Origin of the sequence: Desulfitobacterium hafniense DCB-2, assembly GCF_000021925.1 — a bacterium.
GTDB lineage: Bacteria > Bacillota > Desulfitobacteriia > Desulfitobacteriales > Desulfitobacteriaceae > Desulfitobacterium > Desulfitobacterium hafniense.
Genome location: NC_011830.1, coordinates 1 through 57501, shown reverse-complemented (window position 1 = coordinate 57501; position 57501 = coordinate 1). Strand labels below are relative to the sequence as shown.

Here is a 57501-nt window from a genome sequence, read left to right as displayed (position 1 = left end):
ACGTCCATATTGGCGATAGTCTCCACATAAGCAATCACCACATCCGTTTTCGAAAGATCGCCGATTTTCATGGAAAGCAGCCGCAGAGATGGATGCTTGATCTTTCTTCGCAGCAGGGAGGTGTTGGTCCGCAGGGTCTCATTGAACCCCTCCTTAGGTCCGCGGATAGAGGATTCGTTTTGGGGAACGCCCACCCCCCGGTCTGACCAGCCACGGGCACTGATGACAAGGGCCTCCTGGCTTTCCTTAATGAAAAGAACCGCATCCCCGGACAGCATCCCATCAATGGCCTCCCCCAAGCGACCGATCTTCTTCACTTCATTGGCTGGCGTGAAAAGATCCAGCAAGCGATCGTTGACATTTTTTAGAGTCATTTCCTGAAAGACCGGATCATCGACGGCTTCGACCATGATCACCCGCAGGATATAAGCATCTAATAAATCTTTATCAACCAAACCATCCACCATGCCAAGGGAACAGGGTATATCTTCTTTGCCCCGCAAAATGAAATCACGAAAAATAATATCGCTGCTTTTGGATAATTCTTCTTTAATCCGCGCAAAAGAAACAGGCTTATCCCATTCTTGATCGATAGGAACCTTATGAACCACCCGGATTCTCTTCCGATAAGGACGCTGAGTAAGTTCTTTGATCATGGTGAAAAAACGTTTAGCCAAAACGACCACCCCCTCCTTATGTGCTTATTGTCCTCGGAAAGCTTTTCTCTTATACACCCATGCTGCATTTGCAGGGTTTTCAGCACTGCAGACCAGCCCCTTTCCAGGCTAAGCCTATAGAAAAGGAGATAGAATCCTTTCCTAAATAGATAAGATTCTATCTCCCCAATTTTGATTTAATCTTGGCCAGGGAAGGAATTATAGTGTCTCGATCTTGTCTTCCATCAAATTCTCCCTCAGGGTATCGAACAATGCCGTATGCAGATGCTCATCCACAAAATTATCTTTCAGCTGGCTGCAAAGATCCCCGCCGGGATCCTCTCCCCCTGCCACCAGATCCTCAATTAATTTCTTATAATCGCTCATAGCCTTTCTTTCCAGTTCCATATTCAGCTGCAGAGTTCTCTCCAGGCCGGTTAAAGACATCAGATTGCCTAAGGACATGCCGAGGATGGGAGAAACCACTTCTCCCAGCAGGGTAGGCTTGGCGCCTAAACTCGTAATGCGGGCGGCCACATTATCCACATGGGACTGTTCTATGGCGGCCACTCTCTCAAAGACCTGCCCGGCATAGTGATCTTTAAACTGCTTGCTTTGCACCTTATATAGCTCCACTTGGTTCATCTCCAAGCTGTAGAACCAATTCAGCCTTCGTATCAGATCTTCCTGGTCCATATCCATCTTCCTTCCCCTGCAGAAGCTTTTTTACACACAATTTATGGTAGTTTAACTCGGATGGGGTGGAATTATTCTTTGGGCTGATCCGTTAAAGCCATACCGATCAGCTTATCTGCATAATCAGTTATGAACAGTGGGATATTCAGCAAATCACCGTCCAGCCGTAAATTATTCAGGGAGAAACGGACACGAAGTTTTACTTTGTCACCGTATTTTTCTTTAAACTTCTTCAGGCTCCTGCTCTCCACATTGGTTTCCGATTTAACCTCAACAGGAATTATCTCGTTTTCTCTCTGAATTAAAAAATCCACTTCATGCCGTGGGTTATCCATCGTCCAGTAACGAGGCATGGCCTCAAGCTGATTGCGCAACGCCTGAAGCACGTAGTTCTCGCTGAGAGCTCCTTTAAACTCCACAAACAGCCGGTTCCCTTCACCAAAAGCCGAAGGGGCCAATAGGGACAATCGGCGCAAAAGCCCCACATCCACCAGATACAGCTTAAACGCAGCCAGGTCATCATAGGCGGAAATCGGCAATCCTGGGGCACTGCTGCGGTATATCTTATAAGCAAGGCTGGCATCGCAAAGCCACTGCAGTGCCTCCTCATATTCCCTGGCCCTGGCCCCTTCCTTGACAACTTTATAAATAAATTTTTTATTTTCCCTGGCCAGCTGTGAAGGCAACGACTTCCAGATCAATGATATTTTAGGAAAGTCTTTGGGGTCAGGATGCTTGGCAAAATCCCGTTCATAGGCCCCAAGAATATTGGCCAGCACTTGTTGCACCAATTCTACATCCCGTTCTTCAGTCCAGGAACGAACAGATTCCGGCATCCCACCCGTCACAAAGTACATCTTCAGCTTTTCATAAAGAGGATTAAAAAAAGCATCAGGAATCGGTTCAATTCTATCTAAGTTGTCAAGGTAAGAGACAAAATTTCCGTCACCGTTGGCCAGCAAAAATTCCGTAAAGGTCATCGGCCCGATTTCTAAAAAATCCACCTTGCCGACCGGAAAAGAGGCAGGCTTGGACAAGGCGATGCCCAGAAGGGAACCGGCACAGGCCACATGATAGTGAGGGGTGTTTTCGCAGAAATATTTAAGGGTATTTAAAGCATTGGGACACTCCTGGATCTCATCAAATACTATGAGGGTAGTCCCAGGCTCTTTGGGATTAATGATCTGCCCGCTCGCCATCATCAAGTTTTGTAAAATGCGTTCCACGTCTTTGGTGTTTTCAAAGAACTGCTTATATTCCGGATGCTCATCAAAGTTAAAATAGGCTAAGTTGTTATAATAGCGTCTGGCAAATTCTTTGAGCAGCCAGGTCTTGCCCACCTGCCGTACGCCTTTCAAAATGAGTGGTTTGCGATGTTTGGAGTTTTTCCAACGCAGTAAATCCTGCATGATGATCCTTTCCACAAGGCTGCCTCCCACACTTTTATAAGAATTTTACGTTTTAAAATCACATTTATATAAATTATTATAACCATTAGCCTGGTTTTAAGTCAATGTACCACTGCCTGCTTATAATTTTATGACCGTGCAAAAAGAGCGGGCCAAAGCCCGCTCTCTTACTGCAATCCAGGATGAATCTTATTCGTATTTGTAACTTGCCAAGCGCTTATAAGAATCCAAGCGGACCTTCGCATATTTCTCGGCACCTTCAAAGAGCTCTTCGGCAGATTCCGGGAAGGTGTTGATCAAGGAGGTGTACCGAACTTCGCCCATGAGGAAGTCACGGAAGGAAGCTGTGGGCTCTTTGGAATCCAGGGTGAAAGGATTCTTGCCTTGATCTTCGAGATCGGGGTTGAAGCGATAGAGATGCCAGTAACCGGCTTCAACCGCTTTTTTCGCTTCGGTAACGCTCTTGGACATACCGGACTTCAGGCCATGGTTGATGCAAGGAGCATAAGCAATGATGATGGAAGGTCCTTTGTAAGCTTCGGCCTCTTTCATCGCCTTGATGGTTTGAGCCATATTAGCACCAAGGGCTACTTGGGCCACATAGATATAGCCATAGCTCATGGCCATCATACCCAGGTCTTTCTTGCGGATCTTCTTACCGGCAGCTGCGAATTTCGCCACAGCAGCGCGGGGGGTAGCCTTGGAAGATTGACCGCCAGTATTGGAGTAAACTTCGGTGTCCATAACCAGAATATTGACGTCGTCACCGGAAGCCAGGACATGGTCTAAACCGCCGTAACCGATATCATAAGCCCAGCCGTCACCGCCGACGATCCATTGGGATTTCTTGACAAGATGATCTTTTCTGCCTTTAATATCAGCGATCAAAGCGCTGTCGCCTTCGTAAACATCCAGAGCGGCACGAACCTTAGCGGCAGCAGCTTTGGAAGCATCGGCATCATCCATGCCGGCGATCCACTCTTGGAACGCTTCCTTCATGTCGGCGCTGATTTCGGTTGCGCAAGCTTCTTCCATCAACAGAGCCAGTTTTTCCCGCTGTTGACGCACGCCAAGATACATACCGTAACCGAACTCGGCATTGTCTTCAAAGAGGGAGTTCGCCCAGGTAGGACCTTGTCCCTTGGCATTGACAGTATAAGGTACGGAAGGAGCACTGCCGCCCCAGATGGAGCTGCATCCGGTGGCGTTGGCAATCATCATGCGATCGCCGTAAAGCTGGGTGAGGAGCTTAACATAAGCTGTTTCTCCGCAGCCCGGGCAAGCGCCGTTGAACTCGAGGAGAGGTTGGGCAAATTGGCTGCCTTTAACGGTGGTGATATCAAAACGCTCAGCTTTGTTGGTCACAGTCAAAGCATATTCCCAATTACCGGCTTGGGCGGCAGTTTGTTCAGCCGCATCCTTCATGACCAAAGCCTTGCCTTTAGCCGGGCATACTTCAGCGCAGTTGCCGCAGCCTGTGCAATCCAGCGGGCTCACTTGAACACGAAGCTGGAGGCCGTCGGCTTCCTTGCCAAGAGCTTTCTTGGTCACGAAGCCTTCGGGAGCATTGGCCACTTCTTCTTCATTCAGCAAGAAGGGACGGATAGCCGCATGAGGACATACATAAGAGCATTGGTTACATTGGATACACTTTTCAACATCCCATTCAGGCACGATTACAGCAATACCACGCTTCTCATAAGCAGTGGTGCCTACGGGAACCGTTCCGTCTTCACGGCCTACAAAAGCACTGACAGGAAGGCTGTCCCCTTCTTGGGCGTTCATAACATTTTGGATTTTGGCCACATACTCGGGAAGATCTGCGGCAGCAGCTGCTTCAGCTTGGGCGGGAGCAGCGTCGGCCCAGGAGGCGGGAACCTCAACCTTGACCAGGGAATCCGCACCGCGATCAATAGCGGCATTGTTCATATCAACGATGTTCTGTCCCTTTTTCCCATAAGTTTTGACCACGGATTCCTTCAGATAGCCGAGGGCTTCTTCCACAGGAATAACATTGGCGAGCTTAAAGAAAGCGGATTGCATAACCATATTGATACGGGAGCCTAAACCGATCTCCCGGGCGATGGAGACTGCATCAATAATGTAGAGTTTAATATCATTCTTGGCGATGAATTGTTTCATGGAAGCAGGAAGCTTGTCTGCCAATTCTTCAGGCTGCCATTGGCAATTCAGGACGAAGGTGCCGCCTTTCTTCAGACCTTTGGTCAGATCATATTGACCGACATAGGCTTGGTTATGGCAGGCAACATAGTTGGCATCGGATACATAGTAAGGGGATTTGATGGGTTTTTTACCAAAACGAACGTGGGAAATGGTGATACCACCGGATTTCTTGGAATCGTATTGGAAATAAGCCTGAGCGTACATAGTGGTGTGGTCACCAATAATTTTAATCGCTTGCTTGTTGGCGCCAACGGTACCGTCAGAGCCTAATCCCCAGAATTTACAAGCAATAGTGCCTTCAGGAGCGGTGCTGACAACTTCATCTTCCGGTAAAGATTTGAAGGTAACATCGTCCACGATACCGATGGTGAAGTCATTCTTTGGCTCAGCTTGGGCAAGATTCTTGTAAACAGCCAGTACTTGGGAAGGAGTTGTATCTTTGGAACCTAAACCATAACGTCCGCCCACGATCACAGGCTTGATTTCATGATTGAAGAAGGAATCCTTCACATCGAGATAGAGAGGTTCGCCAGTGGAACCAGGCTCTTTGGTCCGGTCAAGAACGGCGATGGCCTTAACGGTCTTAGGCAGAACCTTGAACAGATATTTAGTAGAGAAAGGACGGAAGAGGTGAACCTTAACCACGCCCACTTTTTCACCTTTTGCTACTAAATAATCCACAGTTTCTTCAATGGTATCACAAACAGAACCCATGGCGATGATCACACGCTCAGCATCTTCAGCACCATAGTATTGGAATGGCTGGTATTCACGGCCGGTGATCTTAGCGTATTCGTCCATATAATGGGCCACAATATCAGGAACAGCATCATAATAGCGGTTGGATACTTCACGGCCTTGGAAATAGACATCGGGGTTTTGGGCAGTACCGCGCAGAACAGGGCGCTCAGGATTCAAGGCATTGTCCCGGAAAGCCTGGAGAGCGTCACGGTCTAAGAGTTTTGCCACATCATCATAATCGGTTACTTCGATTTTTTGAATTTCATGGGATGTACGAAACCCATCGAAGAAATGAACGAAAGGAACTTTGGCTTTGATGGTGGCTAAATGAGCAATAAAGCCCAGGTCTAAAGCTTCTTGAACATTATGTGAAGACAATTGAGCAAAACCGGTAGCTCTTACGGACATAACATCCTGGTGATCACCGAAAATGGACAGCGCATGGGTAGCCAAAGCCCGGGCACTGACGTGGAAGACGCTGGGCAGAAGTTCGCCGGCGATTTTATACATATTCGGAATCATTAAGAGCAGACCTTGCGAAGCTGTATAGGTGGTGGTAAGAGCACCAGCCTGAAGGGACCCGTGAACTGCACCGGCAGCTCCTGCTTCAGATTGCATCTCAACAACTTTGACAGGTTGACCGAAGATATTTTTCTTGTTATGGGCAGCCCATTCATCTACCAATTCAGCCATCGTTGAAGAGGGAGTGATCGGGAAGATGGTTGCTACTTCTGTAAACGCATACGACGCCAGAGCAGCAGCTTCGTTACCATCCATTGTCTTCATTTTTGCCATTTGGTACATCCTCCTAAAAGAAAATTTAATAAAAGGGTTAAAAAAGAGATTCTTTTTTAAGGAAGTTCTTTTTCCACCCAAACCTTGCTTATGTAAAGCAATGAATAAAGATGAGAAAAAAGGGGTTAATGATAATCTTTCGGAAATCAAATGATTAAATTTTCGCAAAAATTCTATAAAAACGAGTTGAGGGAACTATTTCGGTAGTTAGACCGAAACGTCCCCTGCAGTCAGTATCAGTATACTCTCGGCTGGATAAATCCGTCAAGACGTAAAATGGAGCTAGATGAATAATTATGTAAAAAAACCGCCATAAACGAAAAAAATCACATTTAAAAACCCTAATTCTCCCCTAAAACCCTTTGAACTTTTCAAGGTTAAATGCCCAGGACCTGCAGGCCCACCAAAGCCACGACTCCCGGAAAACCTAAAAGACCTACCAAAGTTATGGTAAATACGTTAATAGGAATACCAAATCCGACAACACTTAATATCAAGTCGAAGAACCACAGGCCCACGATTCCTCCCAGGATGTGAATCCCCGCCTTTAAAAAGGTGTTGGGTTGACCTAAGCTGCTCTTAACCACCAAGCCGATCAATAGAACGAATAAGGCCAAAAAAATTAAGGTCATGATAAGCCCTCCTTTACCACTACTAGTCCAAATTATGCAGAAAGTGGACAAAGAAGAACATTATTGACCTTAATTTTTTGAGATCACCCTTAGATCTGGCGACGGCCTTCTAAAGCACGGGCGATGGTAATTTCATCGGCATACTCCAGATCACCGCCCACCGGTAAACCATGGGCAATCCGTGTTACCTTGATTCCCAAAGGCTTAAGCAGCCTGGATAAATACAGTGCCGTAGCTTCTCCCTCTACCGTGGGGTTCATAGCCATGACGACTTCCTGGACTCCTTCTAAACGCCCTAAAAGCTTGGAAATCGTCAGCTGCTCCGGCCCGACTCCTTCCAAAGGAGATATGACGCCATGCAGGACATGATAAAGCCCTTTAAATTCTCTTGTTTTCTCTAAAGAAACCACATCCCGGGGCTGCTCCACAATGCAGAGCAGGGTACGCTCCCTTTTCTCCCCGGTACAGATGGGGCAGGGATCATGATCCGTATAATTACAGCATAGGGAACACTGCCTGATTTCCCGCTGAGCTCTGATCATGGCTTCCGCTAGGTTTTCGGCCACCTGGGGTTGCTGCAGCAGGTAAAAAGCCAAACGACCCGCCGTTTTCGGTCCGATCCCAGGCAAGCGGGATAAACCTGTAATCAAATCGGCCAGGGGTTCAGGATAATTCAAAAAATCCATACTTCCTCGCTTAGAAGAGACCGGGAATTTTTAAACCATTGGTTAATTTGCCCATTTCTGAGGATACAAGCTCTTCTACTTTGCGCAAGCCTTCGTTGACTGCGGCTTTGACCAGATCCTCCAGCATTTCCACATCATCGGGATCCACAGCCTCTGGTTTAATTTTTAACTCCACCAGTTCATTTTTACCATTGACCACGACCTGAACGGCCCCCCCGCCCACTGATGCCTCAACTGTGCGGGTCTTCAGCTCCTCTTGGGCCTTCGCCATTTCTTCCTGGAGTTTCTGAGCTTGCTTGAGCATATTGCCCATATTTCCCATACCGCCGCCTTTAAATGCCATTTCAAATACACTCCTTACACTATTATTCTTCAACAATCAATAAGTCCGCCCCAAATAAATCGGCCGCTTTTTTGATCATCGGATTTTCCTTGGTTTTTTCAACATGTTCTGAATCCTTAGGGTCTTTTCCATATTCATTTTCCAGGAGACTTTGCAACCGATAGGCTTTGCCCAGGCTACTTTGGAGAACCTCTTCGATGGTTTCCCGGTTTTCCTTCTGATTGACCTTATCCCGGTGGAAAGACAGACCTTCCTTAAATACGATAACCAGACTATCCCCATCCAATTCAACAGGCTTGCCTTCCATCAAAAAAGCATGGGTGGATTTTTTGCGTTTTCTTACTTGCTCTAAAATATCTCCCCAGCGGCCTTGAACCTGTTCAATGGACAGAGCAGCGGTTTCTCCCCCTTGGGAGATTGCCGGTTTATCCTGGAGGGGGGGTAATTCAGGTTTTTTGTGACCCGGCGGCTCTGAGCTTCTCTCATTGACCTTTTTGGGGAGTTCCCCTTTGCTTTCCTGGCGGCTCTTCCCTGTAGAAAGGTTCTTGATCTCCTCCTCTAATTCCTGCAAGCGTTCCAGAACTTGGGGAGATTCCTTGCTATAGCCGGGCTGAGAGTCATAAATCACCTGAACTAAGAGAAGTTCCGCCGCTAAACGGGCATTGGCGGCATATTTTAATTGACTTTCCCCCTGCAGCAGAATCCCTATCCATTGCAAGAGGGTTTTGAGCCCCAGCTTTTGGCATTGGTAAGCCAAATGCTCTCTAAGGTGAGGCGCAACCTGAGGAAAGGCTTGAGTCGAAGCATAAAGCAAGGCCTGCCGCATATAATCCAGCAGCTCGCGAATGATCTGTCTGGGATCCATCCCCTGATTGATGCCTTCCCCTAAACACCCCAAGGCCTTGGCATAGTCACCGGTCAGGAGGTGATCCACAAGCTGGGCGCTGAACTCTTCCCCAACCATGCCCAGGACCTGATAGACCTGTTCTACACCCAGTTTCCCATCCAGCAGGAGACACTGATCCAGAATACTCAGGGCATCTCTCAGCCCTCCCTCCGATTTTTGGGCAATAATCTGGAGGGCTTCCGGCTCCACATCCCGGCCGATGGTTTGGCACACCTTATCTAAATGGCTATGAATCTGTTCCAAAGGAATCCGGTGAAATTCAAAGCGTTGCACCCGGGAAAGAATGGTTAAGGGGATTTTATGTACCTCCGTGGTAGCCAGAATAAATACCACCCGCTCAGGAGGTTCCTCCAGGGTTTTGAGAAGGGCGTTGAAAGCTTCGGTGGTTAACATATGAACTTCATCAATAATGTAAACCTTATATTTGCTTTCCCCGGCACTTAGGCGAACCTTATCCCGCAAATCACGGATTTCATCGATACCCCGGTTGGAGGCGGCGTCGATCTCAAAGACCTCCATAGCGCTTCCTTGATCGATGCTCAGACAAAAAGCACATTGATTGCAGGGTTCAACACCCTCCCGGTGCTCACAATTTAATGCCTTGGCCAGGACCTTTGCCGTAGTGGTCTTACCTGTTCCCCTCGGTCCGCTGAAAAGGTAGGCGTGAGCTACTTTGCTCTGCATAAGGGCATTTGTCAATGTCTTGGTGACATGGTCCTGCCCTACCATATCTTTAAAATTTTTCGGTCTCCATTCGCGGTATAAAGCCAAATAAGCCATTGGGCTCCCCCTTCCGCTATACTCCCCCGGAAGTAGATTCTGTGGTCCAGTCCAAGCTGCATGAATGTTGATAGTGGAAAAAAAGATGGTCTTAGACCACCTTTATATGATAAATATTTAAGGCCGTGCACCTTTACTCGAACAGACGCTTCCGGACGAATCCGGGATTCACTGCTCAGCCTAGGCGACCTTGCGGCACACAGAGTTTGCTCCTTAGTGCTGCTTCCGTCAGGACCTGACACGGTTCGAAGTGCTCTGTTGCGCAAGACCCAGACCTCATCACAATTAGCCCCGGCCGCTCCACAAACGCTGCCCTTATGCAGGAATTCCACCTCGCTAAAGCGGGTTGCGAGTACAAGGATCCGCTACCTCCCCGTCTAGCACGGCCAAATCAATTATAACAAAATAAAAAGCCAAAGTCGAATGCGAACGGATCCAACTTGGCTGAATTGCATTTTATGGCGGAGAGAGAGGGATTTGAACCCTCGACACAGTTGCCCATGTACTCGCTTTCCAGGCGAGCGCCTTCGACCACTCAGCCACCTCTCCGTGTTCGTCTTGCCAAAAAGACTATGAAATTTGGTGACGAAGCTTATTATAAGCTAACATTCAGGACATGTCAATAAAAGACGAATAAAATCACCAAAAAGACAGCTGTGTGTATTTATTCAAACGCTGATATTGATTCAAAAGGTAATCCAGCTCTTGGCTTAACTCGACAACTCTTGCATCAACTAAGCTGCGTGTCGTTGCATATCGATATAATTTTTTGCGAAGCACCTCGATCTTCTTTAATAACCTCTTTTCCACATTAATTCCCCCCGAAATTCCTTTCAAGAAGATTTTAATCGATTCACAGGCAAATAACAACGAATTTTAATCCATAATAAGGAAAACAAATGTCGAAAAATTAGAGATCAATAAGGATAGATATAACCTTCCACAGCCTCTGCCGGTGTAATTTTCGTTACCCTAATCTGGGGTTCATCAGATAGCACACCGTCATACTCATGCTGTCCCAGCGTAAGGGTTCCTTCAACCGTCACCCACGACTCTGCCTGGAGCTGGTCAGCCTGATCATATTTACAGAGTATCCCGGCAGGTGCCAAATCCCCAACACAGCAAGACATCATCAAGCGGGCCGGCACAAATTCATCTTCCTTAAGAAATTCAGGATCATTGAAAACAAATCCCGTCATAACCACTGTATACCCTTGATATTTCTCTATATTGGTATACATTTCCGTAAGCCACATGCTGAAATCTTCATGGGCCACTGTGATTCTTTTATTCCCCATATCCAAGCCGGGCAGCTCCGAGACATAGGCACCGGCCGGCAATCCGGCAAGGGGTTCCTGAATAATTTCAGCCTGTACCTTATCTTCCGGAGATGAAGCATCCTCTATAGTAATAGAAAGGTCGTTCTGCATGCTCAAAGCGCTTTGGCCGGAACGGTTGGAAAAAGCGCTGCCGCCGATATAATTGCCGGAAAGATTGGACGCGCTGACAGGGGCATGGGGAAGCAACAGCAATACGATGGGGATCACCAACACAAAGCAGTGGGCGGAGCGCAGTTTATGCTGGGGGCGAAACAATCTGCCCAAAGCGGTCAAGGCCCATACACCCATGACGATGGACGTAAAATAGAGATAGGGCTTCAACCGGGGTGTGACATAAGTAAGATATTTTTCACTGCTCACCAAATAAAAGATCAATCCCCCAAAAACACAATAGCATAAGAACTCCAGAAAGATCTGAGGATTAAATGCTTTGGCCGGCATGTTACATCCCTCCCCAATTAAAAAACAGAAAGACCAAAACAAAACATATACTCAAGGACGTCAGCAATAATCTAACGATGAAAGCTTTAGAAAATCCCGAAGAGAGCATCAGGACATTTTTGATATCCATCATCGGCCCAAAGACCAGAAAGCCCATAATTGCGCCCATGGGGAACTGATTGGCAAGACTGCGGGCGATAATCGCGTCGGAGGAGGAGCACAGGGAAAGCACAAAGGCCATCACCATCATAATTAAGATGGAGACCGCCAAACCCGCCCCATCCTGGGCCTTGGTAAACAGGCCGGTTCCCATGACCTGAAACAGGGCGGCGATAAAGCTGCCCATCACTAAATATTTGCCGACACCGAAGAACTCCGCCTGGGAATGACGGATGAACAGACCGGCTTTTCCCTTGAAGGTTGTGATGGATTCAACATCATCATAACAGCCGCAGCTGCATAAAAGCCTGTCAAAAGCCCCTCCGGCCAATACCGAACCCTTGGGCGGCCAGAAGCCCATGGTCAGCCCGATCAGAACAGCCGCTACAATACCAAAGAAAATCCGCCCGACCACGATTCCCGTATTGCCGCTGAAGGCATAATAGGTGGACACGATCACCACCGGATTGATCACCGGGGTAGCGGTCATAAAGGTGACAGCCACCGGGAGGGGAATCCCCCGGCGCACCAGACTCCGGAAAACGGGAATAGAAGCGCAGTCGCAGACCGGCAGACAGAAGCCCCCCAGAATGGCCACCAGCATGCCCATGCCGATGGATTTGGGAAAGCGGCGCTCAATAAAGCTTTGGGGGATAAAAACCTGGATAGCGGAGGAAAGCAATACCCCGATCAATAAAAAAGGGACCGCTTGCAGGATAATCCCCAAAAATACATTGACAATGGTATTGACCGGGATCTGCGCCCCCTCCAGGACCGGCTTGGCCATGAAGTACAGGGCGCTCATGGCGATAACCATGAGCAAAAAAAGATTGACCGGATGCTCTTTCTTTCCGAAAAGCTGCTTATAGAGCTCCTGATACTCTTTTACCTTATAGAGGGGGACCCCGGGATTGAGCCCGTTGACGAGGCGCCGAATCCGGCGGTAAGTAACCGCCGAATCCACATTGCGCATCACGACGAAATCGCTGTTGGCAATCTGTTCCGGCAAAGAGGCTCCTGTCCTGCCCAACAGATTTTCTATGTTCTCCCCATCGGCAATATGCACCACTTTTTGAATTTGGCAGAGGCCGCGCAGGGAGGGGTGCAAAAGCAATGACTGCAGCTCTGAAAAAGGAACGACACCGTTCCACTCAATCCAAATCTCATCGAAGGGTTGCTCCTCTATGCTGCTGCAGATTCGTTCGACGATTTGCTCGGGCCGCTGCTCCAGAATTTTTTTGGGGACGCTGAGCTTATAGCAATTGAGGTGCCGCCCCTGAAATTCCTCTTCACCAGACTCGAATTGGATGACGAAGGCCCTGACATCCCGCCAGCTATATTTGTTCAACAGGTTATTCAAAAAGGTCGTCTTGCCGGCATCCAGGAAGCCGGTCACTACATAAACCGGTATCGCCATCCCATCACTCCCCGCTAAAAATAGCGCACAGCTCCTGCCGGTTGAGGTTGCGGCCGATGATGCAGAGCATATCGCCCCTGGCGTGGCAGCCGGTGATCCGAATATCCCCGGGGAGATATTGCAGGTTTAAATAGCCTTTGGGGCCGCGGACGATGCCTTTAGCCCGCAGAATCGTTCCTTTGGCACTGTTCTCCATTTTCACGACCTTGGCCTTTAACTCTTCAGTATCAAATACCCGCTTTGTCCGGATAGTGACGGTATCAAAGACATCTTCCGCCCGGCTGTTATGTTCACATCCCTCTTGGTGGCTGCAGTCCGCTGCATGATCATGGCTATGATGAGCATGGTCATGGTCATGGTCATGATGATTGTGGTCATGGCTATGATGGTCGCGATGGTCATGATTATGCTCATCATGACCATGTCGGCATCGGCCTGGAAGCCTGTGCTGCTGACGCTGCGGATTCAGGAGTTCCGCCGTATTGATTTGAGCCCACGGCTTGGTCAGGACTCTTCCCTGAGGGTTCAGCTTTTTGACTATTTTTTCCCCATCCCCTAGTTTAGCGGGGAAACTTTCTGAGCGGCTGAACACAACCACATCGGCGTTGCGAATCTGATCTTCGAAAAATTCGCCAAAGTTGTCAAGATGCATTTGGCAGCGTTTCACATCCACCACCGTAATTTTGCCCTTCACCTTGGCGTGGAGCACAATACGCGGATCGGAACAAGCTTTCATAACATCGGAAAGCTTGCCCACACCGGAAGGCTCAATGATAATTTTATCAGGGTGAAAACGGAGCAAAAGATCCTTAAGGGCTTTCACGAAATCGCCGGAAAGACTGCAGCAAATGCACCCGGCACTGATTTCTTTGACTTCCACACCGCCTGATTTAAGCAAGGCCGCATCGACGCTGATCTCACCGAAATCATTTTCGATCAGAACCACCTTTTCCCCCTGGAAAGCCTCTTTAAGCATTTTTTGGATTAAGGTGGTTTTGCCTACTCCCAGAAACCCGGAAATAATATAGATTTCTGTCCCCATCGATACCCTCCTCTTCTTTTTTCTATCTATAAACTATATGCCTGTACACAGGAAATAAGCCTGGAATCAGGTGAGAAGCTGCATTATTATTTAACAGAGCATTCCCGGCAGTAGCCATACACTTCTAAATTATGGCCCAGGACCCGGAAATCATCGTCCTCGATTTTCGGGATAAATTTCTCCATGGGGCAATTATTCATTGTGACAATTTTATGGCAGCCCAAACAGATGGCGTAATGCTTGTGCTGAAAACGGTTCAGTTCATAAAGAGCCATCTCATTGTTCAGCACCGCAAGTTTAACAACCACGCCTTTCTTGACAAAAAGCTCCAGTATCCGATAAATAGTGGACAGCCAGGGGGATTCCCCTTCTTTTTCGATCTCGGAACAGATTTCCACAGCACTGAGAGGCTTTGGGGCATGCTCAAGGACAGAAAGTACACTCTCCCGCGGTTTTGTTCTTTTGACGCCGGCAGGCCAGTTATTGTTTACTTCTTTCATGATCGTCACCTCTTTCAATAACTGCATTAATTTTTTCAATAACTGCATTAATTATAGAATATACCGACTACATTTTAAACACAGTTCGTCTAAGCATGGAAATTATTTGCTTGATAAGCAGCATCACCACCAGGCAGAGGACGCCGAGCAGGACGATAGTGCCTCCGGGTTTCAGCTTCAGGTAATAGGATAGAAACAAGCCGGTCACTGTAAAAACAACCGCAAAGATGACCCCATAAATAACCGTCTGCCGATAGCTTTTGCCAACCTGCATGGCGCAAGCCACCGGAACAACCATCATTGAGGAAACGATCAGTGCTCCCACCGTGCGGGCGGCAACGGATACCGTTACCGCCGTCAGTATGGTAAAGATAAAATTGATCACACCCACCGGGACGCCTGACAGCCGTGCCGCCCTTTCATCCAAGGCAATATAGAATAACTCTTTGTACAAAAGGATGAAAGCAAGCATAACGATACAACTGATGCCTGCTACCAGGATCATTTCAAAATCACTGATCGAGACGATGCTTCCGAACAAAAAACTGTTAAAATTAGCCGCATTTTTGACATGACCGGATAGCACCCCCGCCAAACCGATGCCTGCCGACATCACAATCGCGATGGACATCTCGGAGAATTTGGGGATTTTTTTACGGATAAACTCAATGCCCAAAGCCGCGGCGATGCAGGCTGTAACCGCGCCCAGGATGGGGTTGATTCCCATAATCAGGCCGGCCGCCACACCGGCCAGGGATGTATGGGACAAGGCATCGCCGATCATGGAAAGGCGCTTCAGGACCACGATGATGCCAATACAGGGAATAATCACGGCCAGCAGAATTCCCACGATAAAAGCCCGGCGCATAAAATCATATTCCAGAATGGCAATCACACTCATCGTTTCCTTTTCCCTCCTTCGCCAATTCCTGCCCGGGGTGCTTGTGCTTGTGTTCCACAAGGGAGCCTTCTTCCAGACAGAGAATCCTTGACACATACTTGGCCGCCCGGCTGATATCATGAGTGACCATCACAATGGTCAGCCCGTTCTCCTGATTAAGCCTCGCCAGCAGCTCATAGAGGGATTGTACGGTTTGGGCATCCACTCCGGTGGTAGGCTCATCAAGAATCATGATTTCCGGATCGCCGGCCAATACCCTGGCCAGCATAATCCTCTGCTGCTGCCCCCCTGAAAGCTCACCGATCATGCGCTTGGCGTATCCCTCCATACCCACCAGCTCAAGGGCCCGCTGTACTTTATCACGGTGCTCTTTCCCGGGGAAGCGGAGCAGCCCGATCTGTGAAAAAAGATTAGCCCTGACAATTTCCTCCGCGGTAGCAGGGAAATTGGCGTTGGAGTGCTGCCCGGCCTGGGGCACATAACCGATTTTCGGCCAATTTCTAAACCGGCGGCTATCCTGACCGAACAGCCGGACAGAGCCTGCATTGGGCACAAGCTCTCCCAGGATAAGCCTTAGCAGGGTGCTTTTGCCGGCACCGTTGGCACCGATAATCGCGGCAAAATCTCCCTTATAAACAGAGAAGCCGATTTTTGAAAAAACCGGCTCATTTCCATAACTGAAACCTAAGTCATCTACTTCTATTATGTTAGACATGCACAACTCCTTATTGCAATGCCGCTTTCAACGCCTCCAAATTCTGACGCATCACGGCCAGATAATCATCTCCCGCCGCCTGCTGCTCATCACTAAGCCCTTCAATGGGACTGAGCACTGCCGTTTTAGCTCCGGTAGCCTTGGCAATGGTCTCGGCGACTTTCGGACTTACCAGCTCTTCAAAGAAAATAACCTTGACCTCATGTTCTTTGGCGAATTCGATCACCTCAGCCATCCTGGCCGGATCCGGTTCGGAATCAGGAGCCAGCCCTTCGATGCCAATCTGATTGAGTCCGTAAGCCCCGCACAGATAGCCAAAGGCTTCATGGGAGACAATAATATCCTTTTTGGGCAGCGGGGCAAGAGTATCCTTAAATTCTTTGTCCAGCCCATCCAAATCAGCTGCGTACTTCACATAGTTGGTTTCATAATAATCCTTGTTATCCGGGTCGGCTTGAACAAAAGCATCTTTAATCGTCTCCATCTGCTTTTTGGCATTCAAGGGACTGAGCCAGGTATGGGGGTCATATTCCGCCCCTTCGTGCCCATGCTCTTCCTCTTCCTCATGTTCTTTTCCTTCGTCTTCATGCTCATCTTCATGATCGTGTTCATGGTGCCCTTCCCTGAGGGTAATATCTTTGGAAGCTTCCACAGCAATCAGGGCCTTATTCTGGAGGGATTCCAGAACATCCTCCACCCAATGCTCCATACCGGCTCCGTTATAGACAAAGACATCCGCCTTTTCCAGCCCCGTAATATCGGCGGCAGAAGGCTCCCAATCATGGGGCTCCATTCCGGCCGGGACCATATTCACTGGGGTAATCTTATCTCCGCCGATCTTGGCTGCAAAATCATACATTGGATAAAAACTGGTATAAACGGAAAGCTTTTCACTTTGACTTTGCTTATCATTCGTATTTGGAGAAGAGGAATTCTGTGTCTGGCTGCACCCCGCCATCAGGAACAGAACCAAGCCTCCAACTAGGATTTTACTCCAAAGCTTTTTCATTTTCAATAAACCCTCCTTGAACTTTTTGTGATTTTTTAAATGCATATAATTCGCATTCGCATTTTATTATAATTTGGAAAACTTTGGTTGTCAATAAATTTATTCATGCCCTCTCCTGAATTTTCTCAACGAATATTTCATGCTATAGTTAGGAATATAGCATGTAGAGGAGGGGTAAACATGCCGGAAAACTCAACCATTCTTGTGGTGGACGACGATCCTGAAATACGGGAAATCATTCATATCTTATTGCAAAGGGAAGGTTTCGCGGTACAAGTTGCCGCCGACGCAGACACCGCCTTGGCAACGCTCACCCCTGGGGTGGATTTGGCGATTCTGGATATTATGATGCCGGGAAAATCCGGATTTGAGCTGTGTTCGGAAATCCGCAAAACCACAACCATCCCCATTTTATTCCTGACCGCCAAAAACCAGGATGCGGATAAAGCAGAGGGATTTTCCTGCGGCGGCGACGATTACCTTGTCAAACCTTTTTCCTCAATCGAACTGATTTCCAGGGTAAAAGCCCTGCTGCGCCGCTATCTGATCTACCAAAAGCAAGAGCCTGCTTCTAAAAAAGAAGTCAGGCTCGGGGATCTCTATATCGATTTAGATACGGGAACCGTTGCCCGTTCGGGAGAAAAAATTGCCCTGACCAGTATGGAATATCAGGTGTTCCGGCTCTTATTGCTCAATCGCCGCAAGGTTTTTTCCGCTAAGGAAATTTACGAACACATCTGGCAGGAGCCCTTTCTTCCTCTTTCCAATAACACGATCATGGTCCATATTAAAAATCTAAGAAGAAAATTAGAGAAGGATGTAGGGCGTCCCCAGTATATTCGTACTGTTTGGGGAAAGGGGTATTATATTGAATAGAGCAAAACGTGAATATAAGCTGTCCCAAACCTTGATGATCACAGCTGTTTTGGCATGCCTTGCTTCCGCTTTGCTTTTTCTCGGTCTGCAATACCTATCCCGCGGCATCATCTATGATTATTGTAAAAAGCCGGAAGTAATTTCTGCTCACATCGAGAAAAAAATAACCAGCCTGCGGCAGTATATTAAAGACAATCAGATCTCTTTGTCGGACCTGTCCGAATTGGATAACTGGATGCGGGGCAAGGAATTAACGGAGATTGTGATTTATCACGACAATACGTTGATCTATAGTTCACATACCCTGTCACCGAGCTTTTCCTTTCCCAGCCAACCCAAATTTCCCGACTTTTATCTATGGCATAATAAATATATATTGACTTTCCAGGAGGGAACCGCTGAAGTTTTTATCAAGGATTTTTTTGAACACCGTTATATAGACTATATTACTTATTTTAATTTGCTGGTGTTCTTCCTCTGTTTTATTACCATCATGGTCTTTTTCATCCATAAAAAGGTATCCTATATCAATACCTTGGAAAAGGAAATAAGGATTTTAGAAGGGGGCGATCTCCATTACTCAATTACCATCAAGGGCAACGATGAACTGGCCTCTCTGGCCCAGGAAATTGATGAAATGCGCAAAGCCTTCATCGCCCGGGAAGACTACGCTGAACGGGTCAGAGCGGCCACCAATACCTTGATGGCCGGTGTCTCCCATGATCTCCGCACCCCTCTTACGGCATTAATCGGCTATCTGGAGGTGCTGGAAGGTGAAGATATCCCGGCCAAGGAGAGCTCTTTCCTTGGCAAGTGCAAAAATCGGGCCCTGCAAATCAAAGACTTGATTAACCATCTGTTTGACTACTTTTTTATATCCACCAACGATTATAAGGAGATTGACTTAAAGCATTACCCTGCTCAAGAAGTGCTGAGAGAGATGATCCATGAGCATATCTATTTAATGGAACAAAGTGGCTTTATGGTTTCCTCTACTGTTGAGCTGCCTGAGGGGACGATCAAGGTGGACTCAGGCATGATTCAGAGAATATTTGACAATATGCTCTCCAATGTGCAAAGGCATGCTGATCCTGCTCATCCGGTCCGGCTGTATAGCACCATTGACTCCGGCGAGTTGGTTTTAGTTTTTGAAAATCATAGTCAGCATTCTCTGGACCCTACTCCTAAAACAGGCTTGGGGTTAAATAATTGCCAAAAAATTATGCTTCTGCATCAGGGGCGGTTTATGTATAGGCAAAACGATCATGTATTTACAGTTCAGCTTGCTTTCCCGCTTATCTAAGTGCGGCATAAAGAGGATGGCCAATTTCAGGCCATCCTCTTGTCCAAAGATTACTCCCACGTATTCCCCACTTGAATGACCTTGTCACACAGGCGGTTCAGAAGACTGAGCTCATGGCTGACCACAATTACACCAATCTTTCTGCTTTGGCAAATATGGAGAAAACTATGCCAAATTCTGGCCTGGGTAATAGCGTCCAGCATGGTGGTCATTTCATCGGCAATAATATACCGGGTCTGTGGGTTCAAAGCACGCACGATACAAAACCGCTGCAGCTCTCCGCCGGAGAGCTCGATGGGCCAGCGCTTCCGCCAATCCTCCCGGATGCCGAAAGCATCCAGGATATCCTGGGAAGGGGTATAGGTTTCGGTTAAGACATCCTCCATTTTCCAGCGGGGATTGATGGCCTTTTCCGGGTGCTGATAAATTAATTGGACCGGGCGAAAGCTTTTTGGCGCCAAAGGCTTAGAATCCACGCTTACCCTGCCGGTCTGAGGAAGGATATATCCGGCTAAAACTCTGGCCAGGGTCGTTTTACCGCAGCCGCTGTATCCGGATAAACCAAGAACTTGGCCGGGTAACACCTTGATGTTCATGTTCTTAAAAATCCACTGATCCTTTTTATAATAAACCCCCAGGTTCTCTCCCAGCAAAGCCATTATGCTTCCCACCTCAATTCCTGGCAGGCAAAATCATTTTGCGGTAAGGCCCGCCATAATTTTCTGGCATAGTCTGTTTGCAGCTGTTCCCCCGTTCCGGAAAAAGCGGACACCGGGGAGATCTCTATGGTTTGCCCATCCTTAATCACAGCAACCCGATCGGCGATTGCAAGGGCGGACATGATGTCATGGGTGATGAGCATAACCCCGGCTCCTTCCCGGGCAAACTGCTGCAACTGTTTAAGGATTTCTGCCAGGGCTTGGGGATGGATGCCGGGGGTGGGTTCATCAGCTATGACCAGCTTTACCCCCTCTCTGACGCTGGTAGCAAACAGCACCCTGCGCAGCATACCTCCCGATAATTCATGAGGATAAAGCCTTCCGTCGCTTTCTTTTAATCCGTAATGGGCAAACAGCCTGTTCTGCCTTTCTTGTGCTCTTTGTTTAGCCAGGCCAATCTGAACCTGCTTTCCCACCGGCATCAAGGGATCCAGATAATTAACCGACTGAGGGATAAAGGAGATTTCCCGGCCTCTCAGTTCTTCTTTGCGCTTTTTAGTTAATTCCTGCCCACGATACATCATACTGCCGGAGCAGATGGCATTGGTAGGGAGAATTCCCAGGATGGCATGGGCCAGCAAACTTTTCCCTGAGCCGCTGGCCCCCACAACCGCAACGATCTCCCCTTCCTCAATCTCCACATGAAGATTGGCAATAGGCTGGATGACACGTTTTTGAGTTCCTCTAAAGTATTGGGAAAACCCAATGGACAGATTTTCTACCTTCAATAAGGGTTGTGCCGCTTTAAGCATGATTCCTGCCTCCTATTCGTTGGAGCTGGTCGGGTCCAGCAAAATTCTTAGTTGTTCGCCAATATTATCAAAGCTCTTGGCCACTAGAATCAACAGAATTCCCGGGAACAGGATCAGCCACCATTGGCCTGTGGAAAGATGGCTCATGGCTTCAGACAGAATAATCCCCACCGCCGGTGTTTGGGGTGACAGCCCAAAGCCTAAAAAGGTGAGGGCAGCCTCATGGAGGATGACATGAGGAAACATTAAGAATGCTCCAATCATGATTTGCGGAAATACGGAAGGCATGACATGCCTTCTGGCAATATACCAAGGGGACTTACCATAGCTCCGGGATAGTTGGATGTATTCCGCACTTTTGATCTGCAGGACTTCAGCCCGCACCACCCTGGCCAGTGAGGTCCAGTGGGTCATGGCAACACCGATGACAATGCCCCGAATCCCCCCGCCTACGATATAACAGATTAAAATCATGAAGATCAGGTGAGGCATACCGATGAAGAGGTCAATGAGCCAGGAAATCAGTTCATCGACTTTTTTACCGAATAGGGCCGCAGCGGTTCCGAGCAAGGTGGCCACAGTAACACTGATCACCGTAGCAAAAATTCCCACGGCCAGGGACAGCCGCAGCCCTTTCATAGTTCGGGTAAACATATCCCGGCCCAGCCAATCCGTGCCAAACAAATGCTGCAAGCTGGGCATAAGATTCTTGCTGGCATTGTTCACGCGCAGATTATCGTTGCTTAAGATAAAACTGAGAATAAGGATCAAACCGATCAGGCAGGTGGAAAAGCCGATCATCCAAATAATCTTCTTGCGCACATTGCCGGTTTTTCCTGGGTCAAGAAGAACCTCCTCTTTCCTTCCTAATTGCTCTAGCATCTTAGCTCCCCCCTTTTAATGCGCGGATCGACAATGGTATTTAAGATGTCCGCAATAAAATTGCCAATAAAGACAAACAAGGAAGCGATTAAAATAATTCCCAGCAGCAGGGGAAGATCTCCTTTTAAGCCGGCGGTGGTCAGAGTGCTGCCCAGCCCCGGATAGGCAAATACCTGCTCCGCCAGAACGGAACCGCCGAACAATTCACTGAAATAGGCAAACTGAATGGAAATAGCCGGAATAATGGAGTTGCGGAAACCATGGTTTTTGAAAATCTGCCAGGCTGTTTCTCCTCGTGCTCTGGCAAAGGTCACATATTCCGTATTGAGGATATCGATCATTTTTTCCCGGGTGTGCATGGCGATATTGGCAACCCCTAAAAGGCTTAACGTCAAGGCGGGAAGAATGAAATGGCGGAGGCGGTCCGCCAAAGTAACATCGGCATCCGCCAGTCCTATGGGTTTAGTCAGGCCGATCGGAAACATTCCCAGCCAGACTGCAAAAACAAGCAGTAAAATTAAAGCCAGCAAAAAGGTGGGTATGGAAACCAGAATATAACTGTACCATTTAATAAAGCGATCCAGCAGCTTCCCTCTTCTCATGGCGGCCACCGCTCCCAGCAGATAGCCGAAAACACCGGACAAGAGCCATGCTGTTCCCATGAGCGCAAAAGATGTCATGGCTCTGCTTTTAATAATGTCCATAACGGGGACTCTATACAGCTTGGACATACCAAAATCACCCTGCAGCAAGGCCCCTGCCCAGGAAAAATATTGTTCCACAGGGGATTTGTTAACCCCCCAGTATTCCTTCAGCTTTTCCAGCTGTTCCTGTGACATAGAGGTATCACTGATCGCATAGGCATTGACAGGATCAATCGGAGACAAATGGATTAACCAGAAGGTCAGGATGGATAAGCCCAGCATCAGGGTAATCATGCGCAGAAAGCGCCTGAGGATTTTTTGAGACATAACACAGCACCTCCCGTTTATAGAGCGGCCCCATTCAAACAGGTGCGTTCAAAACGCCAATGCTTCGGGCAGGCGTTTCAGACGCACCTGTTCTGATAGAGCGTTCAGCTTGATTGGCTTTAAGGGTTGATCGACCACTCCGTGATATTGCCAAACAGTCCAAATTCATAGCCATGGGAATGCATGAGTTGGTTGCCGATATTCACCTGATCATTGACAAGGTACAGATGGTCGACACGGGCCAGCCAAACGATGGGAGCGTCACCAAGGGGGCTGAAACCGGTTTTCCCATCCCATTGGGCCAGTTTCCAGTATTGATTGGCTTCTTCCTGAGTGCTGGCGTACAAAGCTTTCTTTATATAGTCATCAGAAGTGGGATTGATATAAGAAGGCATGTTATTGTACCCGGTATTGATCACCTGAGATGAATACATAGTATACAATTGATGGGGGTGAAGTCGGCCGCCTCCCCATAGGCAGGCATTGGCCTTGCCCTGGATAAATATTTCATCCCAGGTAGCACCGATGATATTGATCTTAATACCCAGACCAAGGGCCTGATCGGCAACAGCCAGGGCGATGTCACCGCGCAGCTGGTCACTGGAAGGAAAATATAAATCAAATTCGGCCTTCAGCCCATCCTTCTCGACAATGCCATCCTTGTTGGTATCGGCCCACCCGGCATCTGCCAGCAATTGCTTGGCCTCTTCAACCCGGCCATCCTCAATGACCGTTTTTTCATTAAACCAGGGTGTGCCATCCACAATGGAATAGGCAGCCTTTCCGTATCCGTCCATGGTCACATCAATAATTCCCTGACGGCTTAACCCAATGTTCAATGCTTGACGGATGGCCAAATGAGAGGTAATATCATTGCCGACTTTGACCTCGTTGGCGTTGATATACCCGGTTCCGCCGCTGGGCAGGACAGGAAGACTAATTCCTCTGGAATCAACGCTCTCCAGAACGTGTAAGGTCATTCCCGGCAGGGTTTGTCCGGCAAATTTGGGAGGAATGTAACAAATATCAACTTGACCGGCCTTGGCCGCTGCAAAAGCGGCATCTTCCCCCAGCAGCAGGAAGGTGAGTTTCTTGAATTGAGGCTCCTCACCATACCAATAAGGGTTATAGTCCATGATGATTTGTTCGCCGTCATTATACTGGGTTACCTGATAGGGTCCGGAGCCAATGGGGTTTTTGGAATAATTGTCATCATAAATATGTTTGGGCACAATGCCGATTTCGGAAAGCTGACTGACAAATGTGGAACGCGGCTCTTGCAAAGTAAACACGATGGTATCCTTGCCGCTAATCTCCATTTTATCGACAAAGGAAAGGTCAAAGGCGATGCCGTCTTCTTTCAGCATTTCATAGGTAAACAGGACATCCTCTATGGTAACCGGGTCGCCGTTGGAAAATTTGGCATCATTGCGGATTTTGAAGGTCCAGGTATAGCCGTCTTTACTCGTCTCAAAGGATTTGGCCAGATCGCCGACAAAAGTTAAGTCCTTCGTGGCTTTAAGCAGTGAACTGTGGGTTAAGCGGATTTGCCCGATGGCACCCCAGGTCTTTTTGGGATCGAACATCCCATAATCGGCCATTCCCACAGCCAGGACCAGCTCCTCCTTCTTCCCTTCCTCCGGCGCCTTTGAAGTCGTCGGGGAAGGACTGCACCCAGGCAGGCCAACCAAAAGAACGACAACCAGAATCAGCAGGGGAGCGAACCGCTTCCGAAGCAAATGTAACTTGGGCTTGTTCATCTTTTCTACCTCCATAAAAATAGTTAAACTCCCTTACCTGCACCTTTGCTCATGAGCGGGGAAGCTCCTCTTCCTCCCGGCAATTTAGGTATGCTCAAGTAAGTTAGCTGCCTCTAACTATAAAAAAACTCTTGTATAATTTCAATTTCTTTCAGCTAATCTTTAGAATTCTTCAGAATCATTGACCCAAAATCATTGACCCAAAACAAAAAAACCCTTTCCAAACGGAAGGGCTTTCTATCCTGTATTTAATAATAGTGTTCTGAACACGATATCCACCTCCCTAACATCCCGTAGGTTGTTTTGAATCCGGGGCATGAGCAGGTCTCCTGGCTTAAGTTCCTCATTAACTCCCGTCTTCCCGGATATAACTATCCAGTGACCTTATGGTGAGTTAACTCCCTTCTACAGTGGCGGGCACCGCGTCAGCTTTGACTGACTTCCCTTACGGTTTTTCCTCTGAAAAATCGTACTCATCCCCATATGAAATTATAGATAGAATAAGAAATTTCTTGCCCAATTACAATGTATTTCAGCGAATCTTTAGAATTCTTCAGAATTACCTTCTTCAGAATAACTGAATCTGAAACAAAAAAAATGGATACCTCCTTCACAGGGATATCCCTCTTTTCTTGACAGCTTAGCCTGAAAGCAAGGTCTCATAGCTGCGCAGGCTGGTCAGGCGCCCCTGTTCAGTCAGCTTGATCACGCTGTTGTTTAACTCAATACACCCTTCCTTTTGCAAAAGGGCGATCAGATTTTTCGTAAGCTCCCCATCCAGGCGCAAATAACTTTGTATCTCAGCAAGGTTTGCTTCACTTTCCTCGTGGTGATAAAGATGGAGCAAAAGTATCATTTTGGCAAAGCCTATTTTTTGACTGCGGCGTCTGCTCAGCGTGCTCACAAGCCCCCGGCCGGGAGCAAAGATAAAGACCAGCAAGAAAGAAATTCCCGTCATCATGGCCATACAGCCGGCGATGGATACGTCCAGCAGGGCTGCCGCCCGATAGCCTAATAAGCCGTTGATGGCCCCGATCACCCCGCTTAAAATCAACATCCGCTTTAAATCATCGGTAAGCAGATAGGCCGTGACCGGCGGGCCAATCATAAACGCTACCACCAAAATGGAGCCCACCGCCTGAAAAGCCCCCACTGTGGTAAGCGAAACCAGGGTCATCAGACCGTAATGGACCAGGGTCGGCGCAAAACCCAACACAGAGGCCAGCATGGGATCGAAGGTGGCAAGTTTCAGCTCCTTGAAGAAGATGATGATCACCGCCAGGTTAATAAGCAAAAGAATCCCTGTGGTATGAATGGCTTTCGCGCCCAGATCCACTCCCCCCACGATCATGCGGTCAAAGGGAGCAAAGGCCAGCTCTCCCAGCAGTACCGAGTCAGTGTCCAAATGCACCGAACCCGCATAGCGCGTAATCAAGATAATGGCTATGGAAAAGAGGAAGGGGAACACAATACCGATGGCTGCATCTTCCGCCAAAAGCCGCGTACGCCCCAGCATTTCCGTCAGCCACACGGTGACGACCCCCATTAATGCGGCACCGGCGATCAGAAAGGAGGAAGAAAGATCATGAGTGACAAAGAAGGCCAGCACAATGCCCAGCAGAATCGTATGGGTGATGGAATCCGACATCATGGCCATTTTCCGCAGCACCAGAAAGACACCGGGCAGGGCGCAGGCCACCGCCACAATGACGGCAATCAGTTGTATTTCAAATTGTGGGGACATCAGGCCCACTCCCTTCCAGTTTCAGCATCAGCTTATTCTTCCTGTGCCGGTACACCCTGTGCAGAATACCTCTTCCCGGGGCAAACAGAACACTGAGCACAACGAGGAGGCTGGCGCACACCACAATGGCCGGTCCTGTGGGCAACTTAGGCACCGCAGAGCTGGCGGCGGTTCCCACCACACCGGACAGGGCACCGAAAGCGGCGGCAAGCGAAACCATCACCCCTAACTTATTGGTCCATTGGCGGGCGGCTACTGCCGGACTAATCAACAGTGCACTCATGAGAATGACCCCTACCGTCTGCAGACCGATGATAATGGTCAAGACAATCATAAACGACAGCAGTAAGTTCAGCTTCTTGGGGGAAAAGCCCAGATTATGGGCAAAATCACTGTCAAAAACAAAGAGTTTAAATTCTTTCCAGAACACCAGGACAAGGGTCAGCAAAACCACACCGCAAACGCTCATCAGGATAATATCCCTTTGCAGTAAGGTGGAGGCCTGACCGAAGATGAAGCGCTTGAGCCCTGCCTGGTTGGAATTGGGGATCTTTTGCACATAAGTCAGCAGAACCATCCCCAAGCCGAAGAAGAAGGACATAACCAAGGCCAGAGCACTGTCAAATTTGATGCGGGTGTGCCGGACAATACCCACGATCAGCGCCGTGGCGGTCAGTCCGGAGAGCAAGGCCCCCAGCAGCAGGATTTCTGTATTTTTGCTGCCGAGCAGGATAAAGGCGATGACCACGCCGGGCAGGGCGGAGTGGGAAACTCCGTCTCCCAGAAGGCTCTGCTTCCGCAATACGGCAAAGCTTCCCAATACTCCGCTGATCATACCCAAAAGAGCCGAACCCAAGGACACTGTTTGAAACGTATAGTCATTAAGTAAGGCAAGCCAAGTGTTCATATCACACGACGCTCCTCAAAAGGGCACCGGTACTCCGGTAAGCCATCTTCAGGTTTTCCTCATGAAAAACCTCTTCCACCGGTCCGCTGGCAATCACCCGCAGATTGATTAGGGTCACCCAGTCGAAATAATCGGCCACTGTCTGCAGATCGTGATGGACCACCATCACTGTTTTTCCCTGCTCTTTGAGTTCCTTCAGGAGCAAGACAATGGCTTTTTCCGTTTGGGCATCCACTCCTTTGAAGGGCTCATCCATGAAGTAAATCTCAGCCTCCTGGGCCAGGGCCCGGGCCAGGAACACCCGTTGCTGCTGGCCGCCGGAAAGCTGGCTGATCTGGCGGGAGGCGTATTGCTCCATTCCCACCTTTTTCAGCATTTGAGCGGTCAGCTCATAATCCGCCTTGCGGGGCCGCCTGAACCAGCCCAGCTTACCATAGCAGCCCATCAGGACCACATCCTGCACCGTGGCCGGGAAATCCCAGTCCACACTGCCGCTTTGGGGAACGTAGCCGATGCGGTTTTTCAGGGCATGGCCGTCGCCCTTTCCCCCGCTGAAGCAAATTGCCCCGGTGACGGGCGTCAACAGCCCCAGCATCGCCTTAATCAAGGTTGTTTTGCCTGCCCCATTGGGCCCGACCACCGCCATCAAAGTTCCCTTGGGTACCTTGAGATTAACATCCCATAAAACTGGTTTGGCATCATAGGCCACGGTGAGGGTTTCCACCTCTACCGCATGCTCCATCCCCTTCATATCCACATCTATCCCTCCTATGCTTTTAAAGCATCCACAATCGTGTCGATGTTGGAGCGGAAGGTTTTGATATAGGTCTCGTCGCCGGACCCTTCCCCGCCCAGGGAATCGGAATACAGTTCCCCGCCGATGGCCACGTCAAATCCCTGGGCCTTGACCGCCGCCTGCAGGGCCTGGATGGTTTTGGGCGGCACCGAGGACTCCACAAAAATCGCCTTGATCCGCCGCTCGACGATAAAGCTTGCTAAAGCGCTGACATCACTGGTTCCCGCTTCAGAATCCGTGCTGATGCCCTGAAGGCCCCGAACCTCGAAACCATAGGCGTTGCCAAAATACTGAAAAGCGTCATGGGCCGTGATCAGCACCCTCTGATCCTTGGGCAGCTCGGCAGCCCGCTTTTGGATATAGGCATCCAATTCGTCAAGTTCTGCAAGGTACCGCTCCAGATTGGCTATGTATGAGTTTCCATGTTCCGGATCAGCCTGGGCGAAACCTTCTGCTACACCTTGGGCCGCTTGTTTCCAGAGTGTCACATCAAACCAGATATGCGGATCATAGACCCCTCCGTCGTCCTCGGATATTAACAATCCCGTTCTGTCCATACTTTTTTCTATGCATACGGTAAAGATGCCCTGAGCAGATAGGTTTTCAAACAGCTCACTCATTTTCCCCTCAAGGTGCAGCCCGTTATAGACCACAACATCTGCCTTCTGCATCCGCCCCACATCCCCTGCACTGGCCTGATAGAGATGGGGGTCAATTCCCGGCCCCATCAGACCGTTTACACTAACATGCTCTCCACCGATCACACCGGCTAAATCTGCAAGCATAGTCGTCGTGGCCACCACATTCAACAAACCTTCACCGGATTCCTTTTTGCCAGCTGTCTGGGAGCAGCCTGCCGTCAATAGGATCAGACTCAGTACGATCCCCAACATTCTTTTTAACTTTCTACTCATAACGAACCTCCTGCTATGTTTTTCTGGTCTTGGTGTTAGGTAAGGGAAATACCCTTTCTCTTGACTAATCCAATCTATGAATCCTAAGGAGGGAATGTTACGAATAGACTAGAATAAAATTTAAAAAAAGGATTGATAAGCTATGGATAATAAGTCCGGTTCTGAGTATCGTACAGTGCGCGGCTATCAAATAGCTAATTATCAGGAAAACAAGCTGACTCCTGCCATGGAGGATTATATGGAAATGGCTTGCCGGCTTTGTCTGGAAAACGGCTATACACGGATCAATAAACTTGCGGAGCTGCTGAATGTGCGTCCCTCTTCCGCATCAAAAATGATTGCCAAGCTGAGCGAGCTGGGCTATTTGCAATATGATCTTTACGAGAGCATTCTCCTGACCGAGAAAGGAAAGGAAACCGGCACCTATCTTCTCTCTCGTCATGATACGGTAGAGCAATTTCTGAGACTGATCGGCAATATGAATCCTCTGGAGGAAACGGAACTGATCGAACACTCCCTCAATGTCTCTACCGTACTGCAACTCCATACTTTGTTGGACTTCTTCGCCCAAAACGTTGCTGTTCGGGAAAGCTTTGAGACCTTTAAAAAAGCTGCTAAAGAAAACCCGGCTTCGCCGAGCCTTTGATTCATATCCCTAATGAAGTGAAATCGTTGATGCACCAGTGAAAAAATAAACGGACTTTCCCTATGCCGGATGCATAGGAAAAGTCCGTTTATTGGTGTTTTGCTGCAGTTTCTGGCAATTTTTGTGCTATTATACAAATAGAAAGGTACTATGTTAAGGCGGGGTAAAACTTATGGAATTTAAAAGAGTAACCTTAGACAATTTAGCTTCCGAACATATCTGCTGTGCCCTCACCGATCAAAAAGGAGAGTCCTCTGTCGCGTCAAAAAAAGCATGGCTCAGTCAACGCTTAGGCGAGGGATTGGTCTTTGACAAACTGGATGTGCGGGGAAAGGTTTTTATCGAATATATCCCGGCTGAAAAAGCCTGGTGCCCCATTACAGCCGATCATTATCTGTTCATTAACTGTTTCTGGGTTTCCGGGCAATACAAGGGTCAGGGCTATGCCAACTTATTGCTGGAGCGCTGCCTGGCTGATGCCAAAGCAAAAGGGATGCAGGGGCTTGTGGTTTTATCTGCCGAAAAGAAAATGCCCTTTCTCTCCGATCCGAAGTACCTGAAATACAAGGGCTTTCAGATCGCCGATCAAGCGCCTCCTTATTACGAACTGCTTTATCTTCCCTTCAGTCCCCAAGCAAATGTTCCCCAATTCAAAGCTTGTGTAAAGAGCGGTCGTACTGATGAAGAAGGCTGGGTTGTCTATTATACCAATCAATGTCCTCATACGGATAAATATGTCCCAATCCTCGTCGATCATCTCAAGTCAAAAAAACTTGCCATTAAAGCCATCAAAATCCAAACGACGGAGCAAGCCCAAAAGGCTCCTAATCCCTTTACCACCTATGCCCTTTTTTACAACGGCCAGTTCATCACCAACGAAATCCTTACCGCAAAGAGCTTTGATAAGCTTTTAATCAAAACGAACCTATCTCCACCAACTGTTCCGCCGTCACCATCTGAATGGCCTGCTCCGCTGCAGCGGGGATAACCTCGTCTGTGAAGCCGCTCTTGGAGAACTGCTTATAATGCAACACCCGCTATTCTTATATCCCCCGCACCGAGCAGACCGGTGCAATGATGGGTACACCTTGTTCATCATAGGTTATATTGGCGATCACCCCATAGACTTCTTGCAGCATGGCAGCCGTAATGACCTCCCGGGGCTCCCCCGCGCTGTAAAGAGAGCCCTTCCCATCCACCACTACAATATGTTGGGCATATCTGGCTGCAAGATTAATATCGTGCAAGACCACAATCAGATCCACATTTTGCTCCGCCACTACTCTCTGCAGCAGCTGACACAGCTCCAGCTGCTTTTGCAAATCAAGAGAGTTGACCGGCTCATCCAGCAACAGGACTTTAGGGTTTCTGACCAAGGTCTGGGCAATAAAGACCAACTTTTTCTGTCCGCCGCTTAATTCCGAAAAATTGCGGGGGGCCAGGTGTTCTATATTAAGGGACCGAAGGGTATCCATGACAATATCCAAATCTTCATCCGACACCTTATGGCTCAGTTCCGGCAATCTTCCCAGGATGACCATTTCCAAAACCGTCAGGGTCGATAGATCGACGTCCATTTGGGGTAAATAGGACATAAGCTTGATTTTATCTTCTGTACACATAGCGGTAAGGCTTTCCTGACCGTAAAAAATCTCTCCCTCATAATCCAGCAGCCCGAAAATAGCTTTAATCAAGGTGGATTTTCCCGCTCCGTTGGGACCAAGGATAACATTAAAGCCTTTGGCAAATTCGAGACTAAATCCGCTAAATACCTTATGGGAGCCTTTGCTTTTCTTATAACCTTTATAGGAAAAGTTTAAATTACTTACCTTTAACATCACATACTCCTCATTTTTTTACTGAAGATAATGGCAATAAAGAAAGGGATGCCAATGATTGAGGTGACCAGGCCGATGGGCAGGATGACCCCTCTGATAATCAGCTTGCTGATGACGAAAGCCAGACACATGACAAAAGCCCCCAGCAGTCCCGATAAAGGCATAAAAAAGCGTTGATCTTCACCCACCAGCTGGCGGGCAATATGAGGAGCGATCAGACCGACGAAACCTATGGTTCCTACAAAACAGACGGATACGGCGGCCAATAGGGAACTCACAAATATAACCATTCGCCGCACCTTGGCCGTATCCACCCCGATACTCCTGGCTTTGGTATCATCCAAAGTCATAGCGGTCAGCTTCCAGGCATTTTTGAACAAAACCAAGAAGCAGATGACCAGCACCAGGGCAACAATGAAAAACTTGCTCCAGGTGGTTTTCAACAAACTGCCGAAATTCCAGAAGATCAGGCTTTGCAGCTGATTTTCATCGGCAATATACTGCAGAACCATGGTCAGGGAGTTAAAAAGAAAATTCAGCGCCACACCGAAGAGGATAATGGCCGTTTTATTGATTTGCCGCTGACGGGAAAAGATATAAATGGCCACAGCCACCATAAGGGCAAAGATGAAAGCGTTAACCGTTACAGCCAGGGTTTCCGGGACCTTTAAGGATTTCAGAACATTGGCGTTTAAAATCAATCCCATGGCTGCTCCGAAGGAGGCGGCGGCGGAAATTCCCAGGGTATAGGGGCTGGCAATGGGATTGCGGAGGATGGTCTGCAATTCACAGCCGCTGATGCCCAGGGACGCCCCCACCACTACAGCCATAAGAGCCATAGGCAGACGGATATCCTTGATGATCATGGAGTTATGCCCATCCCCTTCCCCCGTGAACAGCACTCTTAAGATATCGTGAATCGCTATGGAAGAGGAACCGATGGAAATATTTAGGATCACCAGGGCTGCCATGCTTACGGATAGACCGATAATCAAAAAGATCCTTCTCCTGATCAGCATATTATATAATTTTCGGTTGGCATTTTCCTCATGCTTAATCTTGATTCACCCCTTAGTCTTTCTTGCATAACCGGCATCCAAAAGGGCCGCGGAGAGCCGGAGCAAAGGCCGGTCTTAAACCCCCTTGTGCCTCCAGCGTTCCGAAGCCCTTGCCGTTTTTATTTCTTTAGGGAAATACGGTCTTCAAGGCCCGTAAACCAGGTGCTGATATCGCTGCCCACCAGCATAAATTGATCGAAAAACTCATCAAGGACCGCTTCCGGATTCAGATCCTTAAATTCTTCAGGGTAGAAGAGCTTGGCCATTTTCAGACAAGGGTAAAAAGCATAAATGGAGCGGCTGGTTGAGTGGGCAAATTCATAGACATTGTTGTTTTTAACCGCCTGCAAATTGCTCCAGCCGGTTCTGTTGATAATATCATACTGAGGAGGTTCTTTCTTTTGCTTAAGACTGTCCAGCCAGCCGTCATTGACTCCGCTGAGAATGATGTAATCAGGATCGGCTTTAATGACATACTCAGGATCAAGGGTATTGCTGCTTCCTCCGGCTGATGCTTTATCTAAAAGAACGGCATCGGCAATATTGTCGCCGCCGGCAATAGCAATCGGCAGACCCCATCCGGAAACGCTGGTTCCCGTGCTCCCGTAGACCTCGGAATATCCTGACTTTTCATAATAGACCTTGGGTTTATTCTGACGCTGAGCAAGATTTTTGGCTGCAAGGAGTTCATACTGCTTATCTATGAACGCTGCTACTTCAGCGGCTTTTTCCCCCTCCTGGAAAATCTTGCCCAGGAGCTTCATGGTCTCCTGAACCGACTTATCCAATGTCTTGCCGGGAACATCGATGAGAACAATGCTGATTCCGGCCGCCGTAAGCTGTTCCTCTATTTCCAAGGCATATTTATGAGCGGCCATAGCTGAATTGACGATGAGGACATCGGGATTCATGGACAAAACCATTTCCAGGTCAAAAGGCGCGTTATGATCGGAAATCTGGCCTAAATGTTGGGTATAGTCCCCGACAATGGGCTTATACAGCTGAGCATATTTTTGGATACCGCCACCGCCGTCCTGTCCGGAAGCAACCAGCATAGCAAAAGCCTCTTCACCTTTCAGCGGTATAATATAGTCGATGACATCCATGGTGCTGATAGCATAGGAGGAAATAGGCAGGTCAAGGGTTACCTCCCGGCCTTTGACATCCTTAATGGTTATGGAACCGGTGGTTTCTTTCTTTACGGGTAGGGCACTCTTATTCAGAGGGGACATGATCGCCCCGCTCTCTTCTTCAGGGGCAACATAACCGTAGTGAACAGGATCTGCACCGGCCTCCTTTAAGGCCGCGGCCACCCCATTGATGATCCCCTTACTGGTCAGTGTCGCACCGGCAATCACGTCCACATCCAGGGATTGAGCTTCTATAATACGCTGGGGTATTTTCTCCATGGCGATGCCGCCAACATCCTCGGTTTCCGTATTTTCGCCTATGGTAATCTTTGTGATTTTTCCTTCCTGATCCACTTCCGTGGTCACTTCAAGATCTCCGTGATAACCGGCTGCTTTTGCCGTGTAAGTCCCGGCTGCAACTGCTTTTTCAGCCGGTGGGTTTTCCGCCGGTTGGTTGGCGGCTGATGAATTGCAGCCCCCCAAGAGTATGATCATGACCATGACCAATAAGGCAACTATTCTTTGGCTATAGCGTTTCTCCATTGTTCTTCACCTTTCTTCCTGACTTTTTCCTGACCGGAGTCTGAGCATCTGTCCTGGTTTTTTTATGTCTTCTCTTTAATTTTGGGCAAAGAAAATAAATCACCCTCCCCTCCGGAAAATGAATTGTAGTTTTATTAACAGGCAGGTCTCCTGGCTCGCGCCTTTATTTATCGCCTTCCCAGTCTTCGCCAGTGGCATGAAGATAAATAAATCTTTAACGGCGCTTACAGTAACGGGGGTTGCTCAGGATTTGCACCTGATTCCCTTTTCATTACTTGCGTAAACCTGTCAATAGTTTCTTATTCAGCTTTAAACAACAAGCTCTATCCCTATGTCATTAAAACAAGTTTCGTTCAATCGGCCACAGCGGCCGGGTCAATATAAGGCTTAATATCGAGTACGGGGGTATTATCCAGCATATCCACTCCCTCAAAAAACAGACGGTTGCCCTCTCTTTTCACAAACCGGACTGTGGACAGACCGATGCCGTTGGGCCGGTTGGGGGATCGTGTGGAAAACACACCCATAACCTGATTGTTTCTGCGGGAAAGGGTCATCAGCTTATATCCCTCGGATTTATGAAAGTAAAACAAAATGACCCCATACTCTCCTTCTTGGATATCGGCAATACCTTCCTGGTATTCTTCGAGAATTTCAATAACAGCCGTCGTTTCTCCCGAAAGAGTGCTTTGCCTGGGGGCTTCGCCTTTTTCCTTATAAGGAGACTTGATATAGCCGATCGGTTTCATTAAGATCTCCACTGACTTCTCCTCCTTAGGCCACTTTTATCTATGCCTGCGTTCATAATCGGCGATATTATCCAGCATTTTATACAAAATCCGCCTGGCGGTTTCCCGCTCATCCTCCGTAAAATCTTTGGCCAGAATCCGGTTTAATCCTTTAAACACTTCATGAAATTCTTGTTCAAAGTCCCTTGCTTTGGCTGTGACATAAACAATTTTCTTACGCCCGTCTTTAGGGTCTTCTTCTCTGTATACATAACCCTCTTCTTCAAGCTTTTTCAAGGCTCTCGCTGTGTTGGCCTTATCGATATTGAGTAGTTCGCTTAACTCTTCCTGAGTTATACCATCGTAATTAAACAGCAATTGGGTCAAAAATGCCCATTGTCCCTGTCCGATGTTATAGTCTTTGACATTTCTGCCGATATAGGTCTGGCTATAACGATCGATGGCTGAAATCGCTTTGATCAGTGATTTTCTTTTGTCTATACGTTCGTTCATGCTCTTTCCTTTTAGTTATGTCGGCAGCGTTCAGGATTAATTCGTTGCTATCGCAACCAATTAATCCTAAAAACCCCTATTATTTTGTTGTTTTTCAACACAAGTTATTAATATGCTATACTATTCAATAAAATCTGTCAACTACTCTATTGATAACTTTCTCTTATGGCGACAAGGTTTAACAATCCTGTATGATGCCTAATTTCTTAACGCTAAGCATTAATACAAGATAGGATTTAACCAGATAAGTCCAAGATAGGACAGAGGAAATCTGAACACAACAAATAGCAACACAGAGAAAACACCTGTCAGCACATATTTTTCATTGTCTCTATAATTTTGGAATAGAGGATTTAGGGCACTATAAATGCCGCAAAATACTAAAAGATACAGAAGGCACGCCATCAGATAAGCTGGAAAAGGCACATTATAACCCTCTTCAGGACCCATTATTTTCATTTCAAACTTAAGTGCTATAATGCTGAGAAAAAAGCTTATTATTAAAAGCAGGACACTTAACACTAATCTTTTCACTTTTAGTCCCCCTCCTCTCTTGGGTGACTTTAGAAAACATCGGCTCCGCCGCCGATAGACCGCAGGCCTATTCCCATCATATTGGCCCATATAGAGCTGCCCTAACTACTTTAGTTATTTGATAACTCACAATACATATCATCAATATCATGCTACTACTTAACCATATATGTCATTGAACCCTATTTTACCCTATAGGAGATCCTTGCCGCCAGCCGCCCTACCGTTCTCATGGGAATAATTCGCGCCAGCACCGATGTAAGCCCACCGAATTTACGGTATAAAATGTTAAATAAAAAAAAGGATTTGCGCTGGGCCTTATGTTCCGGCCTGCGGCGCCATATATTGGGAAAGGAATAAAACTCCCGGTAGATCCATAGATAGCCCTTATATAATTCCTCTGCCGTCATTCCCTTGGGCTGAAAGACCACATGAGCTGTATTGTACCTGGACAGTTCATGATCGAGGATGCGGCCTTCCTCTTTCATCCGGCCATGCAATTCTGTGCCGGGATAGGGAGTGAGAATATGGGAGGTCAGGGTTTCAATTTTGTTCTTGACCAGCCAGTCCAGTGTTCTCTGAAAAACATCCGGTTCATCCCCATCCAGACCGAATACCATGCTGGCATTGATCATAATGCCCCGGCTGTGTATTGCTGTGACAATCCTTTCATACTTCTCAAACTGATTATCCTTATTTACGCCATGCAATGAGGAATTATTGATCGATTCAAAACCGATAAAAAGGCTTTGGCAGCCCGTTTCTGCCATCAAATCCAGGACATCGGGATAGTCGGCGATTTTCGTGGTGACAGCGGCGCTCCATTTTAACTCCCTGCCCCGCAGATGATTAAGCAATTCACGAGTGTAGGCAGGCACACCGATGAAATTATCGTCAATAAACAGGATATGCCGGGTTCCCAGGCCTTCGATATCTCTGAGCACATCCGTAACGGGGCGGCGGATATACATCCTGTTCCGGCAGCTGTTGTAGCAGAAGCCACAGCGGTTGGGGCAGCCGCGGCTTGTGGTCATGATATTGGTATAGAGGTAGCGGTTTTTATCGATTCGGTGATAAGCCGGAGAAGCAATCTCCTCCCCCCGGAAATCCGTCATATCATGATAGACCTGCTGTAATCGGCTTTCTTCCGCATCTTCGATCATCCGTTCCCATACCCGCTCGGCAGCGCCGATACAAATGGCGTCGAAATATCCCCGGCATTCATCCGGACTGCTGGTAACATGAATTCCCCCGGCTACAACGGGTATCCCCAAACGGTGGAATTCTTCGGCAATCTCTACGGCTCTGGGCATGACATCCAAGGTAATGGTGATACCAACCAGCTCTGCGCCGCAAGCATAATCTATTTTCTCCACATTCTCATTCACCATGATCACCTCGTGACCCTCAGGTGTGAGACCCATCAAAGTAAGCAGTGACAAGGGAGGAGACATACGGGTCTTCAGATCCGTATCCATAGGCCTTTTATTCATTTTAGGCTGGATCAGTGCAATTTTCATAATCTCTTATCTCCACTGCTAGCTTCTAGCTTCTAATTTCTATCTCCATCTGCATATCAGCACATAAACCAAATCCGCCAGTACTACCGTCACCCAGTGTATAACGATGAACAGCGTAAACTTTTCTACAATACCGTTAGGTTCACTTAAAACCAGCAAATAGAATATGGCAATAGCAGCAAGGGTAAGAATCGTCGCTACCGCCAAGCACTTGATCAGGACGTCTGTGTGATACTCATCATAAGGATGCCTGCGCGTCAAAAGCATCAACACAACCAAAATGGATAGGGCTATCAAGACGTAGGCGATGTAAGCATGATATCCGGAAGCCAGAAAATAGCTCCAACCGGTCCAAAAGGAACTTTTGCCGTCCGACCGGCTGTAGTACAAAAGATTAACAAACTCAACATGACCGGCAGTTACGATAAAGATTAGACTGTAAAAGGCTGTAAAGAGGCTTAGACCGATAGCATTGGTGGCCGGATTCTTAAGCAGTTGCTTCATTTTCTATCCTCCTCAATGAAAAGAAAGAGCTCCTCAATGGACACCTTAAAAAGTTTGGCCAGATCATAAGCAAGCCATAGGGAAGGATTAAATTTACCTGTCTCTATGGCATTGATGGCCTGACGTGAAACTCCCACTTTTTCTCCCAGCTCTTTTTGGGTAAGTCCCCATTCCTCGCGCAATATCCTTACTTTATTGTGCATGGCATTGTCTCCCCCTATGATGTAAGGTACACCTTATACAAAACATAACAGAGTCTTCCCGGGATGTCAAGTGTACCTGACATTTCCCTTTTTTACGAACTTTATTGCCTTCAAAATCTTAGCAATTTGACAATCATATTCTTGAAGTGCTATAATAACCTGCAAATTTAGAGAATAAAGGGGACATAATAATCTATGTATTCCGTCCGTTTAAGGTAAACAGGCAATAAAAAAGCAGTAAATCCTTCCACATTGTGGGCTTTTTTGTTGTGTTTATCTTTGCGGGCAAGGACATGGAAAACAGGCGGGGTATAGCCATTTCAGGCTATCCTTGTTGTTGTTTGTCTTTTTTCGTTGATATGCAGATCGAAAGCCCATCTAGAGGCTGGCGATCTGCATTTTTTATTGCCATATCAAACTATGAACTATGCAATAAAAAACGGGAGGAGCCAACTATGGAACTGTTATTAAAAGCAACTGATATTTATGTGGAATATAAAGGCCGCGAAATATTGAGCATCAATGAATTGGAATTATATAATTACGACCGTATTGGATTGGTGGGCAGCAACGGAGCAGGAAAAAGCACTCTCCTCAAAGTGCTGCTTGGAGAATTAGCTTTGCCGGGATGCATAGTGAACGGAATAGGTAACTTTGCTTATATACCCCAATTGACAGAAGCCGCCTGGCAGGAATCTATAGACCATGCCCTGCTGGGCAAACTTGGTGTCAGCGGGCTGGATACACAAACCATGAGCGGCGGTGAAGAAACCCGCCTGAAAGTTGCCCAGGCACTCTCCGGCCAAGTGCATGGCATTTTTGCCGATGAGCCTACCTCCCACCTCGACCGGGAGGGAATTGATTTTTTGATTGGCCAGCTCCAGTATTTCTCAGGCGCACTCCTGATCATCAGTCATGACCGCTACTTTCTCGATAAGGTTGTAAACAAAATTTGGGAGTTGAAGGACGGCAAAATCACTGAGTATTGGGGGAACTATTCCGACTATCTGGGCCAGAAGGAGGAAGAACGCCAACGCCAAACAGCCCAGTATGAACAGCATGTTATGGAACGGGCGCGCCTGGAGCGGGCTGCGGAAGAAAAACGGAAACAGGCGCAGAAAGTTGATCAAAAAACGAAAGGAGCCGCTAAAAGGGGGGCCACTGAAAGCGGAGGCCGTCTCGGGCATCAAAAGACGATAGGAAGCAAGCAAAAAACTCTCTACAAGGCGGCAAAGTCCATGGAACACCGTATTGAGTCCATGGGGGATATATCGGCTCCCGAGAAAGCCCGCACCGTTCGTTTCCGGCAAAGTCAGGCGCTGGCTCTGCACAATCCTTATCCGATTACAGGGACAGAGATCAACAAGATTTTTGACAACAAGGTGCTGTTTGAAAAAGCATCCTTTCAAATTCCTCTTGGCGCCAAAGTAGCCTTCACCGGGGGCAATGGAACAGGAAAAACAACCCTTTTTCAAATGATTTTGCATAGAGAAGCCGGTATAGCCATTTCTCCAAAAGCAGAAATCGGTTATTTTGCTCAAAACAGCTATAAATTCAATCGCGACCAAGGCGTCATGACCTTTATGGAAGACCATTGCGACTATGGGCAGTCGGAAATCCGCTCTGTACTGGCCTCTATGGGGTTTTCACCAAATGATATCAAAAAAAATCTGTCAGTGTTAAGCGGGGGAGAGCTCATCAAATTATTGCTGGCTAAAATGCTGCTGGGGCGCTACAATATTCTACTGATGGATGAGCCCAGCAATTTTCTGGATTTGCCCGGCATAGAGGCTTTGGAAATATTAATGAAAAGCTATGCAGGAACAATTCTGTTCATTTCCCATGATCAAAGACTATTGGAAAATGTGGCGGACAGAATCTATGCCATTAAAGATAAGCGACTTTGTTTAATCAAAGAATAGGTATTAGGTATGTAGATGAATACAAACAGGGCTGATGCAAAACGAAAACTATACGATTATAGTTCGTTGAGCCCCAGCCCCTTTCTATTCCCGCATCTTTACTTTTAGGCATTTTTTTGTTTATCCATATACATCAATTGATCTATCCTTTTCAGAAAGGCCATGGTTGACATGTCCGGTTCCTTTGTATAACAATCATAGCCGATGCTGAGGCGGAGTTCATAGGGAGTTATTTTTTCCAGATTAAACTGAGACACTTTTTCCTTAAGCCTCTGTACCATTGCCATAAGCTCCGCCCGGTCATCGATTTCCATGACGATAACAAACTCATCTCCACCGTATCTGGCGATAAAATCCGTTTTTCGGAAAGTTTTTCTAAGCATTTGAGCTGTATATTTTAAGGCCTGGTCGCCATTGTCATGCCCATAGGAATCATTGATGGTTTTAAAAGAATCGATATCAATCATGATACCGGCAATCAGATGATGACGCCTGTTTTTCATCTTCTCCTGAAGGTAATTGTCAAGATATCTCCGGTTATAAACACCTGTCAGATAATCCGTATTCAGCTGATCTTTTTGAATGTTGATAAAGATAATCAAGATAGACAAGGTTGAAGCTATCCAAATCATGACTGCTCCAGGAAACATGAACTGGATAATCCCGCCTACCATGGGGGGAATGGCAAAAAAGAGCAGGTAGGCATACTCCTTTCCAGCGATTTTTTTCCTGTTCCTAATTAAGAACGCGCTGGTGTAAATGATCATATAGAGGCATATTCCTAACAGAAGAAAGATGAAACGACCCCGGTGATAGACATTGTTCTCGTCAAAGATAAAGTAAATATTCGTAAAAACACTGGCAACGGATAAGACCAAGTTAATTAATACTGGAAGGAGTATGGGGAATAATACTTTGGTCAAACGCTCTTTGCTGCTGTGGATATAAAAATCCACATAATAGTACCAGATCATACAAATGACCGGATTTAAGGTATTATAGGCTACGATTGATGCTATACTCAGCGTTCTCGCCAGGCTGCCTGGCTTACCATCTAAAATCCAGAGCATCGAGTCCAAAAGCAAAAGAAGAATATTGGCGGAAATCAAAAGGAAAAAAAGCTTCTGATCCAGTGAATACTGACGGTCTGGGCGACGCATGTTCAAAAATATTACGCATAAGATGGTCATCGCAAAGAAATTTAATTCCACATAGTGTACTATCAGTGGCATCATTAAGGGGTCACTTCCTCAGAATTCTAAATCCTCTTATTATCCAGCGCCATGTCCGCAAAAAAGTGTACTGATATCTCTAATATCTTTATTTTACAAAATGGATCATAAAACCTTGTAACGGCCGTTTTTTTACATATTCCAGAACACAATCAGCTCCTAACCTATAAAACCGCCTGAACTGAATCATGCGAATCTATTAACTGGAATCCTGTCTTTCCCACTGCTCCTTCAGTTGTTGAATTAGCTATGGATTACTATATAAAACAGAAAAGCCCGGCATATAGCCAAGCTTTTCTATCGTTCGCATTCCAATTGAATCCGGTTTAAAGTTTTTATTTATTACTAGCTGCTAACCTGGGATTTAGTCTGCTGAATTTCATCATCCTTAGCCATAAGAGCAGGCTTATAATACCCTTTAGCCTGGGCCATCTGGAATAACTGATACTGGGATGCTTCATCGTTATTGCGGATTTGTTGAATGGTAGAACGCAGCTCGGGGTTCGCGCATTCGGAAATAGTGTTGGCATAGAAGGTCAGACTGCTCTTTACAGAGGAAAGGACATCGTTGACCATTACCTTTTCGTCTATCATTGCTTATCCTCCTTTAGTTTAAAAAGCTTAGCAATTGCTGTTTGGTTTTCATGGCACCTTGGGCACCATCCTGAAAAAACTGCTTAATTTCAGGATCGGTTGCTTGCTGGGCATAAGCCTGCAATTTTTGATGGGCAGTTTCATGAGCGCCAATCAAATGGCGCAGATTTTGCAGTTCAACTTGGTTTAATTGTGACATATTAACAACTCCTTTCAAGATATTTCCGTACTTAGTATTTCAGAATGCAGGCATAATATTCATCAATGACAAAATGAGCGGGTCCAACAGCGAAAATTTGATGGGAAAAGATAAATGGTCCGTGCCGAGCACGGACCATTTAATAGCTTATTGAAGTCTATAACCTTATGATTCCTTCGTATGAACCTTGACACCCCATTGGGCCAGCTGTTTTAAGATTGGCATCAGATCATCACAGACATCGGTGAGGGTGTATTCGACCCGCACCGGCATCTCCACATACTGCCGGCGGACGATCAGACCGTCCTCCTCCAGTTCCTTTAATGAACTGACCAGCATAGTATTCGTAATCCCGGCAATTTTACGCTTCAGCGTATTATACCGCGTCGTCCCGTCCTGATGGAGTGCGCATAATATGGGCAGCTTCCACTTCCCGCCGATAATCTTCAGTGCGCTTCCCAGTGGACAATACTCCATGCAAGGGCATTTGGTCGGGCATGAGACCACACACTTTACATCTCTCTCAGTCATATTTTCCGTACCTGCCTATAATTTTCTGCGTACTTGATTTTCATTTCTATTATACTAATATTGTACTAGGTAGCAATTTAAGAGTAAATAGCTATCTAGTACTTTACATAAGGAGAGGATAAAATGATGATCAACGACGAAGTCAAAGCTGTTATTGAGGGTTCCCCCTTTATCACCCTTGTCACGGTGAGCGCGGACGGAACGCCGCATCCGATCATCGCCGGCAAAGGTGAGGTCTCGGGAGATCAGGTGATCTTCGGCATTTATAAGATGGAGGTCACGCAAAAGAACCTCAAAGAAAACGATAAGGCGTGGCTTGTCGGTGCTACCAAAGATGGCGGCCCGAAAGGTTATCGCCTCTTCGGCACAGCCAAAGCCGTCGACAAACAGCTCATCTTCACGGCACAGACGGTGGAGGCAATGATATAATAGGCATTACCTGCCAGAAAAGAGGAGGATAACACTGATACCTTGTGTTATCCTCCTCTTTTCTTATATCGACTTTATTGCGGCTACTTCATTTATGTTGGGGAAGCAGCCTACGGGCGAAAACCTGATTCCTATAATTTTGATTTCTTGCGTAATTTCAGGGTGATCTTTCGTTGCTCCGCCATTGCCTGCAATAAACAAACTGCGGATGCAGCTCTTTCCTTCAGCGGTGCATCTGATTGAATTTCAGATGTAAGTTGCTCTAATATGTGTTTTATATCGTCTGTTTCCAAAAGGTTGACAGCAAGACAAAATAAGCTCTTCCGTCGTCCATCATCATAGTTGGCCAGCAACTGTTCCAACATACCAACCTTTTCGTTCAATTCCTGTCTATAGGCGTCAATCCCCCAACGTTTCGCTTTCTCCAGGTCTCTGAACTGATGCAGGTGAGTGATGAAGGAATCCGATTGGTCAGCGCCATCATATTTTGAGCAGGGAAATTCATCACACTGATAACAGTAGGCAAATCCTTTGCGCTGACTACAAGATAGCACTCCGCACTTAGGGTGTCTGGCAAGAAAATCTTTTCCGGCACAACCGGGACATTGTGATGCTCCATTCATTTGATAACGTGGGCACAGCCCGCAATTTAATCCGCAAGCTGAGAACAATGGATATTCTCTTTGTTTATATTCCATATTTAACTCCCCTAATTCTCTTAATTGTTATGTGGATCATTGTTTTACAAGTGAAATATATTATAATTGCCTATAGACCTTGCTGAGGGTGAAATGCACCCTATAAATTTGAGTCAGGATTGATTACGATCGGAATAATCAATCTATACTTCAGACGAGACAAAACATAGCACAAAAAGTCGGACCTAACTCCATGAAAATTGATAGGATATGCCTACAGATAGGGGGTAGTCATTTATGGGATGGATTGAAGGCATTAGTGACGCAATCAACTATATCGAAGACAATATCACCGAAGAACTGAACATGGAAAATATTTCCAAACAAGCATTTGTGTCCTCGTTTTATTTCCAAAAGGGCTTTGCCATGCTTTGCGGTTTTACGGTCGGAGAGTATATCCGGCAGCGCAGGCTCACCCTTGCCGGCAGTGAGCTTGTTTCTACTGATAGAAAAATTATTGATATTGCTTTGAAATATGGTTATGACTCACCAGATAGTTTCACAAAGGCTTTCCTTCGTTTCCACGGTGTCACACCTACTGCTGTTCGAAAAGACGGAGCAATGCTCAAATCTTTTGCTCCCCTAAAAATCAAATTTTCATTGGAAGGCGGTTTTATCATGGATTACAGAATTATTGAAAAAGAAGCGTTCACTGTCATGGGTGCAGCCAAGGTGTTTAAGTATGATACTGCGGGAACAGAGATTCCGAAGTTCTGGACAGAACATTATCAAACGGGAAAAGACAAGATAGTATGCGGAATGTATGGAGTATGTGTAGATGAGAGCATGGGTTCAGATGAGTTCGAATATCTGATTGCAGACAATTACACTACCTCCAGTGAAATTCCGGATGGATTTGTTACAAAGGTTATTCCGAAACACTCCTGGGCTGTTTTTGCCTGCAAAGGTGCTATGCCCACATCCCTGCAAAATACGAACCAAAAAATCTTCTCCGAATGGCTGCCTAACTGCAAGGATTATGAAATTGCAGCGGGTTACAATATTGAAATGTACACCAATGTAGCGGATTATCCTAAAGGGAATCAGGATGAAAACTACTACAGCGAAATATGGATTCCTGTTCAGAAAAAATAAGCGTTAAGATGGAACCAGGCAATTCTCTCCAGAGGATGCATGGTTCCTCTTTTTTGTTAATCAACTGTTTCATTTTCTTCGGAACACTATAAGGCTGCTGCGGCTCAAGAGCTGCTCCCATGATGCGAACCGGAATACGACGATATAGGCCCTTATCTTCAGGCCGATCCATTAGTACAAGAGAATGTACCTCTTTTATAGTCCTTTCTTCTAAAGGAACTTTATTGCTTACAAGCTGTTGTACATATACAAAAGCATCTCGATGCCCCACGGCTTCCAAATGGTCTTTCAACGGTTTCTGGTCAATGGTAATGCCCTCTAAGACCAAAGCTGTCTCCTGGAGCGTAAGGGTATTACCCTCAATCGCATTTGAGTTATAAGTGAACTCAATCATAAATTCATCGCGTAAACGGGCCGTTTCACCCGCAGTTTTCTGCCGTCTATGGGCTTTTCAGCATCTGCAGGAATCAAATAGGAACGGCCTTTTTTTATAACACCATTAATCCGTTCCTGTTCACACAAGATCCGCACACGCCGATCAGTAAGCCCCCATTTTTCAACGGCTTCCTTGACTTTCATGTATTCCATACCAATAAACCTCATCAATATTCCATGTTTTTCCAACAAATTGTAGCATATTATCGGAATAATATACAAGATATTTTTATAAAATTATGAGACCAATTATTCCTTTTAATGAGAAAGTGGGATTCGCTCCGCTCGGATTCCCTCACTATCACGCCGGGTCGGGAAAATGCTTCCTAAGGGCGCATTTTTTATCTCCCTCAGGCTGCGCCGGAACATGTTTCCAAAGGTCACATGTTCTGTTCGAATCCCACCTCCACATTAATTTTTATTCCAATTAAAAATCCGCATTAACTTACTAATGCGGATCTCATTTACAATGGCGGAGGAGGTGGGATTCGAACCCACGGACGGTTGCCCGTCAACTGATTTCGAGTCAGCCCCGTTATGACCACTTCGATACTCCTCCACACTATAAAGCTTAAATGACAATCACTACTCTATTCTCACTTAAGCAAATTAAACTTTACCTTAGCTTCCGAAAAAAATCCTTCAGAATCTGGGCACACTCTTCTTCCAATATCCCCGCCACAACCTCCACACGGTGATTCCAGCGGTTCACATCCAGTACATTGGTCACGGAACCTACTGCTCCGCCTTTAAGATCAGCCGCTCCAAAAACAAGGGTTTTTAAGCGGGCCTGAACCAAACTACCGGCACACATCGGGCAAGGTTCCAGAGTCACATAGAGAGTGGCTTCAGAAAGACGCCAAATTCCCAAGGCTTGAGTTGCCCGCTGCACAGCCAAAACTTCAGCATGGGCTGTAGGGTCCTGCCTCAGCTCTTTTTCATTATGAGCTCTGGCAATGATTTCTCCCTTATGCACCACCACTGCCCCGATGGGAACTTCTCCCTGGGCAAAGGCAATTTCAGCTTCTTCAAGAGCTAAGCGCATATAGTCCTGATGATTCATAATACCTCTGTTTGATGGTGGCCCCGGGAGGACTCGAACCCCCGCAAGACAGGGTTTAGGAAACCCCCGCTCTATCCACCTGAGCTACGAGGCCAAATTTGGTTTACTCAACCACATTACTATTGTAAAAAAGTCCGTAACTCGCGTATCGAACTACGAACTTCAGATCTCCATAATGGCGGAGGGGGTGGGATTCGAACCCACGGCCCCTTGCGGAGTCACCGGTTTTCAAGACCGGCTCCTTAAACCACTCGGACACCCCTCCGTGACGTGACGAAATTTAGTATAGCATAAAATTTTTCCTCTGTAAATGTTCAAGATCCATCTAATTTAGGGAATCGAGAAAGCACTCAGAATGATTCTTAACTACCCAATGTACTCCACGCCCATATACGGCTGGAGTGCTTTAGGAACTCTCACTCTGCCGTCAGCTTCCTGATAATTTTCAAGAATGGCGGAAACCGTACGGCCAATGGCTAAACCACTGCCATTGAGAGTATGGAGAAATTCAGGCTTGGCTTTCGGTGCCCGGCGGAAACGGATATTGGCCCGGCGGGCCTGGAAATCTTCAAAATTGCTGCAGGAAGAAATCTCCCGGTAGGTATTAAAGCTGGGCAGCCATACTTCCAGATCGTAAGTCTTGGCTGAAGTAAAGCCCAGATCCCCCGTGGATAAAGCCATCACCCGATAGGGAAGCTCAAGCTCCTGGAGAATACTCTCCGCATCCCGGGTTAAGGACTCCAGCTCCTCATAGGAATTTTCAGGAAAGGCAAACTTCACCAGTTCCACTTTATTAAATTGATGCTGCCGGATGAGCCCCCGGGTATCCCGGCCTGCCGAACCTGCTTCCGCACGGAAACAAGCACTATAGGCACAGTGATGAATCGGCAATTGCTCGGCTTCCAGGATTTCTTCCCGATACATATTCGTGACCGGAACTTCGGCAGTAGGGATTAAGAAATAATCGGTTCCCGCCACCTTAAAAGCATCTTCTTCAAACTTAGGAAGCTGCCCGGTACCAATCATAGAATTACGATGAACCATATAAGGAGGCAGAACTTCCACATATCCTTTAGCGCTATGCCGGTCCAGCATGAAGCTGATCAGGGCTCTTTCCAGCTTGGCCCCTAAACCTTTATAAAAAGTAAAGCGAGCTCCTGTAACCTTCCCTGCCCGGGCAAAATCCAGGATATCCAGCTTTTCGCCGATCTCATAATGAGCTAAAGGCTCAAAATCAAAGGAGCGGGGAGTTCCCCAGGTGCGAACCTCAACATTGGCCTCTTCATCAGCTCCTACTGGAACTGATTCATGAGGAATATTAGGAATCTCATAAAGCACAGCTTCCATGCTCTGCTCAATCTCACCTAATTTATCTTCGAGATTCTTAACTTTTTGTCCCACTTCCCGCATCTCTAAAATAAGCTGCTCCGCATCTTCCCCATGTTTTTTCCGGCGCCCTACCTCTTCAGAGACCGTGTTTCGCTGGGCTTTTAATGATTCCACTTCAAAAAGAAGCTTGCGGCGCTCTTCTTCTTGTTCCAGAAAAGCATCCAAACTGACATTGGAATTTCTTTTTTTAAGGGCTTCCTTGACTACTTCGGGGTTCGTGCGTACAAATTTGAGATCTAGCATCTGAAATCCTCCATATCTGACCACTTCCATTTAGATTTGTCCATTGACGATATCCAGAAAATAACGATAAATGCGGTCATCCTCTGTTTGTTCAGGATGAAAAGCACCAGCCAGCATATTGCCTTGTCGTACAAAGACTATTTTACCATTATATTCTGCTAAAATCCCTACATTAGGGGCAATTTCCTGAATATAAGGGGCATCATTGAAGATCGCCTTCAGCGGCGTGAGTCCTAAAGCCGGAATGGATAGATAAGCCTCCGTCCTTCCCGCCATAGGTTCCTTGGTGACCGTCAAATCCATCAGCCCCAGCCGGTCATTTCCCTGTCCGGGAGATTCTTTGCTCAATAAGACTATTCCGGCCCCTAGTCCGAAGATAGGAAAATCCGCCCTGGCCAATTCCTTAATCCTATCTCCCAGACCAGGCTGCCCAAGATTGTTCGCCTTATTGCCTGTGCCTGTGCCTGTCATGATTAAACCCTGAATATCGATTAAATCTTCCCTTTGCTGAACCCTGATCACTTCACACCCCAACTGCCTCAAAAACCGGCAAGGATCATGATCGGTTCCCTCCAGAGATAATACTCCGATCCTCTCATTCATGGATAATCAGCCCCATTCTGCTCGTACTCTTTACCATAGGCGGTACAGAGTACTGACTCTCTGCACAGTGAGACGGTCCCTATTTAAAAACACTGGCCTTATATTATATTGAGATTATTCCTCAGATTCTATTTCTACTAATTCTAAATCTGATTCCTCAGCATCTTCTTTATTGTCAACGACGGCAATGGCCACCACTTTGCTTTCACCGATTCTCATGGCCATAACTCCCTGGGCTGAACGGCCTTGTTTGGAAATGCCGGACACTTCCTGGCGGATAATAATTCCGTCTTCAGTGATGATCATCATATCGTTTTCAGGTCTCATCACCTTCAGCCCCACCAGTTTACCTGTTTTAGCATTGAGCTTGGTGGCAATGATGCCCTTGCCGCCCCGTCCTTGCACTCTATACTCGGAGAGACTGGTCCGCTTGGAGAAGCCCAGCTCGGTCATGGATAGTATTTCCGCTTCTTCCTCATAGATTACATCCATACTCACCACAAGATCCTCTTTTTCCAAAGAAATCCCTTTGACTCCATGAGCGGTTCTGCCCATTTGACGTACATCAGACTCCAGGAAGCGAATACATAAACCATTTTTAGTCGCTATGATGATATGCTCATCAGGCTTGGTTAAACGGACGTCAATCAGTTCATCATCACCGCTTAAGCTGATAGCAATCAAGCCATCCTTGCGGGGTGAGTCATACTCCTTGAGCAGGGTCTTCTTGACAATCCCCTTCCTGGTAGCCATAAAGAGATGAAAATCCTCATTATACTTTCTGATGGACAAAACGGCGGTGATCTTTTCTTCACTGGGATTGATACTCAGGAGATTGACAAGTGCCGTTCCTTTTCCTGTCCGGCCTGCTTCGGGAATTTCATGAGCCTTTAAGCGATACACCTTGCCCCGGGTGGTAAAGAAGAGAATATATTGATGGGTGGAGGTGGTAAAGATCTTCTCCACGAAATCCTCTTCCCGGGTGGCCATGCCATGAACTCCTTTACCCCCGCGCCGCTGGCTTTTGTAGGTATTCAGAGGCATTCTCTTGATATACCCCCTGTGGGACATGGTGATGACCACTTCTTCATCATCGATTAGATCCTCGATGTTCATATGGGTGGCATCAAAGGAAATTTCCGTGCGCCGTTCATCGCCGAATTTTTCTTTGACCTCTTGCAGTTCCTGCTTAATAATATTGAGCACCATTTGCTCTGAATTGAGAACTGCTTTTAAATAAGCAATGGTCTCCTGAATTTTTTGATACTGCTCTTCGATCTTCTCACGTTCCAAGCCGGTCAGCCGCTTCAGGCGCATATCCACAATGGCCTGAGACTGCTTATCGCTCAGTCCGAAACGGGACATTAAGTTATCCTTGGCGCTCTGCTCATCAGCGGAAGTCCGGATAATACTGATCACTTCATCGATATAATCCAGGGCTATTCTCAAGCCCTCTAAAATATGGGCTTCAGCTTCGGCTTTATTCAGCTCAAAGCGGGTTCTGCGCACAATCACATCTTTTTGGTGTTCAATAAAGTAATGAATGATTTGTTTAAGATTGAGAACTTTAGGCTGACCGTCCACTAAGGCTAAAATATTAACCCCGAAGCTTTCTTCCATCTGAGTATGCTTATAGAGCTGATTGAGAAGGACCTGAGGATTGACGTCCCGGCGCAGTTCCATGACAATCCGCATCCCGGTCCGGTCCGATTCATCCCGGAGATCCGTAATGCCTTCGATCCTTTTCTCCCGAACCAATTCAGCAATTTTTTCAACCAAGCGGGCCTTATTCACCATATAAGGAATCTCGGTCACGATAATCCGCATTTTGCCGGATTTCTCCATCTCCTCAACATGGGCTTTGGCACGGGTCCTAAAGCTGCCTTTACCGGTCCGGTAAGCCGAGATAATCCCTTCCGTTCCCATAATGGAGGCGCCGGTAGGAAAATCAGGTCCCTTGATATAGTTCATCAGTTCTTTGATCTCGATCTCGGGATTATCGATCTGAGCAATCGTTCCTTCAATCACTTCGGTGAGATTATGGGGAGGGATATTGGTAGCCATCCCCACCGCAATGCCCGCCGAACCGTTGACCAAGAGATTGGGGAATTTGGCCGGCATCACCTTGGGCTCTTGTTCCCGCTCATCATAGTTGGGCTGAAAATCCACGGTATCCTTATCGATATCGGCCAGCATATATTGAGTGATTTTAGCCATTCTTGCTTCCGTATAACGCATGGCCGCAGCTGAGTCACCGTCAACCGAGCCAAAGTTGCCATGTCCGTCGATCAAGGGATAACGGGTGGAAAAATCCTGAGCCAAGCGAACCACCGCATCATAGATGGAGGAATCCCCATGGGGGTGGAATTTCCCCATGCAATCCCCTACCAGACGGGCGGATTTGCTGTAAGGCTTATTAGGAGTCATCCCCAATTCATGCAAGGTGTAGATAATGCGGCGATGAACCGGTTTTAAACCATCCCGTACATCCGGCAAAGCCCGGCTGACGATAACACTCATGGAATAATCGATAAAGGATTTTTTTAGTTCCTCCGATATTTCGATAGGGAGAATCTTTCCTCCCTGAATTTCAGTCGACATGTGCTATCCTCCCTTAGACGTCCAGATTACGGACATATTGTGCATTATCCTGGATGAATTCACGCCTTGGTTCCACCACATCACCCATGAGAATGGTAAAGAGCTCGTCCGCTTTAATGGCATCTTCCATGGTCACCTGCAGAATAGTTCTTTTGGCCGGATCCATAGTGGTTTCCCAAAGCTGTTCCGCATTCATTTCCCCTAAACCTTTGTAGCGCTGAATTTCCACCCGATCGCGGCCGATCTCATCCTGCAGCTTGGCTAACTCTTCATTGCTGTAGACATAATGGATATCCTTCCCCTTCTTCACTTTAAACAGAGGGGGCTGGGCAATATAGACATAATTGTTCTCAAGCAAAGGCTTCATATAGCGGAAGAAGAAGGTCAGGAGCAAAATCCGGATATGAGCACCATCCACATCGGCATCGGTCATGATCACTAATTTATGATAGCGGGCTTTTTCAATATCAAAATCCTCGGAAATCCCCGTACCCATGGCTGTGATCATGGCTCTGATCTCAGCATTGCCTAAAATCCGATCCAAACGGGCTTTTTCCACATTGAGAATTTTGCCGCGCAGGGGCAGAATAGCCTGAAAACGACGATCCCGGCCTTGCTTGGCCGAACCTCCCGCACTGTCACCCTCCACGATATACATCTCACAAAGCTCTGCTTCTTTCCAGGAGCAATCGGCTAATTTCCCCGGCAAAGCGCTGACTTCCAGAGCGCTTTTGCGCCGGGTTAATTCCCTGGCTTTGCGGGCTGCTTCCCGGGCCCGGGAAGCCTGAATGGATTTTTCAATGACTTTCTTGCCTATGGCGGGGTTTTCCTCAAAAAACGCCGATAAGCCTTCTCCGGTGATGGAATCCACAATCGAACGAATTTCCGAATTCCCCAACTTGGTCTTGGTTTGACCTTCGAACTGGGGTTCAGGAACTTTTACCGAGATCACGGCGGTCAAACCTTCCCGGATATCTTCTCCCGATAGGTTGGCTTCGTTGGCTTTCAGGATATTGTTTTTCCGGGCATAATCATTGGCCACCCGGGTCAGAGCCGCTTTAAAGCCGGATTCGTGGGTGCCCCCTTCATGGGTATGAATATTATTGGCATAAGAAAAAAGATTTTCCACATAGCCGTCATTATATTGCATGGATACTTCAACCTGGACCCCATCCTTTTCTGCTTCAAAGTAAATGGGTTCAGGATGAAGAGATTCTTTGGAACGGTTGATATACTTGACAAAATCGTAGATGCCGCCGGTATGATAGTAAACTTCTTTCTTGTCTTCTCTGGCATCGATCAAGGTAATCGATACCTTTTTATTCAAGAAAGAAAGTTCACGAAGACGGTGAGCTAAAGTATCAAAGAGGAACACGGTATCCTCGAAAATTTCCGGATCGGGAGAAAAGGTAATGGTGGTTCCGGTCTGATTGGGATCCACCTGACCAATCACCGCCAGTTCTGTCTTGGTTTTACCCCGCATAAACTCCTGATGATAAATATTCCCGTCTTTCCTGACCTCCACATGGAGCCAGGTGGATAAAGCATTGACCACGCTCATCCCCACGCCGTGGAGTCCCCCGGATACTTTATAAGCGCTGCCGCTGAATTTTCCTCCGGCATGGAGCACCGTTAAAGCCACCTCAACAGCCGGCTTGCCTAATTTAGGATGAATATCCACCGGAATCCCCCGGCCATTATCCACCACGGAGATGCTGTTATCTTTATGGATCGTGACTTCAATGGTATCGCAGTAACCGGCCAAAGCCTCGTCGATACTATTATCCACGATTTCATAGACCAAATGATGCAAACCGCGCAGACTTGTGGAACCGATATACATCCCCGGTCTTTTTCTGACCGCTTCTAAACCTTCAAGGACCTCAATCTGCCCTGCATTATAATCATTGGTTGGAATAGTCTCCTTGATTTCGGCTTTTTCTTGCAAAGCTGATCCCTCCCAAATTCCCTCTACTTATACAGCTAACCTTTTAATTATACGACCTTTCAATCCTTTATTCAAATAAAGGATTTATCCCAGGCTAACACAATCAAAGAAACCTCACTGCAGACTTAGAGAGGTTTCTTCTTGATCCTGCCTATTCTTCACCGATGATCGCGGAGCTGGATCGCTTTAATAAGGTGCTTGATGAGATAGGGGAAAAATAGTTGCCGTCGCTGGCAATAATTAAAGATTTTTCTTTACCTTTTTCGGATATATAATTTATTTTTTGTTTTTCTTTAATTTTATTTAAAAAATTCTCTGAAGTTGAATTTCTCATCGCCGTCTCCAAATCCAGAATAGCAATGATCTTTTCCTGATTAATCAAGATATCGCCGCCTAAATGTAAAAACATGAATTATTCAATCCTCCCAATCTGCCCTTTTTCTACTTTGAGCAATAAGGATGCCCTTTGCGTCAGGGTTTCCGCACTGGTCATGGTCATAATGGTTTGCTGCAAGGATTTTGTATAGTCTAATAGATAGTCTCTCCTGAATCGATCCAATTCAGACAATACATCATCCAGTAAAAGCAAGGGATAGTCGCCTTTTTCCTGGCGGATCACTTCCAGTTCCGCTAATTTGGTGCTTAAAACAATCGAACGCTGCTGCCCTTGAGAGCCATAAAGGCGGGCCGAACGCTCATTGAGCTTAAAAAGAATGTCGTCCCGATGAGGTCCGATCAAAACCATCTTTCTTTCCATTTCCAAAGACATCTTTTCTGCCAGGAGCTTGGGAAATGCGGCCAAAGCTTCCTCCAGATTATTTTTTCCCAGGGCATGATAGTCCATGGTCAGCTCTTCTTTCCCCGAAGAAATCTGCCCATAGATTTCCTGGCCTTTTCGGGAAAGCAGACCGGTAAATTCCCAACGATTCCTGATAATTTCCGAGCCAATCCGGAGGATTTGTTCATTCCACAGTTCAATCTGAGCAATCTGACTTTTGCTCCCTCCCTGTCCCTGTTTCAGGAGGGCATTTTTTTGCTGAAGCACCTTGTTATAGGCATTAAGGAGCTGAATATGCTTGGAGTGGTGCTGAGCAATATGTAAATCTAAAAAGCGTCTCCGCTCAGCCGGCCCGCCTTTGACCATCACCAGATCGTCCGGTGAAAAAAAAACCACATTAATGGTCCCGACATATTCTGATAATTTTCGACAAGGAATTTGATTGATCTTAATAATTTTTCTTTTGTCCTGATAATGGCTTTCTAAACGCAGTTTGCGCCGCTGCACGATGAAATCGCCGTAGAGGTGGAATTCATTCTCTCCCCAGCGGGCCAGTTCCTGCTCCCGATGGACACGGTAAGACTTTCCAGTTAAAAGATAATAAATACCTTCCAGGATATTGGTCTTTCCTTGTCCATTTTCTCCTTGCAGGATGGTTAAACCTGGCCGAAAATCCACTTCCTGATCCTGATAATTTCGAAAAGACTTTAAATGCAGCCATTTTATTTCCATGGTGGTCAGCCGGCTTAAGACGTCCGCACAGGCAAAGCAAGATAGAGATAGTTGGGATCGTCGACGGGACGAATGATTCCCGGGCTGTAAGAACCCGACAATTCAAAAACGATCTCTTCAGAATCAATAATTTTAAGCACATCCAATAAAAATTTGGAGTTAAAAGCAATCTTGACGTCATTGCCCTCTTTTTTTACTTCCATCTGCTCGGATATCTTACCTAATTCCGAGGTCTGATCAATGGACAATCTCTCTGTATCCACTGAGAGTTTGATAATACTGGTATGGCTCCCATCCCGGGCCAGCAAAGAAGCTCTTTCCACAGAATCCTGGAAAAGCCGCGCTGATAATAAAACCTTCGTTTGGCAGGATTGGGGGATAACTTGTTTATAATTGGGGAATTGTCCTTCAATCAAACGGGAGAGGAGATGGACAGCTCCAAACTGAAAAACGATTTGGGCTTGATTAAAGCGGATGAATAAATTCTCATCCTCATCCCTGAGCAAGCGATAAATTTCCCCTAAGGTCTTGGCGGGAATAATACCCTGAAACTTGATCTGTTCAGGATTAGAAATTTCGGCAATCCGGTAAGCCAGACGATGGGTATCTGTAGCAATTAAACGTAAGCTTCCATCTTCGATCTGGAGCAGGCAGCCTGTAAAGACAGGACGGCTCTCTTCAGCAGAACAGGCAAAAATAGTCTGTTTAATCATGGTTTTAAAGATGGAGACAGGTAAGTTAAAGGTTTCCGCATCAAAGAGATCCGGTAATAAGGGAAATTCCTCCGGGTCATAGCCTCTGAGGGATAAATCCGATTCATTGTAATGAATGTTGATCACATCGTTTTGCAGCTCCAGTTCAATCAGAACGTCGGGCAGCTTGCGCACTAAATCAGAAAAAAGCCGGGAAGGAAGAACCACAACTCCCTCTTTTTCTACCTGAGCCGGAACGACGCAGCGGATCCCTATTTCTAAATCCGTGGCTTCGAAGATCAAGGATTGTCCTTCAGCTCTAATCATAATTCCTTGCAGAACAGGCAAGGTGTTTTTATTTGATACTGCTTTTTGGACAGTATTCACTCCCGTAATCAGGGAGTCCTTGGAGCAATAAATTTTCATGAAAGCAGCCTCCTCAAAAAACTTATCAACAGTGGAATATTTTGCGGGGAACAATAATAAGCTATTAATTTAGTCGTATTAGTACTATAGCTTGTCTCAATGTGGATAATGCAGCTTGTCCGGCAGATGAGCCGGGTTAGGAATGAGTAAAAACATGTGAATTAATCCTTGAATTTATCCACATGTTAACAAACTCGTTTTTATATAAAATCTATCCCAAAAGGATGAACACTTTATACACATAGATAACCCCAATTAGAGGGATTGGATCATTTGAATGATTTCATTAATTTTCCTATCCAGGAGAGGATCATTTTGGCGGCTCTCGGAGATTTTATCATAGGCATGGAGAACGGTGGTATGATCTCTTCCTCCAAACTCATCACCAATTCTGGGCAAAGAGTTGTCGGTAAGTTCTCTGGATAAATACATGGCGATTTGACGTGGAAAAGCCACAGCCCGGGTTCTCTTTTTGGCCTTAAACTCACCTAAAGACAAATGATAAAAATCGGCCACCGCTTGCTGAATCATTTCAATGGTTATTTCTTTAGGAGTGCTGACGGGAATAATATCCTTAAGAGCTTCGGCTGCCGTCTCAACGGTGATCGGATTGGAAGTCAAGGAGCCTACGGCCATGACCCGGATCAAAGCGCCTTCCAGCTCTCTGATATTGGAGTGAATTTTGTCCGCGATATAGACCATGACTTCGTTGGCCACCTGCAGGTTTTCCAGCTTGGCTTTTTTTCTCAGGATAGCGATGCGCGTCTCCAAATCCGGCGGTTGAATATCTGTGATCAATCCCCATTCAAAACGGGAACGCAAGCGATCTTCAAGGGTGGGGATTTCTTTGGGAGGACGGTCGGAGGAAATAATAATTTGCTTATTGGCATCATGGAGGGCGTTAAAGGTATGGAAGAATTCCTCCTGGGTACCTTCTTTACCGGCGAGAAATTGGATATCGTCAATCAACAAAATATCCACATTGCGGTAGTGATTGCGAAATTCAATGGGATTTTGATCACGGATGGATTCAATGAGTTCATTGGTAAATTTTTCACTGGAGACATAAAGGACCCTGGTGCTGGGGGAGCGTTGAATGACCGCATTGCCGATAGCGTGCATCAGGTGGGTCTTGCCTAAGCCGACACCGCCATAGATAAATAACGGATTATAGGCCAGGGCGGGGGACTCGGCCACAGCCAGGGCGGCGGCATGGGCAAAGCGGTTGCTGTTGCCGATGACAAAGGTGTCAAAGGTATACTTTGAATTGAGGGTTTTATTGTCCGCGGGTTCCGCTTTAGAATTAGAAGACGCTTTGTTTTGATTGTCTCCTGGTTGTGTTGTTTCATGGATTGAAGTGACAAGAAAGCGCAAATTCATGGATTGGCCAAGGATGGATTGAACTGTGGAGCGGATGATGGGGGCATACCGGCTCTCCAGCCAATCCTTGGCAAATTCATTAGGTACGCTGACGATCAGAGTGTCTCCTTCGATATCAAGGAGGTATGTGGAACTGAGCCAGGTTTCAAAACTTGGTTTAGAAAGTTCATTTTCCAGTTTTGATAGAGTTTCTTGCCAAAGTACTTGTAGAGAACGGGGTGGCATTCAGTGGACCTCCCTTTGTCTAATTATGTTGAAAATATGACAATAAAAAAGTTATACACAAACTTATACACATTTGTGGATAACTCAATAAA

The 57501-nt window shown here is 46.8% G+C and carries 57 protein-coding genes, 4 tRNA genes, 1 other RNA gene and 2 riboswitches (1 of these 64 only partly in view); of the genes, 7 read left to right on the top strand and 55 right to left on the bottom strand.

From position 1 onward, the window contains the following. From DHAF_RS00305 to DHAF_RS00225, 18 genes are all read right to left on the bottom strand, one after another. On the bottom strand, positions 1–656 hold the 5' end (the start) of the coding sequence (locus DHAF_RS00305; RefSeq protein ID WP_193345593.1) for a spore germination protein. It extends 895 nt beyond the left edge of the window; 656 of the gene's 1551 nt are visible here — the first part of the coding sequence; it begins with the start codon at positions 654–656; the stop codon falls past the left edge of the window. A gap of 219 nt (positions 657–875) precedes the next feature. Beyond that, positions 876–1358, bottom strand: coding sequence for a demethoxyubiquinone hydroxylase family protein (locus DHAF_RS00300; protein WP_041271902.1), 483 nt, complete (start codon positions 1356–1358; stop codon positions 876–878). Positions 1359–1423: 65 nt separating this feature from the next. Continuing rightward, a complete protein-coding gene (locus DHAF_RS00295) occupies positions 1424–2776 on the bottom strand; it encodes an ATP-binding protein (RefSeq protein ID WP_015942547.1) in 1353 nt (450 codons plus the stop codon). A gap of 174 nt (positions 2777–2950) precedes the next feature. Continuing rightward, positions 2951–6481: a pyruvate:ferredoxin (flavodoxin) oxidoreductase gene (gene nifJ, locus DHAF_RS00290; RefSeq protein WP_011458899.1), complete on the bottom strand. Its 3531-nt coding sequence runs from the start codon at positions 6479–6481 to the stop codon at positions 2951–2953. A gap of 377 nt (positions 6482–6858) precedes the next feature. Continuing rightward, the gene (locus DHAF_RS00285) at positions 6859–7113 is read right to left on the bottom strand and encodes a pro-sigmaK processing inhibitor BofA family protein (RefSeq protein WP_015942546.1); all 255 of its coding nucleotides are present in this window, start codon (positions 7111–7113) and stop codon (positions 6859–6861) included. An 89-nt stretch (positions 7114–7202) separates the two neighbouring features. Beyond that, positions 7203–7799, bottom strand: a complete 597-nt coding sequence (recR, locus tag DHAF_RS00280; protein WP_005815034.1) for a recombination mediator RecR — start codon at positions 7797–7799, stop codon at positions 7203–7205. A gap of 10 nt (positions 7800–7809) precedes the next feature. Beyond that, positions 7810–8142, bottom strand: coding sequence for a YbaB/EbfC family nucleoid-associated protein (locus DHAF_RS00275; RefSeq protein ID WP_005815036.1), 333 nt, complete (start codon positions 8140–8142; stop codon positions 7810–7812). A gap of 22 nt (positions 8143–8164) precedes the next feature. Next, positions 8165–9829 (bottom strand): DNA polymerase III subunit gamma/tau, encoded by a 1665-nt coding sequence (gene dnaX, locus DHAF_RS00270; protein ID WP_015942545.1) that lies wholly within the window; start codon positions 9827–9829, stop codon positions 8165–8167. A 123-nt stretch (positions 9830–9952) separates the two neighbouring features. Beyond that, positions 9953–10215, bottom strand: an RNA gene (ffs, locus tag DHAF_RS24835) — signal recognition particle sRNA large type. Positions 10216–10288: 73 nt separating this feature from the next. Continuing rightward, positions 10289–10378, bottom strand: a tRNA-Ser gene (locus DHAF_RS00265). A 90-nt stretch (positions 10379–10468) separates the two neighbouring features. Then, the gene (locus DHAF_RS00260) at positions 10469–10639 is read right to left on the bottom strand and encodes an aspartyl-phosphate phosphatase Spo0E family protein (RefSeq protein ID WP_011458895.1); all 171 of its coding nucleotides are present in this window, start codon (positions 10637–10639) and stop codon (positions 10469–10471) included. Positions 10640–10746: 107 nt separating this feature from the next. Further along, positions 10747–11610 carry a TIGR03943 family putative permease subunit gene (locus tag DHAF_RS00255; protein ID WP_015942544.1) on the bottom strand — a complete coding sequence of 288 codons (864 nt, stop codon included), beginning with the start codon at positions 11608–11610 and terminating at the stop codon, positions 10747–10749. Position 11611: 1 nt separating this feature from the next. After that, positions 11612–13186: a permease gene (locus DHAF_RS00250; RefSeq protein WP_005815046.1), complete on the bottom strand. Its 1575-nt coding sequence runs from the start codon at positions 13184–13186 to the stop codon at positions 11612–11614. A 4-nt stretch (positions 13187–13190) separates the two neighbouring features. Continuing rightward, positions 13191–14228 (bottom strand): CobW family GTP-binding protein, encoded by a 1038-nt coding sequence (locus DHAF_RS00245; RefSeq protein ID WP_015942543.1) that lies wholly within the window; start codon positions 14226–14228, stop codon positions 13191–13193. Positions 14229–14314: 86 nt separating this feature from the next. Continuing rightward, positions 14315–14728: a Fur family transcriptional regulator gene (locus DHAF_RS00240; protein ID WP_015942542.1), complete on the bottom strand. Its 414-nt coding sequence runs from the start codon at positions 14726–14728 to the stop codon at positions 14315–14317. A 67-nt stretch (positions 14729–14795) separates the two neighbouring features. Beyond that, positions 14796–15629, bottom strand: a complete 834-nt coding sequence (locus DHAF_RS00235) for a metal ABC transporter permease (protein ID WP_015942541.1) — start codon at positions 15627–15629, stop codon at positions 14796–14798. Continuing rightward, on the bottom strand, positions 15601–16344 hold the full coding sequence (locus DHAF_RS00230; RefSeq protein WP_005815055.1) for a metal ABC transporter ATP-binding protein: 744 nt from the start codon (positions 16342–16344) through the stop codon (positions 15601–15603). The genes DHAF_RS00235 and DHAF_RS00230 overlap by 29 nt, the downstream gene beginning before the upstream one ends. Before the next feature lie 10 nt (positions 16345–16354). Beyond that, positions 16355–17353: a metal ABC transporter substrate-binding protein gene (locus DHAF_RS00225; RefSeq protein ID WP_015942540.1), complete on the bottom strand. Its 999-nt coding sequence runs from the start codon at positions 17351–17353 to the stop codon at positions 16355–16357. Positions 17354–17533: 180 nt separating this feature from the next. On the opposite strand from DHAF_RS00225, the gene DHAF_RS00220 reads away from it, so the two are divergent. After that, on the top strand, positions 17534–18229 hold the full coding sequence (locus DHAF_RS00220; RefSeq protein ID WP_005815058.1) for a response regulator transcription factor: 696 nt from the start codon (positions 17534–17536) through the stop codon (positions 18227–18229). After that, the gene (locus tag DHAF_RS00215; protein WP_015942539.1) at positions 18222–19532 is read left to right on the top strand and encodes a HAMP domain-containing sensor histidine kinase; all 1311 of its coding nucleotides are present in this window, start codon (positions 18222–18224) and stop codon (positions 19530–19532) included. The genes DHAF_RS00220 and DHAF_RS00215 overlap by 8 nt, the downstream gene beginning before the upstream one ends. A gap of 50 nt (positions 19533–19582) precedes the next feature. Here the strand turns inward: DHAF_RS00215 and DHAF_RS00210 are convergent, their stop codons facing one another. From DHAF_RS00210 to DHAF_RS00170, 9 genes are all read right to left on the bottom strand, one after another. Continuing rightward, positions 19583–20191 carry an ABC transporter ATP-binding protein gene (locus DHAF_RS00210; protein ID WP_005815062.1) on the bottom strand — a complete coding sequence of 203 codons (609 nt, stop codon included), beginning with the start codon at positions 20189–20191 and terminating at the stop codon, positions 19583–19585. Then, complete coding sequence (locus DHAF_RS00205; RefSeq protein WP_015942538.1) at positions 20191–21003, bottom strand: ATP-binding cassette domain-containing protein; 813 nt, start codon at positions 21001–21003, stop codon at positions 20191–20193. The genes DHAF_RS00210 and DHAF_RS00205 overlap by 1 nt, the downstream gene beginning before the upstream one ends. 12 nt (positions 21004–21015) lie before the next feature. Beyond that, positions 21016–21885 carry an ABC transporter permease gene (locus tag DHAF_RS00200; protein ID WP_005815067.1) on the bottom strand — a complete coding sequence of 290 codons (870 nt, stop codon included), beginning with the start codon at positions 21883–21885 and terminating at the stop codon, positions 21016–21018. Further along, positions 21879–22856 carry an ABC transporter permease gene (locus tag DHAF_RS00195; protein WP_005815068.1) on the bottom strand — a complete coding sequence of 326 codons (978 nt, stop codon included), beginning with the start codon at positions 22854–22856 and terminating at the stop codon, positions 21879–21881. Before DHAF_RS00195 ends, DHAF_RS00200 begins: the two co-directional genes overlap by 7 nt. A gap of 119 nt (positions 22857–22975) precedes the next feature. Further along, complete coding sequence (locus DHAF_RS00190) at positions 22976–24616, bottom strand: ABC transporter substrate-binding protein (protein WP_015942537.1); 1641 nt, start codon at positions 24614–24616, stop codon at positions 22976–22978. A 302-nt stretch (positions 24617–24918) separates the two neighbouring features. Further along, a riboswitch (cobalamin riboswitch) is annotated at positions 24919–25108 on the bottom strand. Between the two features lie 148 nt (positions 25109–25256). After that, entirely contained in the window at positions 25257–26360 is a 1104-nt protein-coding gene (locus DHAF_RS00185) for a metal ABC transporter permease (protein WP_015942535.1), read from the bottom strand. Beyond that, positions 26344–27267 carry a metal ABC transporter permease gene (locus tag DHAF_RS00180; protein ID WP_015942534.1) on the bottom strand — a complete coding sequence of 308 codons (924 nt, stop codon included), beginning with the start codon at positions 27265–27267 and terminating at the stop codon, positions 26344–26346. The genes DHAF_RS00185 and DHAF_RS00180 overlap by 17 nt, the downstream gene beginning before the upstream one ends. Before the next feature lies 1 nt (position 27268). Beyond that, complete coding sequence (locus DHAF_RS00175) at positions 27269–28024, bottom strand: metal ABC transporter ATP-binding protein (RefSeq protein WP_011458882.1); 756 nt, start codon at positions 28022–28024, stop codon at positions 27269–27271. Between the two features lie 11 nt (positions 28025–28035). Continuing rightward, the gene (locus tag DHAF_RS00170; RefSeq protein WP_015942533.1) at positions 28036–28977 is read right to left on the bottom strand and encodes a metal ABC transporter solute-binding protein, Zn/Mn family; all 942 of its coding nucleotides are present in this window, start codon (positions 28975–28977) and stop codon (positions 28036–28038) included. Positions 28978–29119: 142 nt separating this feature from the next. On the opposite strand from DHAF_RS00170, the gene DHAF_RS00165 reads away from it, so the two are divergent. Together DHAF_RS00165 and DHAF_RS00160 are read left to right on the top strand one after the other, a co-directional pair. Then, positions 29120–29623 (top strand): metal-dependent transcriptional regulator, encoded by a 504-nt coding sequence (locus DHAF_RS00165; RefSeq protein WP_015942532.1) that lies wholly within the window; start codon positions 29120–29122, stop codon positions 29621–29623. 172 nt (positions 29624–29795) lie between these two features. After that, positions 29796–30611 carry a GNAT family N-acetyltransferase gene (locus DHAF_RS00160; RefSeq protein ID WP_015942531.1) on the top strand — a complete coding sequence of 272 codons (816 nt, stop codon included), beginning with the start codon at positions 29796–29798 and terminating at the stop codon, positions 30609–30611. A 55-nt stretch (positions 30612–30666) separates the two neighbouring features. Here DHAF_RS00160 and DHAF_RS00155 read toward each other — a convergent pair whose 3' ends face one another. The 9 genes from DHAF_RS00155 to DHAF_RS00115 form a co-directional block, all read right to left on the bottom strand. Continuing rightward, positions 30667–31461, bottom strand: a complete 795-nt coding sequence (locus tag DHAF_RS00155; RefSeq protein WP_015942530.1) for an ABC transporter ATP-binding protein — start codon at positions 31459–31461, stop codon at positions 30667–30669. Beyond that, positions 31461–32456 (bottom strand): FecCD family ABC transporter permease, encoded by a 996-nt coding sequence (locus tag DHAF_RS00150; protein WP_012615319.1) that lies wholly within the window; start codon positions 32454–32456, stop codon positions 31461–31463. Before DHAF_RS00150 ends, DHAF_RS00155 begins: the two co-directional genes overlap by 1 nt. A 182-nt stretch (positions 32457–32638) precedes the next feature. Continuing rightward, on the bottom strand, positions 32639–34192 hold the full coding sequence (locus tag DHAF_RS00145; RefSeq protein WP_012615318.1) for an ABC transporter substrate-binding protein: 1554 nt from the start codon (positions 34190–34192) through the stop codon (positions 32639–32641). A gap of 123 nt (positions 34193–34315) precedes the next feature. Then, a riboswitch (cobalamin riboswitch) is annotated at positions 34316–34496 on the bottom strand. A 49-nt stretch (positions 34497–34545) separates the two neighbouring features. Next, entirely contained in the window at positions 34546–34953 is a 408-nt protein-coding gene (gene tsaA, locus DHAF_RS00140) for a tRNA (N6-threonylcarbamoyladenosine(37)-N6)-methyltransferase TrmO (protein WP_012615317.1), read from the bottom strand. A 24-nt stretch (positions 34954–34977) separates the two neighbouring features. Beyond that, positions 34978–35433: a MarR family winged helix-turn-helix transcriptional regulator gene (locus tag DHAF_RS00135; RefSeq protein ID WP_005815091.1), complete on the bottom strand. Its 456-nt coding sequence runs from the start codon at positions 35431–35433 to the stop codon at positions 34978–34980. A gap of 219 nt (positions 35434–35652) precedes the next feature. Next, a complete protein-coding gene (locus DHAF_RS00130) occupies positions 35653–35967 on the bottom strand; it encodes a hypothetical protein (RefSeq protein WP_012615316.1) in 315 nt (104 codons plus the stop codon). Between the two features lie 182 nt (positions 35968–36149). After that, a complete protein-coding gene (locus tag DHAF_RS00125) occupies positions 36150–37487 on the bottom strand; it encodes a B12-binding domain-containing radical SAM protein (RefSeq protein ID WP_012615315.1) in 1338 nt (445 codons plus the stop codon). 39 nt (positions 37488–37526) lie between these two features. Then, positions 37527–37991 carry a hypothetical protein gene (locus DHAF_RS00120; RefSeq protein WP_005815096.1) on the bottom strand — a complete coding sequence of 155 codons (465 nt, stop codon included), beginning with the start codon at positions 37989–37991 and terminating at the stop codon, positions 37527–37529. Next, a complete protein-coding gene (locus DHAF_RS00115) occupies positions 37988–38194 on the bottom strand; it encodes a helix-turn-helix transcriptional regulator (RefSeq protein ID WP_012615314.1) in 207 nt (68 codons plus the stop codon). Before DHAF_RS00115 ends, DHAF_RS00120 begins: the two co-directional genes overlap by 4 nt. 455 nt (positions 38195–38649) lie before the next feature. Here DHAF_RS00115 and DHAF_RS00110 point away from each other — a divergent pair, with 455 nt between their 5' ends. Next, a complete protein-coding gene (locus tag DHAF_RS00110) occupies positions 38650–40116 on the top strand; it encodes an Msr family ABC-F type ribosomal protection protein (RefSeq protein WP_012615313.1) in 1467 nt (488 codons plus the stop codon). Positions 40117–40220: 104 nt separating this feature from the next. Here the strand turns inward: DHAF_RS00110 and DHAF_RS00105 are convergent, their stop codons facing one another. The 4 genes from DHAF_RS00105 to DHAF_RS00090 form a co-directional block, all read right to left on the bottom strand. Further along, entirely contained in the window at positions 40221–41351 is a 1131-nt protein-coding gene (locus DHAF_RS00105; protein WP_012615312.1) for a GGDEF domain-containing protein, read from the bottom strand. 342 nt (positions 41352–41693) lie between these two features. Further along, a complete protein-coding gene (locus DHAF_RS00100; RefSeq protein ID WP_005815105.1) occupies positions 41694–41942 on the bottom strand; it encodes a spore coat protein in 249 nt (82 codons plus the stop codon). A gap of 13 nt (positions 41943–41955) precedes the next feature. Continuing rightward, positions 41956–42141, bottom strand: coding sequence for a hypothetical protein (locus DHAF_RS00095; protein WP_005815107.1), 186 nt, complete (start codon positions 42139–42141; stop codon positions 41956–41958). Between the two features lie 165 nt (positions 42142–42306). After that, positions 42307–42672 (bottom strand): winged helix-turn-helix transcriptional regulator, encoded by a 366-nt coding sequence (locus DHAF_RS00090; protein WP_012615311.1) that lies wholly within the window; start codon positions 42670–42672, stop codon positions 42307–42309. A 123-nt stretch (positions 42673–42795) separates the two neighbouring features. Between DHAF_RS00090 and DHAF_RS00085 the strand changes: the two genes are divergently transcribed. Then, positions 42796–43101, top strand: coding sequence for a pyridoxamine 5'-phosphate oxidase family protein (locus tag DHAF_RS00085; protein ID WP_012615310.1), 306 nt, complete (start codon positions 42796–42798; stop codon positions 43099–43101). A gap of 131 nt (positions 43102–43232) precedes the next feature. On the opposite strand, the gene DHAF_RS00080 is transcribed toward DHAF_RS00085, so the two are convergent. Continuing rightward, positions 43233–43799: a DUF3795 domain-containing protein gene (locus tag DHAF_RS00080; RefSeq protein ID WP_012615309.1), complete on the bottom strand. Its 567-nt coding sequence runs from the start codon at positions 43797–43799 to the stop codon at positions 43233–43235. A 237-nt stretch (positions 43800–44036) separates the two neighbouring features. On the opposite strand from DHAF_RS00080, the gene DHAF_RS00075 reads away from it, so the two are divergent. Continuing rightward, positions 44037–44894: an AraC family transcriptional regulator gene (locus DHAF_RS00075; RefSeq protein WP_012615308.1), complete on the top strand. Its 858-nt coding sequence runs from the start codon at positions 44037–44039 to the stop codon at positions 44892–44894. Here the strand turns inward: DHAF_RS00075 and DHAF_RS26645 are convergent. From DHAF_RS26645 to dnaA, 14 genes are all read right to left on the bottom strand, one after another. Next, complete coding sequence (locus DHAF_RS26645) at positions 44833–45288, bottom strand: Fic family protein (protein ID WP_041271901.1); 456 nt, start codon at positions 45286–45288, stop codon at positions 44833–44835. The two genes, DHAF_RS00075 and DHAF_RS26645, sit on opposite strands and share 62 nt — an antisense overlap. Further along, on the bottom strand, positions 45285–45482 hold the full coding sequence (locus DHAF_RS26640) for a hypothetical protein (RefSeq protein ID WP_026198773.1): 198 nt from the start codon (positions 45480–45482) through the stop codon (positions 45285–45287). Before DHAF_RS26640 ends, DHAF_RS26645 begins: the two co-directional genes overlap by 4 nt. Positions 45483–45799: 317 nt before the next feature. Beyond that, positions 45800–45888 (bottom strand) — tRNA-Ser (locus DHAF_RS00060). A gap of 57 nt (positions 45889–45945) precedes the next feature. Beyond that, positions 45946–46392, bottom strand: coding sequence for a tRNA adenosine(34) deaminase TadA (gene tadA / locus DHAF_RS00055; protein WP_005815124.1), 447 nt, complete (start codon positions 46390–46392; stop codon positions 45946–45948). 15 nt (positions 46393–46407) lie between these two features. Further along, positions 46408–46486, bottom strand: a tRNA-Arg gene (locus DHAF_RS00050). 82 nt (positions 46487–46568) lie between these two features. After that, a tRNA-Ser gene (locus DHAF_RS00045) sits at positions 46569–46657 on the bottom strand. Positions 46658–46758: 101 nt separating this feature from the next. After that, entirely contained in the window at positions 46759–48024 is a 1266-nt protein-coding gene (gene serS, locus DHAF_RS00040; RefSeq protein ID WP_012615307.1) for a serine--tRNA ligase, read from the bottom strand. Positions 48025–48054: 30 nt separating this feature from the next. Beyond that, positions 48055–48627, bottom strand: coding sequence for a pyridoxal 5'-phosphate synthase glutaminase subunit PdxT (gene pdxT, locus DHAF_RS00035; RefSeq protein ID WP_012615306.1), 573 nt, complete (start codon positions 48625–48627; stop codon positions 48055–48057). Between the two features lie 114 nt (positions 48628–48741). Beyond that, positions 48742–51228 (bottom strand): DNA gyrase subunit A, encoded by a 2487-nt coding sequence (gene gyrA, locus DHAF_RS00030; RefSeq protein ID WP_012615305.1) that lies wholly within the window; start codon positions 51226–51228, stop codon positions 48742–48744. 13 nt (positions 51229–51241) lie between these two features. After that, positions 51242–53176 carry a DNA topoisomerase (ATP-hydrolyzing) subunit B gene (gyrB, locus tag DHAF_RS00025; protein ID WP_005815132.1) on the bottom strand — a complete coding sequence of 645 codons (1935 nt, stop codon included), beginning with the start codon at positions 53174–53176 and terminating at the stop codon, positions 51242–51244. A gap of 151 nt (positions 53177–53327) precedes the next feature. Further along, positions 53328–53585: an extracellular matrix regulator RemB gene (gene remB / locus DHAF_RS00020; protein WP_005815134.1), complete on the bottom strand. Its 258-nt coding sequence runs from the start codon at positions 53583–53585 to the stop codon at positions 53328–53330. A 3-nt stretch (positions 53586–53588) separates the two neighbouring features. Further along, on the bottom strand, positions 53589–54686 hold the full coding sequence (recF, locus tag DHAF_RS00015; RefSeq protein ID WP_005815135.1) for a DNA replication/repair protein RecF: 1098 nt from the start codon (positions 54684–54686) through the stop codon (positions 53589–53591). 14 nt (positions 54687–54700) lie between these two features. After that, positions 54701–55804 (bottom strand): DNA polymerase III subunit beta, encoded by a 1104-nt coding sequence (dnaN, locus tag DHAF_RS00010; RefSeq protein WP_012615304.1) that lies wholly within the window; start codon positions 55802–55804, stop codon positions 54701–54703. A gap of 255 nt (positions 55805–56059) precedes the next feature. Beyond that, a complete protein-coding gene (gene dnaA / locus DHAF_RS00005) occupies positions 56060–57409 on the bottom strand; it encodes a chromosomal replication initiator protein DnaA (protein ID WP_005815138.1) in 1350 nt (449 codons plus the stop codon). Positions 57410–57501 lie beyond the last annotated feature (92 nt).

Excerpts from the sequence above, each read along its gene's own strand:
- DHAF_RS00120 (WP_005815096.1), bottom strand. The coding sequence starts at position 37,991 with ATGAAGCAACTGCTTAAGAATCCGGCCACCAATGCTATCGGTCTAAGC.
- DHAF_RS00210 (WP_005815062.1), bottom strand. The coding sequence starts at position 20,191 with ATGGCTTTGCTGGGAGAGAACCTGGGGGTTTATTATAAAAAGGATCAG.
- DHAF_RS00225 (WP_015942540.1), bottom strand. The coding sequence starts at position 17,353 with ATGAAAAAGCTTTGGAGTAAAATCCTAGTTGGAGGCTTGGTTCTGTTC.
- DHAF_RS00230 (WP_005815055.1), bottom strand. The coding sequence starts at position 16,344 with ATGTCTAACATAATAGAAGTAGATGACTTAGGTTTCAGTTATGGAAAT.
- DHAF_RS00090 (WP_012615311.1), bottom strand. The coding sequence starts at position 42,672 with ATGACTGAGAGAGATGTAAAGTGTGTGGTCTCATGCCCGACCAAATGC.
- DHAF_RS00240 (WP_015942542.1), bottom strand. The coding sequence starts at position 14,728 with ATGAAAGAAGTAAACAATAACTGGCCTGCCGGCGTCAAAAGAACAAAA.
- recR (WP_005815034.1), bottom strand. The coding sequence starts at position 7,799 with ATGGATTTTTTGAATTATCCTGAACCCCTGGCCGATTTGATTACAGGT.
- DHAF_RS00245 (WP_015942543.1), bottom strand. The coding sequence starts at position 14,228 with ATGGGGACAGAAATCTATATTATTTCCGGGTTTCTGGGAGTAGGCAAA.
- DHAF_RS00145 (WP_012615318.1), bottom strand. The coding sequence starts at position 34,192 with ATGGAGAAACGCTATAGCCAAAGAATAGTTGCCTTATTGGTCATGGTC.
- DHAF_RS00100 (WP_005815105.1), bottom strand. The coding sequence starts at position 41,942 with ATGATAGACGAAAAGGTAATGGTCAACGATGTCCTTTCCTCTGTAAAG.
- dnaA (WP_005815138.1), bottom strand. The coding sequence starts at position 57,409 with ATGCCACCCCGTTCTCTACAAGTACTTTGGCAAGAAACTCTATCAAAA.
- DHAF_RS00110 (WP_012615313.1), top strand. The coding sequence starts at position 38,650 with ATGGAACTGTTATTAAAAGCAACTGATATTTATGTGGAATATAAAGGC.
- recF (WP_005815135.1), bottom strand. The coding sequence starts at position 54,686 with ATGGAAATAAAATGGCTGCATTTAAAGTCTTTTCGAAATTATCAGGAT.
- DHAF_RS00155 (WP_015942530.1), bottom strand. The coding sequence starts at position 31,461 with ATGTTAAAGGTAAGTAATTTAAACTTTTCCTATAAAGGTTATAAGAAA.
- DHAF_RS00080 (WP_012615309.1), bottom strand. The coding sequence starts at position 43,799 with ATGGAATATAAACAAAGAGAATATCCATTGTTCTCAGCTTGCGGATTA.
- DHAF_RS00255 (WP_015942544.1), bottom strand. The coding sequence starts at position 11,610 with ATGCCGGCCAAAGCATTTAATCCTCAGATCTTTCTGGAGTTCTTATGC.
- DHAF_RS00190 (WP_015942537.1), bottom strand. The coding sequence starts at position 24,616 with ATGAACAAGCCCAAGTTACATTTGCTTCGGAAGCGGTTCGCTCCCCTG.
- DHAF_RS26645 (WP_041271901.1), bottom strand. The coding sequence starts at position 45,288 with ATGATTGAGTTCACTTATAACTCAAATGCGATTGAGGGTAATACCCTT.
- DHAF_RS00195 (WP_005815068.1), bottom strand. The coding sequence starts at position 22,856 with ATGTCTCAAAAAATCCTCAGGCGCTTTCTGCGCATGATTACCCTGATG.
- DHAF_RS00235 (WP_015942541.1), bottom strand. The coding sequence starts at position 15,629 with ATGAGTGTGATTGCCATTCTGGAATATGATTTTATGCGCCGGGCTTTT.
- DHAF_RS00075 (WP_012615308.1), top strand. The coding sequence starts at position 44,037 with ATGGGATGGATTGAAGGCATTAGTGACGCAATCAACTATATCGAAGAC.
- DHAF_RS00285 (WP_015942546.1), bottom strand. The coding sequence starts at position 7,113 with ATGACCTTAATTTTTTTGGCCTTATTCGTTCTATTGATCGGCTTGGTG.
- DHAF_RS00300 (WP_041271902.1), bottom strand. The coding sequence starts at position 1,358 with ATGGATATGGACCAGGAAGATCTGATACGAAGGCTGAATTGGTTCTAC.
- remB (WP_005815134.1), bottom strand. The coding sequence starts at position 53,585 with ATGTTTTTACATTTAGGCGGCGATATCTTGATTAATCAGGAAAAGATC.
- DHAF_RS00200 (WP_005815067.1), bottom strand. The coding sequence starts at position 21,885 with ATGCTAGAGCAATTAGGAAGGAAAGAGGAGGTTCTTCTTGACCCAGGA.
- dnaN (WP_012615304.1), bottom strand. The coding sequence starts at position 55,804 with ATGAAAATTTATTGCTCCAAGGACTCCCTGATTACGGGAGTGAATACT.
- pdxT (WP_012615306.1), bottom strand. The coding sequence starts at position 48,627 with ATGAATGAGAGGATCGGAGTATTATCTCTGGAGGGAACCGATCATGAT.
- DHAF_RS00115 (WP_012615314.1), bottom strand. The coding sequence starts at position 38,194 with ATGCACAATAAAGTAAGGATATTGCGCGAGGAATGGGGACTTACCCAA.
- DHAF_RS00160 (WP_015942531.1), top strand. The coding sequence starts at position 29,796 with ATGGAATTTAAAAGAGTAACCTTAGACAATTTAGCTTCCGAACATATC.
- dnaX (WP_015942545.1), bottom strand. The coding sequence starts at position 9,829 with ATGGCTTATTTGGCTTTATACCGCGAATGGAGACCGAAAAATTTTAAA.
- DHAF_RS00125 (WP_012615315.1), bottom strand. The coding sequence starts at position 37,487 with ATGAAAATTGCACTGATCCAGCCTAAAATGAATAAAAGGCCTATGGAT.
- DHAF_RS00170 (WP_015942533.1), bottom strand. The coding sequence starts at position 28,977 with ATGAGTAGAAAGTTAAAAAGAATGTTGGGGATCGTACTGAGTCTGATC.
- DHAF_RS00250 (WP_005815046.1), bottom strand. The coding sequence starts at position 13,186 with ATGGCGATACCGGTTTATGTAGTGACCGGCTTCCTGGATGCCGGCAAG.
- DHAF_RS00180 (WP_015942534.1), bottom strand. The coding sequence starts at position 27,267 with ATGAACACTTGGCTTGCCTTACTTAATGACTATACGTTTCAAACAGTG.
- nifJ (WP_011458899.1), bottom strand. The coding sequence starts at position 6,481 with ATGGCAAAAATGAAGACAATGGATGGTAACGAAGCTGCTGCTCTGGCG.
- DHAF_RS00220 (WP_005815058.1), top strand. The coding sequence starts at position 17,534 with ATGCCGGAAAACTCAACCATTCTTGTGGTGGACGACGATCCTGAAATA.
- DHAF_RS00275 (WP_005815036.1), bottom strand. The coding sequence starts at position 8,142 with ATGGCATTTAAAGGCGGCGGTATGGGAAATATGGGCAATATGCTCAAG.
- DHAF_RS00185 (WP_015942535.1), bottom strand. The coding sequence starts at position 26,360 with ATGTCCCCACAATTTGAAATACAACTGATTGCCGTCATTGTGGCGGTG.
- DHAF_RS00095 (WP_005815107.1), bottom strand. The coding sequence starts at position 42,141 with ATGTCACAATTAAACCAAGTTGAACTGCAAAATCTGCGCCATTTGATT.
- DHAF_RS00105 (WP_012615312.1), bottom strand. The coding sequence starts at position 41,351 with ATGATGCCACTGATAGTACACTATGTGGAATTAAATTTCTTTGCGATG.
- serS (WP_012615307.1), bottom strand. The coding sequence starts at position 48,024 with ATGCTAGATCTCAAATTTGTACGCACGAACCCCGAAGTAGTCAAGGAA.
- gyrA (WP_012615305.1), bottom strand. The coding sequence starts at position 51,228 with ATGTCGACTGAAATTCAGGGAGGAAAGATTCTCCCTATCGAAATATCG.
- DHAF_RS00135 (WP_005815091.1), bottom strand. The coding sequence starts at position 35,433 with ATGAACGAACGTATAGACAAAAGAAAATCACTGATCAAAGCGATTTCA.
- DHAF_RS00205 (WP_015942538.1), bottom strand. The coding sequence starts at position 21,003 with ATGCTTAAAGCGGCACAACCCTTATTGAAGGTAGAAAATCTGTCCATT.
- tadA (WP_005815124.1), bottom strand. The coding sequence starts at position 46,392 with ATGAATCATCAGGACTATATGCGCTTAGCTCTTGAAGAAGCTGAAATT.
- DHAF_RS00165 (WP_015942532.1), top strand. The coding sequence starts at position 29,120 with ATGGATAATAAGTCCGGTTCTGAGTATCGTACAGTGCGCGGCTATCAA.
- DHAF_RS26640 (WP_026198773.1), bottom strand. The coding sequence starts at position 45,482 with ATGGAATACATGAAAGTCAAGGAAGCCGTTGAAAAATGGGGGCTTACT.
- DHAF_RS00085 (WP_012615310.1), top strand. The coding sequence starts at position 42,796 with ATGATGATCAACGACGAAGTCAAAGCTGTTATTGAGGGTTCCCCCTTT.